The sequence below is a fragment of the Ahrensia sp. 13_GOM-1096m genome, assembly GCF_000620605.1.
GTDB lineage: Bacteria > Pseudomonadota > Alphaproteobacteria > Rhizobiales > Rhizobiaceae > Ahrensia > Ahrensia kielensis.
In genome coordinates this window covers 57672-115342 of the sequence record NZ_JIAX01000012.1, presented here as the reverse complement: position 1 = coordinate 115342, position 57671 = coordinate 57672, and the positions used below count along the sequence as shown (strand labels likewise).

52 protein-coding genes, 1 tRNA gene and 3 pseudogenes (2 of these 56 cut by a window edge) are annotated in these 57671 nt (G+C 48.1%); 23 read left to right on the top strand and 33 right to left on the bottom strand.

Translation table 11 applies throughout. The annotated features are described in order from the left end of the window. Nucleotides 1–450, top strand: the end of a protein-coding gene (locus tag N530_RS0109885; RefSeq protein WP_026480575.1) for an alpha/beta fold hydrolase. 645 nt of this gene lie to the left of the window's left edge; 450 of the gene's 1095 nt are visible here — the last part of the coding sequence; its start codon lies beyond the left edge, outside the window; it ends in the stop codon at nt 448–450. A 31-nt stretch (nt 451–481) separates the two neighbouring features. On the opposite strand, the gene pyk is transcribed toward N530_RS0109885, so the two are convergent. Then, nucleotides 482–1918 (bottom strand): pyruvate kinase, encoded by a 1437-nt coding sequence (gene pyk, locus N530_RS0109880; protein WP_026480574.1) that lies wholly within the window; start codon nt 1916–1918, stop codon nt 482–484. Between the two features lie 18 nt (nt 1919–1936). After that, entirely contained in the window at nt 1937–2365 is a 429-nt protein-coding gene (locus tag N530_RS0109875; protein ID WP_247869190.1) for a DUF1036 domain-containing protein, read from the bottom strand. A 263-nt stretch (nt 2366–2628) separates the two neighbouring features. Here N530_RS0109875 and N530_RS0109870 point away from each other — a divergent pair, with 263 nt between their 5' ends. Beyond that, nucleotides 2629–2937, top strand: coding sequence for a DUF1244 domain-containing protein (locus N530_RS0109870; RefSeq protein WP_018689147.1), 309 nt, complete (start codon nt 2629–2631; stop codon nt 2935–2937). Here N530_RS0109870 and N530_RS0109865 read toward each other — a convergent pair. From N530_RS0109865 to N530_RS0109855, 3 genes are all read right to left on the bottom strand, one after another. Then, nucleotides 2934–4166, bottom strand: coding sequence for a DUF459 domain-containing protein (locus N530_RS0109865; RefSeq protein WP_162150951.1), 1233 nt, complete (start codon nt 4164–4166; stop codon nt 2934–2936). The two genes, N530_RS0109870 and N530_RS0109865, sit on opposite strands and share 4 nt — an antisense overlap. Before the next feature lie 74 nt (nt 4167–4240). After that, entirely contained in the window at nt 4241–5455 is a 1215-nt protein-coding gene (locus N530_RS0109860; RefSeq protein WP_026480571.1) for a lytic murein transglycosylase, read from the bottom strand. Nucleotides 5456–5532: 77 nt separating this feature from the next. Next, nucleotides 5533–6996, bottom strand: a complete 1464-nt coding sequence (locus N530_RS0109855; protein ID WP_162150950.1) for an outer membrane beta-barrel protein — start codon at nt 6994–6996, stop codon at nt 5533–5535. A 184-nt stretch (nt 6997–7180) separates the two neighbouring features. On the opposite strand from N530_RS0109855, the gene N530_RS0109850 reads away from it, so the two are divergent. Continuing rightward, entirely contained in the window at nt 7181–8161 is a 981-nt protein-coding gene (locus N530_RS0109850) for an SIS domain-containing protein (protein ID WP_018689143.1), read from the top strand. Here N530_RS0109850 and hemH read toward each other — a convergent pair whose 3' ends face one another. The 6 genes from hemH to N530_RS0109820 form a co-directional block, all read right to left on the bottom strand. After that, nucleotides 8162–9211, bottom strand: coding sequence for a ferrochelatase (gene hemH, locus N530_RS0109845; protein WP_035266844.1), 1050 nt, complete (start codon nt 9209–9211; stop codon nt 8162–8164). Nucleotides 9212–9359: 148 nt separating this feature from the next. Next, complete coding sequence (locus N530_RS0109840; protein WP_026480568.1) at nt 9360–11444, bottom strand: 5'-nucleotidase C-terminal domain-containing protein; 2085 nt, start codon at nt 11442–11444, stop codon at nt 9360–9362. Nucleotides 11445–11644: 200 nt separating this feature from the next. Then, on the bottom strand, nt 11645–12010 hold the full coding sequence (locus N530_RS0109835; RefSeq protein ID WP_155851965.1) for a hypothetical protein: 366 nt from the start codon (nt 12008–12010) through the stop codon (nt 11645–11647). A 173-nt stretch (nt 12011–12183) separates the two neighbouring features. Beyond that, on the bottom strand, nt 12184–13422 hold the full coding sequence (locus tag N530_RS0109830; RefSeq protein WP_026480566.1) for a saccharopine dehydrogenase family protein: 1239 nt from the start codon (nt 13420–13422) through the stop codon (nt 12184–12186). Between the two features lie 135 nt (nt 13423–13557). After that, nucleotides 13558–14652: a carboxynorspermidine decarboxylase gene (gene nspC, locus N530_RS0109825; protein WP_026480565.1), complete on the bottom strand. Its 1095-nt coding sequence runs from the start codon at nt 14650–14652 to the stop codon at nt 13558–13560. A 220-nt stretch (nt 14653–14872) separates the two neighbouring features. Further along, nucleotides 14873–15352, bottom strand: a complete 480-nt coding sequence (locus tag N530_RS0109820) for a hypothetical protein (protein WP_026480564.1) — start codon at nt 15350–15352, stop codon at nt 14873–14875. A gap of 44 nt (nt 15353–15396) precedes the next feature. On the opposite strand from N530_RS0109820, the gene N530_RS0109815 reads away from it, so the two are divergent. After that, nucleotides 15397–16023 carry a TetR/AcrR family transcriptional regulator gene (locus N530_RS0109815; protein WP_051540877.1) on the top strand — a complete coding sequence of 209 codons (627 nt, stop codon included), beginning with the start codon at nt 15397–15399 and terminating at the stop codon, nt 16021–16023. A 154-nt stretch (nt 16024–16177) separates the two neighbouring features. Here the strand turns inward: N530_RS0109815 and N530_RS0109810 are convergent, their stop codons facing one another. Beyond that, complete coding sequence (locus tag N530_RS0109810; RefSeq protein WP_371179702.1) at nt 16178–18001, bottom strand: M3 family oligoendopeptidase; 1824 nt, start codon at nt 17999–18001, stop codon at nt 16178–16180. A 170-nt stretch (nt 18002–18171) separates the two neighbouring features. Between N530_RS0109810 and N530_RS0109805 the strand changes: the two genes are divergently transcribed. Continuing rightward, nucleotides 18172–19701 (top strand): sigma-54 dependent transcriptional regulator, encoded by a 1530-nt coding sequence (locus N530_RS0109805; RefSeq protein ID WP_026480561.1) that lies wholly within the window; start codon nt 18172–18174, stop codon nt 19699–19701. Nucleotides 19702–19952: 251 nt separating this feature from the next. After that, nucleotides 19953–21863: a DUF882 domain-containing protein gene (locus N530_RS17815; protein WP_051540876.1), complete on the top strand. Its 1911-nt coding sequence runs from the start codon at nt 19953–19955 to the stop codon at nt 21861–21863. Nucleotides 21864–21925: 62 nt separating this feature from the next. Here the strand turns inward: N530_RS17815 and N530_RS0109795 are convergent, their stop codons facing one another. The 4 genes and pseudogenes from N530_RS0109795 to gltB form a co-directional block, all read right to left on the bottom strand. Further along, the gene (locus tag N530_RS0109795; RefSeq protein WP_018689133.1) at nt 21926–22198 is read right to left on the bottom strand and encodes a DUF2312 domain-containing protein; all 273 of its coding nucleotides are present in this window, start codon (nt 22196–22198) and stop codon (nt 21926–21928) included. 148 nt (nt 22199–22346) lie between these two features. Further along, entirely contained in the window at nt 22347–23807 is a 1461-nt protein-coding gene (locus N530_RS0109790) for a glutamate synthase subunit beta (protein ID WP_026480560.1), read from the bottom strand. Nucleotides 23808–23818: 11 nt separating this feature from the next. Continuing rightward, nucleotides 23819–24148, bottom strand: coding sequence for a heavy metal-binding domain-containing protein (locus N530_RS0109785; protein WP_018689131.1), 330 nt, complete (start codon nt 24146–24148; stop codon nt 23819–23821). A 3-nt stretch (nt 24149–24151) separates the two neighbouring features. Next, nucleotides 24152–28774, bottom strand: a pseudogene (gene gltB / locus N530_RS0109780) (glutamate synthase large subunit); the annotation flags it as partial. Between the two features lie 518 nt (nt 28775–29292). Here gltB and N530_RS0109775 point away from each other — a divergent pair. The 5 genes from N530_RS0109775 (at nt 29293) to N530_RS0109755 (ending at nt 33142) form a co-directional block, all read left to right on the top strand. After that, entirely contained in the window at nt 29293–30339 is a 1047-nt protein-coding gene (locus N530_RS0109775) for a low specificity L-threonine aldolase (protein ID WP_018689129.1), read from the top strand. A gap of 173 nt (nt 30340–30512) precedes the next feature. Further along, nucleotides 30513–30821: a DUF2282 domain-containing protein gene (locus tag N530_RS0109770; protein WP_026480558.1), complete on the top strand. Its 309-nt coding sequence runs from the start codon at nt 30513–30515 to the stop codon at nt 30819–30821. 40 nt (nt 30822–30861) lie between these two features. Next, nucleotides 30862–31833, top strand: a complete 972-nt coding sequence (locus N530_RS0109765; protein ID WP_026480557.1) for a DUF692 family multinuclear iron-containing protein — start codon at nt 30862–30864, stop codon at nt 31831–31833. Further along, the gene (locus N530_RS0109760) at nt 31817–32617 is read left to right on the top strand and encodes a putative DNA-binding domain-containing protein (RefSeq protein ID WP_202899060.1); all 801 of its coding nucleotides are present in this window, start codon (nt 31817–31819) and stop codon (nt 32615–32617) included. The genes N530_RS0109765 and N530_RS0109760 overlap by 17 nt, the downstream gene beginning before the upstream one ends. A 15-nt stretch (nt 32618–32632) precedes the next feature. Further along, nucleotides 32633–33142, top strand: a complete 510-nt coding sequence (locus N530_RS0109755) for a DoxX family protein (RefSeq protein ID WP_026480555.1) — start codon at nt 32633–32635, stop codon at nt 33140–33142. 76 nt (nt 33143–33218) lie between these two features. Here the strand turns inward: N530_RS0109755 and N530_RS0109750 are convergent, their stop codons facing one another. Further along, nucleotides 33219–33689 (bottom strand): Hsp20 family protein, encoded by a 471-nt coding sequence (locus N530_RS0109750; protein WP_026317365.1) that lies wholly within the window; start codon nt 33687–33689, stop codon nt 33219–33221. Nucleotides 33690–34012: 323 nt separating this feature from the next. Here N530_RS0109750 and N530_RS0109745 point away from each other — a divergent pair, with 323 nt between their 5' ends. Both N530_RS0109745 and N530_RS0109740 read left to right on the top strand, forming a co-directional pair. Beyond that, nucleotides 34013–34441, top strand: coding sequence for a hypothetical protein (locus N530_RS0109745; protein WP_026480554.1), 429 nt, complete (start codon nt 34013–34015; stop codon nt 34439–34441). Between the two features lie 144 nt (nt 34442–34585). After that, complete coding sequence (locus tag N530_RS0109740; protein ID WP_026480553.1) at nt 34586–35533, top strand: alpha/beta hydrolase; 948 nt, start codon at nt 34586–34588, stop codon at nt 35531–35533. A gap of 6 nt (nt 35534–35539) precedes the next feature. Here N530_RS0109740 and hisN read toward each other — a convergent pair whose 3' ends face one another. Continuing rightward, nucleotides 35540–36319, bottom strand: a complete 780-nt coding sequence (gene hisN, locus N530_RS0109735) for a histidinol-phosphatase (RefSeq protein ID WP_026480552.1) — start codon at nt 36317–36319, stop codon at nt 35540–35542. A gap of 212 nt (nt 36320–36531) precedes the next feature. Beyond that, nucleotides 36532–37422, bottom strand: coding sequence for an N-formylglutamate amidohydrolase (locus N530_RS17810; RefSeq protein ID WP_051540875.1), 891 nt, complete (start codon nt 37420–37422; stop codon nt 36532–36534). A gap of 331 nt (nt 37423–37753) precedes the next feature. On the opposite strand from N530_RS17810, the gene cpdR reads away from it, so the two are divergent. Both cpdR and N530_RS0109720 read left to right on the top strand, forming a co-directional pair. Next, entirely contained in the window at nt 37754–38116 is a 363-nt protein-coding gene (gene cpdR, locus N530_RS0109725; protein ID WP_018689119.1) for a cell cycle two-component system response regulator CpdR, read from the top strand. A 69-nt stretch (nt 38117–38185) separates the two neighbouring features. Further along, nucleotides 38186–38260, top strand: a tRNA-Val gene (locus N530_RS0109720). A gap of 493 nt (nt 38261–38753) precedes the next feature. On the opposite strand, the pseudogene N530_RS19510 reads toward N530_RS0109720, so the two are convergent. Both N530_RS19510 and N530_RS0109715 read right to left on the bottom strand, forming a co-directional pair. After that, nucleotides 38754–39797, bottom strand: a pseudogene (locus N530_RS19510) (recombinase family protein); the annotation flags it as partial. Then, nucleotides 39794–40129, bottom strand: a complete 336-nt coding sequence (locus N530_RS0109715; protein WP_155851963.1) for a hypothetical protein — start codon at nt 40127–40129, stop codon at nt 39794–39796. The pseudogene N530_RS19510 and the gene N530_RS0109715, both read right to left, overlap by 4 nt. Nucleotides 40130–40332: 203 nt before the next feature. Here N530_RS0109715 and N530_RS0109710 point away from each other — a divergent pair, with 203 nt between their 5' ends. Next, nucleotides 40333–41136 (top strand): hypothetical protein, encoded by an 804-nt coding sequence (locus N530_RS0109710; protein ID WP_155851962.1) that lies wholly within the window; start codon nt 40333–40335, stop codon nt 41134–41136. On the opposite strand, the gene N530_RS0109705 is transcribed toward N530_RS0109710, so the two are convergent. Further along, nucleotides 41126–42127 (bottom strand): hypothetical protein, encoded by a 1002-nt coding sequence (locus N530_RS0109705; RefSeq protein ID WP_026480549.1) that lies wholly within the window; start codon nt 42125–42127, stop codon nt 41126–41128. The genes N530_RS0109710 and N530_RS0109705 overlap by 11 nt on opposite strands. A gap of 269 nt (nt 42128–42396) precedes the next feature. Here N530_RS0109705 and N530_RS0109700 point away from each other — a divergent pair, with 269 nt between their 5' ends. Next, on the top strand, nt 42397–44487 hold the full coding sequence (locus N530_RS0109700; RefSeq protein WP_026480548.1) for a hypothetical protein: 2091 nt from the start codon (nt 42397–42399) through the stop codon (nt 44485–44487). A gap of 139 nt (nt 44488–44626) precedes the next feature. On the opposite strand, the gene N530_RS0109695 is transcribed toward N530_RS0109700, so the two are convergent. After that, the gene (locus tag N530_RS0109695) at nt 44627–45334 is read right to left on the bottom strand and encodes an adenylate/guanylate cyclase domain-containing protein (RefSeq protein ID WP_026480547.1); all 708 of its coding nucleotides are present in this window, start codon (nt 45332–45334) and stop codon (nt 44627–44629) included. 1 nt (nt 45335) lies between these two features. Further along, nucleotides 45336–45839 (bottom strand): Pycsar system effector family protein, encoded by a 504-nt coding sequence (locus N530_RS0109690; RefSeq protein WP_026480546.1) that lies wholly within the window; start codon nt 45837–45839, stop codon nt 45336–45338. 255 nt (nt 45840–46094) lie between these two features. Between N530_RS0109690 and N530_RS0109685 the strand changes: the two genes are divergently transcribed. Next, complete coding sequence (locus N530_RS0109685) at nt 46095–46661, top strand: antirestriction protein ArdA (protein ID WP_247869185.1); 567 nt, start codon at nt 46095–46097, stop codon at nt 46659–46661. Nucleotides 46662–46673: 12 nt separating this feature from the next. Beyond that, the gene (locus N530_RS0109680) at nt 46674–47096 is read left to right on the top strand and encodes a hypothetical protein (RefSeq protein WP_026480544.1); all 423 of its coding nucleotides are present in this window, start codon (nt 46674–46676) and stop codon (nt 47094–47096) included. 15 nt (nt 47097–47111) lie between these two features. Here the strand turns inward: N530_RS0109680 and N530_RS0109675 are convergent, their stop codons facing one another. Continuing rightward, on the bottom strand, nt 47112–47294 hold the full coding sequence (locus N530_RS0109675) for a hypothetical protein (protein WP_026480543.1): 183 nt from the start codon (nt 47292–47294) through the stop codon (nt 47112–47114). A gap of 173 nt (nt 47295–47467) precedes the next feature. On the opposite strand from N530_RS0109675, the gene N530_RS0109670 reads away from it, so the two are divergent. Further along, a complete protein-coding gene (locus N530_RS0109670) occupies nt 47468–47737 on the top strand; it encodes a hypothetical protein (RefSeq protein ID WP_026480542.1) in 270 nt (89 codons plus the stop codon). Nucleotides 47738–47980: 243 nt separating this feature from the next. Beyond that, entirely contained in the window at nt 47981–48202 is a 222-nt protein-coding gene (locus N530_RS0109665; RefSeq protein ID WP_026480541.1) for a hypothetical protein, read from the top strand. 387 nt (nt 48203–48589) lie between these two features. On the opposite strand, the gene N530_RS0109660 is transcribed toward N530_RS0109665, so the two are convergent. The 7 genes from N530_RS0109660 to N530_RS17800 all read right to left on the bottom strand — a co-directional run bounded on the left by N530_RS0109660 (nt 48590) and on the right by N530_RS17800 (nt 54705). Beyond that, nucleotides 48590–48910 (bottom strand): hypothetical protein, encoded by a 321-nt coding sequence (locus N530_RS0109660; protein WP_026480540.1) that lies wholly within the window; start codon nt 48908–48910, stop codon nt 48590–48592. Next, nucleotides 48904–49215, bottom strand: coding sequence for a hypothetical protein (locus N530_RS0109655; protein WP_026480539.1), 312 nt, complete (start codon nt 49213–49215; stop codon nt 48904–48906). The genes N530_RS0109660 and N530_RS0109655 overlap by 7 nt, the downstream gene beginning before the upstream one ends. A 67-nt stretch (nt 49216–49282) precedes the next feature. Next, nucleotides 49283–51148 carry a type IV secretory system conjugative DNA transfer family protein gene (locus N530_RS17805; protein ID WP_051540873.1) on the bottom strand — a complete coding sequence of 622 codons (1866 nt, stop codon included), beginning with the start codon at nt 51146–51148 and terminating at the stop codon, nt 49283–49285. 117 nt (nt 51149–51265) lie between these two features. Further along, nucleotides 51266–52585, bottom strand: coding sequence for a type II toxin-antitoxin system HipA family toxin (locus tag N530_RS0109645; protein ID WP_026480538.1), 1320 nt, complete (start codon nt 52583–52585; stop codon nt 51266–51268). Then, nucleotides 52585–52845, bottom strand: coding sequence for a helix-turn-helix transcriptional regulator (locus N530_RS0109640; protein ID WP_026480537.1), 261 nt, complete (start codon nt 52843–52845; stop codon nt 52585–52587). Before N530_RS0109640 ends, N530_RS0109645 begins: the two co-directional genes overlap by 1 nt. Before the next feature lie 127 nt (nt 52846–52972). Further along, entirely contained in the window at nt 52973–54253 is a 1281-nt protein-coding gene (locus N530_RS0109635; protein ID WP_026480536.1) for a relaxase/mobilization nuclease domain-containing protein, read from the bottom strand. After that, on the bottom strand, nt 54250–54705 hold the full coding sequence (locus N530_RS17800; RefSeq protein WP_051540872.1) for a hypothetical protein: 456 nt from the start codon (nt 54703–54705) through the stop codon (nt 54250–54252). Before N530_RS17800 ends, N530_RS0109635 begins: the two co-directional genes overlap by 4 nt. A gap of 292 nt (nt 54706–54997) precedes the next feature. Between N530_RS17800 and N530_RS19260 the strand changes: the two are divergent. Next, nucleotides 54998–55228 (top strand): annotated as a pseudogene (locus tag N530_RS19260) (transposase); the annotation flags it as partial. A gap of 416 nt (nt 55229–55644) precedes the next feature. Next, a complete protein-coding gene (locus N530_RS18605; protein ID WP_155851961.1) occupies nt 55645–56769 on the top strand; it encodes a GGDEF domain-containing protein in 1125 nt (374 codons plus the stop codon). 532 nt (nt 56770–57301) lie between these two features. Here the strand turns inward: N530_RS18605 and nagB are convergent. Further along, nucleotides 57302–57671, bottom strand: partial view of a glucosamine-6-phosphate deaminase gene (gene nagB / locus N530_RS0109610; protein WP_026480535.1) — the 3' end only. The gene runs 407 nt beyond the window's last position; only the last 370 of its 777 coding nucleotides appear in the window; its start codon lies off the right edge, out of view — the gene reads right to left on this strand; the stop codon is at nt 57302–57304.

The window sequence follows — 57671 nt, the reverse complement described above, 5'->3', positions numbered from 1 at the left end:
TACACAAACAAAACTGCCGTGCGGCTGGTTTTACGGCCCTATCATTTCCGCAATAACGCGGCCGATGTCGCAAGCCTTTATGATTATGTCAGCGAAGTTTCACCGCGCTACAAAGAGATTAAAACGCCGTCTATCATTGTCACAGGGAACAGAGATGCAATCGTATTACCAGAAATCCATTCACGCGGACTGGATGCTGACATTGAAAATTCAACATTGGTTTGGATTAAAAATGTCGGCCACAAATCAGATTACATAGCCTCTGACATCATGGTCGCTGCATTGGAAAACTTGGCTGGTGCATCAAACGACCTATTTGCCATGCGCGATGCACTGGAGGTCAAAGTTGCCAATGATGCATTCGGCCCTGTCGAAAATTGCCTCGACAATGAAGAGTTCCGTGACAAAGTCCGTATGGAACTCGAACAAAAAACGGTCACAGACAGTTAGTCTGTGACCGTTATTATATTAAATCTTCGAATTAAATACCGGACAATCCATCAGACCCGATATAGGCAATGCGAAGCATATTGGTTGAACCCGGTGTACCAAGCGGCACGCCTGCAGAAATGATAATGCGGTCACCCGGTTTGGCGAATTCCTCATCATAAGCAATGCGGCATGCCAGATCGACCATATCATCCAAGTCGGTCGCGTCCCGTGTCACCACACAATAAAGACCCCAAGTCAAAGCAAGGCGGCGTGCAGTCTCAACGACTGGCGATAGCGCAATGATTGGCACCGCTGGGCGTTCACGCGCAGCGCGAAGTCCAGTCGTACCCGATGAGGTGAAACAAAGGATTGCACTCAAATCAAGCGTTTCAGCAATTTGGCGAGATGCAGCAGAAATCGCATCAGAACCGGTTGCCTCTGGTGCAGCGCGTTGGCCGTTTAGAATACCTGGATAAGTCGGGTCTTTTTCAACTTTTGAAGCGATTTGCGACATCATCGTCACAGCTTCAACAGGATAATCGCCAGCTGCAGATTCAGCAGAAAGCATCACAGCATCGGCGCCTTCAAAAACAGCCGTTGCAACATCAGACACTTCGGCACGTGTTGGCACTGGCGCAGAAATCATTGATTCCAGCATCTGCGTTGCAACAACAACAGGCTTGCCTGCGGCACGGGCTTTACGTGTGATCTGTTTTTGAATGCCCGGAACAGCTTCCAACGGCAATTCAACACCAAGGTCGCCGCGTGCCACCATAACAGCATCAGAAAGCTCGATGATCTCATCAATGCGTTCAACAGCTTGCGGCTTTTCGATTTTAGAAAGAAGGCCCACGCGGCCTTTAGAAATTTTGCGAACTTCTGCCAGATCTTCAGGGCGCTGAATGAACGATAGCGCAACCCAGTCAACAGGCTCTTTAAGCACCGCTTCAAGGTCGGCATGATCTTTTTCAGTCAACGCGCCTGTTGCAAGTGTCGTATCAGGAAGGCTGACACCTTTTTTGTTTGATATTTTTGTGCCGGACACAACCTTACAAGTGATGGATTTTCCATCTGAACTTTCCGCAATAAGGCTCAAGCGGCCATCATCAACCAACAGACGGTGACCAGGCTGCACAGCTTCCAAAATTTCAGGGTGCGGCAGGTGAACGCGGGTATTATCGCCTTCAGCTGGATTATTATCCATTGTGAATATTTGGCCCGGCTTAAGTTCTACCGATCCGTCTTTGAACATGCCAACACGCAATTTAGGGCCCTGCAAGTCTGCAAGGATAGCAATTGGCCGTTTAACTTTTTTCTCTACATTCCGAATCTTCTGAACCAGATCCCGCATCATATCATGGCTGGAGTGGCTCATATTGATGCGGAAAACGTCCGCACCTGCCGTGTAAAGCTTCTCGATCATCTCTTCGGTATTCGAAGCAGGCCCGAGAGTGGCAAGAATTTTGACTTTGCGACCGCGTTTCAATGGGATTCCCCTTAAAGGTTATTGTGTGTTTGTATTCGTGTCGCTGGATTGCGCTTCATCAATAAGCTGCACCATCCAGCTTTGCTGATTACCGGTATCATATTCGCGAAAACCGGATTTTTGAAAACCACGCGCATAACAATCGTTCACGCCAGTTATTTTAAATTCTCGTTCGGCAACGCACATATTAACTGGACCATCCCAGCGTCCACCGCGCAAAGCATCTTCCGCATAAAGGTAATAATAGCGTGACGCGAGCGGCCCCTCAATCAGGGTTTTGCATTTTGTAGGTTCCACATGCCACCAGCCTTCAGTAATCCAGCCGGTTCGCGCTCTGTAGCCGATAGAGACACCGACCAGCTCTTGCGTTGCATTACAAACGCGAAAATCTGCATGAGCAGAAGTCGTTGCACCGACGGTAAACCCAACGGTTAAACCAGCCAGCACCACAGAAGTGGCCAGTGCATTGCGTATTAAACTATGGAATCGTCCAAACAAGTCGTACATTACCCAATTTATACCGACAAAATTTCAAAATTCTACCGGTTCGACATCGTATTTGTTTTTGGCATGGCTGTGTGACAAGTCAATGCAATTTTAGCAATTCAGTGCCTTCGCTCACTGAATTCCCACTTTAGAATCTTAGCATCACCTTGAATGAGTACCCAAAGACGTCGATATAGTACGCAGCAAGCAAAAAGGCATTGATTATGGCTGACCTATCAAAAGAGCAACAAACCGAACTTGAAGCAGCAGCTTTTCGTCGTTTAACGTCCCATCTGCGCACCCGCACAGATGTGCAAAATATCGATATGATGAACCTTGCGGGATTTTGCCGTAACTGCCTATCCAATTGGTATAAGGATGCGGCCGAAGAGCAAGGCATCGAACTGGGCAAGATGGAAGCGCGTGAGATTGTTTACGGAATGCCTTACGATGAATGGCGCGGTAAATATCAAACAGAAGCAACGGCAGAGCAAAAAACGGCCTTTTCACAAAGCGCGCCAAAGCACGATTAACCGTCGTCGCTCCATTTAAAATCATCAACGCGGCCTGGCTGTGAAGGCGGTGGCACGCCGTCTTCAATCAATCTCTGGCGCACCGATTTGGCAATCAATGGGTTGTCCACAACAGGCTCGCGAATCTGCAAAACGTCCCCAAGCAAAATGCTCCCCCCATCAAAATCAGGGTCATCCATAGAAATCGGATTGGTGCGCTCTAAATCTGCCTCATTTTGCAAAGGCGGCAGCGTCAACATGGGCACATTGTCTGTTGCAAGCGAGGTCAAAAGCGGGGACGCAGCATCGCCAAGCAATTGCTTGAGCTGGCGCTCGACATAAAATGCCATTTTGCGTTTGCCTGCCGCAGTAAAATTAATGCCATCGCTGGCGCGCAGTCTTACTTGCTGGCCTTTGATGTCTGAACCAGTTGCAATGAAGTTTCCTGCTTCATCAACAAAGCCATCCCAAATATCAACGAAATACCCGCCAGCTGCTTCAACAGCTTTACGGTATATTTCATTAAACAACAAAATATCAGCAGACATCGCCCGAAACCTGAAAGGCGGGCTACCGACCCACATAACGGGCGTATTGGTTGCACGAATTGTACCAATTAAAGAGTTCACACGCGAAACATATTCAGCTTCCCACTCAGGCAAACCAACCTTCACAGACTTATTATCAATGCGCATGATTTGCCGGTCATTCGAGCCAAGCATAACAATAACGATTACCGGTTTTATTTCCTCAATAATGGCCGGTATCTCTTGGGGCCAATTGTAAAAGTCGTCGCGCACAAGGCCAGATGAGCCATTGGTACGTGTTTCAACAACGACATTGGCAACGCCTTCAAAAGCATCTTTCAGGCCATCACTCATACCATCAGCCGTGAAATCGCCGATCACCAGAACGCGGCGCGCATTTTCAGCCTTTTCAACTTGCGGCGTCGATACCGCACTCGCACTCGCAGTTGCTTTTTGTGCGCTGCTGCGCACTGCTTTTTTCTGACGCGGCACGGCGGCTTTGCGTGGCGCAGCTTTTCTTTTGCTTGCCTTGGGAGCCGTTTGAATACGCTTATCTGGCTTATCGCGCCGCTTAAACAATAGGTCTAAAAGCGTTTTCGGGCGCTCTTGCGCCTGTGCTGGCTGAACAAAACTGATCGCAACAAATGCAGGCACAGGAGCAACTGCCTGCGCAACCGGCATCAATGCCACTGCGCAAACAAGCACACACAATAATTTTGCCATATGCCGTATGCTCAACGCTAACGACTTCATCAATTGAACCAATGAACCAGCACTCGCTAAGTTAGATAACGCCGCTATTTGCGACGTAATGCACTTAGCACTTCCAATGATGGATATCCATCCTGCGCCAATCCATAACGCGATTGAAACGCTTTAATCGCTGTACGGGTTTGCGGCCCAGGCTTGCCATCAATCGCACCGTCATAAAAACCGCTGCGCTGCAGTCTTTTTTGCAGTTCTTCAGCCTCAGCAACTGAAATACGCGTATAAGGCCGCTTCCAATCTTTGCTAGGCTCGCCAAAACCGGCAATTTGATCGGCCAAAAGCCCAACGCCCAGCGCATATTTATCCGCATTGTTGTAGCGCTTGATGACGAAGAAATTCTTTGTCATCAAAAAGGCTGGCCCATCGCGTCCTTGCAAAACTTTGAGTTCGGCATTGCGTGAAGGCGCAGGAAACCCCTTACCGTTTGGACGTCGAAGACCCATTTGTTCCCATTGAGAAAGGCTAACCGAACCGCCCGGAAACTTGCGTCCTGAAGGAAGGGACACTTCATATCCCCATGTCTCACCGGACTGCCAACCGTTTTTACGAAGCAAGTTCGCCGCTGTATAAAGAGCATCAGGAATCGAGTTCCAGATATCTTTGCGGCCATCACCATCGCCATCCATTGAAAAAGCTTGATAGCTGGTTGGAATAAACTGGGTATGCCCCATCGCACCCGCCCATGATCCGGTCAGGCCATTGAGTGAAACATCGCCATTTTGCACAATCTTCAATGCGCTAATAAGCTGTGAGCGTGCAAATTTCGCGCGTCTGCGGTCCGCATAACCAAGCGTTGCCAATGCACGGGGCACATAATGCAAACGCTCTGGGTCTTTAAGGGCCTCGCCATAGCTGGATTCCATCGACCAGATCGCCAGCACAATATAACGGCTAACGCCCATGCGGCTTTCGATTTGATCGAGCAAACGCTTATATTTACGCGCCATCTCTTGGCCAGTAGCAACGGTGCGCTCATTCACGCGGCTATCAATATATTGCCACGCTTCGTCTTTAAACTCTGGCTGAAAGCGCGCTTTGCGTAAAACTTCCTCATCGGGCGTTTTCACATTCGCAAAGGCGCGATCATAGATCTTTGTTGATACACCATTTTTAGCAGCGACACCGCGAAAATCACGTATCCACTGCTGAAAGCCTGCATCCGCAAAGGCAGGAGTTGAAACCATAGTGCCGGCGCTAATGAGTGTCGCGGCTGCACCGATCATCAAATTACGGCGATTTAACATTTTCTTGCTCCTGGATATATCAAACATATATCTCAACTCGATTTTACGCACATTAGTGGACAAATTTTGGCAGCGCGTTATCGCTGCAATCTCAAACCAACAAAACCACTGGTCGTGTTACCGCGTGCCGTGGCATCTGAACTGAATGTCTCTTCATGGCGCACACGGCCCGTAAGAGCGACATAACGGTTCAGATTATAGACCAACCCAACTTGGCCGCTCAGTGTATTCTCGTCGGCCTGCGCACCCGTAAAGGTTTCATAACTTGCACCCAATGCGGCTGTTGCAGTCAAATTAGATAAAATACGGTGCTGTAGGCCAAGCTCAGTTGCATAGAGTATTGACCCTGCAACATTTTGATCGCCGCTTGTCTTATATGATGTGTTGGTCGCCCAAGTTACATCTGTGCCGCGAAGCGGAGACCAAGTAAATTTTGTGCCAACGGTTGCACCGGCAATGGCATCAAAGCGCGGATCAGCAAGCTTTTCCAAACCATAACCAACCGAGACTTCACCTTGGAGCTTTTCGCCCATATCAACTTCAGCGCCAACACGTAAACCGTAACGCACGGCATTGCGGTCAACACCAGCGCTATCAAGGTCTTCATCCATAATTCTTTGCCCGTAATTAACCTCGGCAAATGGTGATATAATCCCAGACAGCGCATAACCGCCGCGCAACTTAATATCATAATTGGTCGCATTAAGGTCAGACTGCGAGATCGTTCTGCCGTCGCTCAAACGCGCAGCACTATATTCCAAACGCTGTATCGCAGCAGTCAATGCAGCGGTCACACCGCCAAAATCATGCGCTAAAGCAGCTGAGCCGCCATATGCCGTGGTCTGCGGATCGTTAACACCAACAACTCCTGGAAAAAGCACAGGATCTGTCGCCGTGAAGTATCCAGCAGACTGCGGATCATCGCGTGATACGTTAATTTGTCCGCCAAGCGTCAATGTCGTTGAATTCGTCAGATCAAGACGCAAACTACCATTGGCATCATAAACGGGGTCCTGTTCCTCGCCTGTGAGCTGCTTGGGAAACGATCCACCCATATTCAGCTGTAGCGCGTGGCGGCTCCAATCAGAATTAATAAGCATCCGAAGCGAGCTTTCAACCGAACTCTGATTGCTTGTCGACGTGCCAATGGTGCCGCCCGCATCAAAGCTGGAAACCGTTCTAGTCGCCGAATAACCGATTTCAACAGAAGGGCGGAATGTGAAATTCCCAAGCCGTATGCCCTGCGCGGCATAAGGATCGTCTTCATCAATCATTGTGCCTTGATCGACACCGCCAACAGCCGCAATGCGCCCAGTTGTATCAACCGGTTCAGCAAGCACATCTTCAGCACTTTCATCATCTTCAATTAGCGTACCGATGTCATCGGCATCGCCAATGACCAGCGCATCTTCCTCGGCTTCAATTTCTTGAGCGACAGCTGGAATCATCGCCGTTGAACACAGCATACAGAGCAACAGAGCACGCAAGGCATTGCGCCCGCGCATTCCATAACCGATATTTTCACTGTATTTCGCAGACATGATGACGTGCACAACCTCGCTTTGCTTAATTAGAAGTAAACAAGAGCGGTTAATGAACTGTTGATAAAGGTGCCAATCGGCACCAATTTTACGTAAAATCTGAAGAATTTCGTCTGTCACAGCTTGCCGCATGGACAAATTATTCTGGGTAACGTAGCCCTCTCAAAAACGGGAAAGCAAAATCATGGCTCATTCATCCGAAAAAACCGGCGTCGCTTCAGCACTGCGAACGCTAAACATCGAAAAAGCGGGTTTGGATGCTGTCAAAAATGCACTCGAAAACGGCCTTGGCGAACCTTTTTCAAAAGCAATTGAATTGCTCAAAAACATCAAAGGTCGCGTGATTATTTCAGGCGTAGGCAAAAGCGGTCATATCGGCTCAAAAATTGCAGCAACGCTCGCATCAACCGGCACGCCTGCTTATTTCGTTCATCCAGCTGAAGCCAACCATGGCGATTTGGGTATGATTGCTAGAGGCGATGCGATTATTGCCATGTCATGGTCTGGCGAGTCGCGCGAACTTGGCGGCATTTTGCATTATTCACGGCGCTTTGAAATTCCGTTGATCGCCGTCACATCCGGCATTAATTCAACCTTGGCCAAAGAGGCCGATATCATATTGGCACTGCCTAAAAGCGAAGAAGCCTGCCCGCATGGATTGGCACCAACGACGTCCACAATCATGCAAATGGCGCTCGGCGATGCGGTGGCGGTTGCACTTTTGGAAGAGCGCGGTTTTACAGCAACCGACTTTGAAAAATTCCACCCCGGCGGACAGCTTGGCGCTAATTTGAAGCGGGTTGCAGAAATTATGCACACAGGCAACGAATTGCCGCTGGTGGCTGCAGGCACGCATATGCGTGAAGCAATCATCACAATCAGCCAAAAAGGCTTTGGCTGCGCCGGCGTTGTTGCAAAAGACGGTAGCTTGTCAGGCATTATCACCGATGGTGATTTACGCCGTCACATCGAAGGCGATCTGCTGTCTATGTGCGTTGATGATGTGATGACCGTCAGCCCAAAGACGATCACACCCGATCATTTGGCCGCCACCGCACTGACCATCGTCAATGAATCAGGCATCACAACCTTGATGGTTGTGGACGGCAAAAAACCCGTCGGCATTCTCCACCTGCATGATCTGCTGCGTATCGGCGTTGCTTGATTAGATCCAGCCTTGTAACTCGCGCCGAACCATCGCTTCAATAACGCTCATACCGCCCTCGCTATCGTTCAAGCATGGGATATGCGTATAATGATGGCCGCCATTTTCTTCGAAGATTTCTGCGCCCTCTACGGCGATCTCTTCCAATGTTTCAAGACAGTCTGAAACAAACCCCGGATTGATCGTGGCGATTTTCGTAATGCCTTGTTTTGGCAATGCTTCTACCGTTTTATCGAAGTAGGGTTGCAACCATTCTTCTGGGCCAAAACGCGACTGAAAAGTCGTCATTAATTTACCCTTTTCCCAGCCAAGACGTTCCTCAAGAAGGCGCGATGTTTTCAAGCACTGGCAATGATACGGATCGCCTTTTTTGAAATAGCTCATCGGAATGCCGTGATACGAAGCAATGAGGCGCTCAGGCTCCCAATCAAGACCAGCCAAATGTTCTTCAATAGAACGCGCGATTGCCTCAATGAAAATCGGTTCATCATGATATGAAGGCACGGTACGCAAAGCTGGCATGAACCGCGTTTTCATCAATGATTCAAAAACTTTGTCATTGACCGTGGCAGTGGTCGCAGCCGCATAATGCGGATAAAGTGGAAAAGCGACAATCCGGTCGCAGCCTTGATCTCGCAAAGCCGTGATTTTCTCATCAATCGATGGCTTGCCGTAACGCATTGCCCAATCAACGATGACATTCTCATGCGATTTTAAAGCAGCTGACAATTTGTCAGATTGCGACCGCGTATAGGTGCGCAAATAGCTTTCATCCAGTTCTTTATTCCAGATCGTCTCATAAGCCTTGCCGACTTTACCGGGCCGCGTATTGAGAACAATGCCATACAAAATTGGATACCAGAGCGCTTTTGGCCACTCAATGACGCGCTTATCAGTCAAAAATTCCTGCAAATAGCGGCGCATCGACTTAAAGTCTGTACCATCTGGCGTGCCCAGATTGACGAGCAGCACACCCACCTTGTGGATTTTAATACTCGGGTGATCCGCAGGGAGCGGACCGACGGCTTTAGCCAATTCAGGATCAATCATAATAGACACTTCATTTCAGTGCAGCTTCAGGTCACACGGTAAATAGACCTCGGGACCAATGTTTCAATGCGTCAAAATGGTCCGCGTGATAAATAAAATCCCCGCCAAGCTTGAGCCTGACGGGGATGCAACGAGCAAGAAAGAGAACTTACTTCGGTACGTTCAATGTTGCGCCGATTTCTAGGTCGCCCGCTTTAAACTGCGGGTTTGCTTCTTGAAGTTTAGTGTACATTTGACCTTTGCCATAGAATTCTTTGGCCAAATCCCACAAAGTATCACCAGCTACGATTGTATGGGTTTTCATCTCCATAGCCTCTTCAGCCACTTCCTCTTTCTTCATTTCTTCGCCTTCAGCCATTTCAGCTTTTGACGCTTCAACTTCAATTTTTGGACTACTTGTTGAAAGATCACCGGCACCCAGCGTTGTTTCAGGAACGGCAACGTCTACTTCAACGTCTTTGACCATATCAACCGGTGGCGCAATTTCAATTACCGGACTCGAAACTGACAAATCACCAGCACCTAAAGATGTTTCAGGAACCGTCACTTCAACTTCTGCCTTCATTTCTGTTTCGGCAGCAGCTTCTTCAGCAGGCTTTTCCATTTCAGCTTTTTCCATAGAAGAAGCTTCTGAAATACGCCCGTCCGTATAAGGCGTGTACGGGTTATTTTGAGCTAGATAATCAGCAAGAACTTGCTCCAAGCCCGGACCAAAATCATAGGCATTGGCAGCATCAACAAACATGCTGTAGCCGTCACCGCCATTGCGCACATAATTATTGGTTGCAGCCAAATATGTCGCGTCAGGGTCAAGTGCAGAGAAATTACCTTCTGCGTCAGCAACCATAACTTCGGTGATACGGCTACCCGGTTCAGCGCTCTTATCGAAGGTGTATTTCATGCCCGCAACTTGCGGAAAACGTCCAGCACCCTCTTCGATCTGACCAACACCATTTTCAAGCGCAGCCAGAAGGTTAGCCCCTGTTGTCTCAAATGTTGCAAGTGTGTTCTGGAACGGAAGCACAGATAGCGCTTCGCCCATTGTCACTTCACCGGCATCAATTGAAGAGCGAAGACCACCGCCATTTGTGATGGCAAGAACAACGCCTTGAGCTTTGGTGCGATCAAGCAGAGCGTCCGCAACGAGCGTGCCCATTGAACATTCACCCGCACGGCAAACATCGCGGCTACCGTCGATCACATCAGTGCTTTCACCGATGACCTGAACTTTAAGCTCTTCAATCGGACCACCAAGTTCTTTAACGCGTGCAAGAACATCGGCATTTGGCTCAACGGACGCATCCAAAAGATGCGGATCGCCGCTAGCAGAAGTGACATTGCCCTCATCATCGAAGACAACTTTCAACTCGCCCAAATATTTTGAATAGGCATAAGCCTGAACAATCGGCACGTCTTTGCCCGATGGGTTTTTAACATTCAGCGGATAGCTGCCCGCTGCATTTTCATCCGTGTTGGACAAAAGTGTGTGGCTGTGGCCACCAACGATCACATCAATGCCGTCTACGGCTGCAGCAATCTCTTTATCGCGCGTCAAACCAACGTGAGAAAGCAACACAATTTTGTTAATGCCTTCCGCTTCAAGCGCAGCAACAGCGCCTTTCAAATAACGCACTTCATCAAGGAAAAGTACATCTTTACCAGGGGAAGATGTTTCATCGGTATCCGTTGCCAAAACAGACAAAATACCAACCTTCTCGCCGCCAAGTTCCTTAATTACATAAGGCGTGATACCGCCCTCAATGCCTGTGCTTAAGCCAGCCATTGTATTGCCAGAAATCACGGGGAAATTGACATTGCCAAGAAACTTTTTCAAACCTTCTGGACCATCATCAAATTCATGATTGCCAACGGCCATCGCATCAAAGCCCATGCCGTTCATAAATTCGGCAGCAGCATCACCTTTATAGGTGGTGTAGTACAAAGAGCCTTGGAATTGGTCACCAGCATCAAGAAGAAGAACGTTCTTTTCTTCGCCCGTCAAAGCAGCGCGTCGCTCATCAATTTTGGTTTGCAAACGGGCAACACCGCCAAAGCAAGCGCCTTCGGCTTCATCTTCAGCGCCGCAGGTAGAATCATATTTGTTGATCGATTCAATGCGCGAATGCAGATCGTTGATATGCAAAATGTTTAATTCATAATCAGCAGCCGCGAAGCTAGTGCTCAGCGCCAATGCTGAAACACTCATCGCAGCGATTGCAGCAATCTTCTTCATGATAGTCTCCCTTAAGCCTATTAAATATCGCGGCGCCTTATCTTGGCAGCGCGATAGACAAATACCGTAAATCAATGTGGCAATGAATCAGCACGCTCGTCAACGAAGAAACGCCATCCAAACACACAAAATCCCGCATACTCGCCGTATACGGGATAATGAAATCAAACTGTTACAATTTGAGACAGTTGGAAGCGTTCTTATGCGCGTGTGAGCGAGAAGTTCAGCCCTGAATCATTTGTGCAATTCATCAACGTGCCGCCAGTAACGAGCAGGCAATTCGCGACAATCGTTTTTTGCTGAACGCTTGAATAAGACGAAATCTGGATCGTATTATTGTTGACATAGCGGTAGGTTCCGTCAGCAACTTTATTGCCAGTATCAGCAGCCGTTCCAACGAAACTACCGTTGCCGAAAACATATGACGCCAAGCCGCCCTGATTCCAGTTACCTTCAGCAAATGTCGGTCCTGCTACAGGACGCTGAGATGGGCCAGAAGGCCCTGTCGCGACACAGCCACTCAACACAATGCCAGCAACCGCAATTGCCTCAGTCGATTTCATCATCCGCATCTTTTCTACCTTCTAGAACTTTCTTTGAAGCTCTCTTTTAAATCAATTTTAACTAAATCAACAGCTAAATTTACGCTATAAAACTTATAGTTAAAATAGGCACGTCAATTTTCGCTCGATATTATAGCGATATGTGAACGGCGCTAACGCGCCGCCCCACTTTTCACCTAGAATGTAAGCGCGCGATCACCATCCGCATCTTTAATGCGTGTCGGCAAACCGATCTCATTAAGAAGATTCAAAAACGGCTTCGGATCAAGGTCTTCAACATTGGCCATTTCGCCCACATCCCATGTGCCATTGGCGATCAACATCGCAGCAGCAACGGGCGGAACGCCAGCCGTATAGGAAATACCCTGACTGCCAACTTCGTTGTAAGCTTCTTTGTGGTCGGAAATATTATAGATAAAAACTTCCGCAGGTTTGCCGTCTTTCGTGCCTTTAACAATATCGCCAATACAGGTTTTACCCGTGTAATCAGGCGCAAGGCTTGAAGGATCAGGAAGAACAGCTTTGACCACTTTCAGCGGAATAACTTCCAGCCCTTCGGCCGTTTTAACCGGTTGCTCCGACAAAAGGCCAAGGTTTTTCAGCACCGTAAATACATTGATATAATGATCGCCAAACCCCATCCAGAAGCGCACATCGGCTTCAGGATAGCGGTTTGAAAGTGAGTGAACCTCATCATGGCCTGTCATATAGGCCTTTTGTTTGCCAACAACTGGCAGGTCATATTCTTGGCCCACTTCAAACATTTTGTTCGATTGCCAAGCGCCTTTTTGCCAGCTGTAAACAGTACCCGTAAATTCACGGAAATTGATTTCCGGATCAAAGTTTGTCGAGAACCATCTGCCGTGCGATCCTGCATTAATATCAACGATATCAATGCTTTCAACAACATCAAGATAATCATCGGCAGCCAAACGCGCGTAAGAGTTCACAACACCTGGATCAAAGCCAACGCCGAGAATTGCGGTCACATTAGCGTTTTTACAAGCATCGCGGCGCTTCCACTCATAATTGCCGTACCAAGGCGGCGTTTCGCAGATTTTATCCTGCTCTTCATGGATAGCCGTATCCATATAGGCCGCGCCCGTGTCGATACACGCTTGCAAGACGGTCATGTTCACGAAGGGTGAGCCAACATTGATAACAATCTCGCAGCCCGTTTGTTTAATCAGCGCGGCAACCGCTGCTGTATCGGTTGCATCCAGCGCATGGGCTTTGAACACGCCATCAACTTTCATCGCTGATTTTTCGTGCACAGATGCAATGATTTCATCGCATTTGGACACCGTGCGGCTGGCAATATGCAAATCGCCAAGCACATCATTGTTCTGCGCACATTTATGCGCCACAACCTGTGCAACACCGCCCGCACCGACAATCAAACAGTTCTTTTTCAACGCTCAAATACTCCTTTTGAGGATTACAACCGACCTTTAGAGCCTTTTGTAATCAGGTTGAACCGCAAAGCGGCTCTTTAAATTATTGCCGCAAGATTATAGCGAAAAACCAGTTCCCGCTTTTCGAATCTTGCTCTAACCGTGGCTGCTTTCAAATTCGTCGTAGCCAAATTCACGGCACAAAGTCAAAGAACCATCCAGCTCTTTGATGACGATGGACGGCATTTTTACGCCGTTAAACCAGTTCTTTTTAACCAGCGTATAGCCAGCAGCATCGCCAATCGACAGCCGGTCGCCAATTTTAAGCGGCTCTTTAAATGAGCGCTCTCCGAACACATCACCTGCTAAGCATGATTTGCCGCAGATCATATAAGCGTGCTCGCCTTCGCTCTCCATGCGCGCGCTTTCGCGGTAAATCAGCAAGTCCAGCATATGCGCTTCAACCGAACTATCAACGATAGCCAGTTTCTTTTCATTCTCCAAAAGATCAAGAACCGTGACTTCTAAGCTTGCCGTTCCGGTGATCGCCGCTTCGCCTGGCTCAAGATAGACTTGCACACCAAACTTTTCGGCAAATGCTTTGAGGCGCGCCGCCAACTTGTCGAGCGGATAATTCTCGCCCGTAAAATGAATACCGCCGCCAAGGCTTACCCATTCCAGCTTTTGCAAAAACGAACCAAACTCGTTCTCAATGCGCTCCAATTGCGTGGAAAACTTATCAAAATCATCGTTTTCGCAATTATAGTGGATCATCACACCGGAAATACGATCAGCATAAAGATGCAGTTTTTCAACATCCCATTCACCCAAACGGCTGAACTTGCGCGATGGGTCTGCCAAATCAAAACCAGAGGTCGAAAACCCCGGATTCAAACGCAAGCCACGCTTGATATTTGCGGTTTTATTATCAAACCGTTCAAGCTGGCTGGCTGAATTAAAGATAATCTTATCGGCGTAAGAAACCGCTTCATCAATTTCATGATCAGCCCACGCGACAGAATAGGCATGGGTTTCTTTGCCGAATTTCTCACGGCCAAGCTTTAGCTCATAAAGGCTGCTCGACGTTGTGCCATCCATATGATCGCGCATCGTGTCGAAAACTGGCCATGTGGCAAAACACTTCAATGCAAGCAAGCATTTGGCGCCAGAAGCTTCGCGCAAATAGTCCATCTTTGCCATATTAGCAGCCAGTTTGGACCGGTCGATCAAATAGTAAGGTGTTTCCATCAGGTTCCTGCTTGCCCTTAGCTTTACGCCAGCATAGAGGCGATCAATGATACAATCTTATGACAAACGGGCTTTTAGGTCAGCCCATCGATTTAAGATGTCCATGTAGGCGATCGCGCACGCCGCGCAACCCCCTATAATCAAGTTGTTCCGATCAGGTCACATTAATTCTTTGTCTCGAACTGTCCAGTAAGGTTAGCATCAAGCCAATACGCCTTCCCTATTACCCACGTCGAAGCAATTTACTATCGTGTCGCAAGATAAACCAATAGGTCCAACCGATCAGGATGATTTGCAGGGGTGCGCGTAGCAGAAGATAGACAGGGCCCCAAGCGTGACCGCCCATTGGTGCATGATTGATGGCACCATAAACATTTACCGGGAAAAAAAGTACAAGCATTGCAGCGGCAGCCCAGCCAGCCAAAGGGCGAGTGCGCGGGATCAGGAGTGCGGCAGCGACAGCAAATTCCGCCAACCCCGTTACATAAACCAACAACAATTTTTTCGGCATAAAGCTTGGTAGCATAGCGACCATTTCAGCTGAACGAACAAAGTGCCCTATTGCGAAAAACCCAAAGGCGAGTGTGAGTGCAATAACGCCCGCCATATTAATGCTCGGTCGAAGAGGTGTCGTAGCATTGATGATCCAAGCCATCATTACGGGGATAAACAGAATGCTTAAAATAATCAGTGGTGTCGTCATAATTGATCTCTTGATTGGTTATCTATGCGGTGTATAGATAGTGTATGAAACAAAAACCTGTCAATCAAAATCTAAACACTGATAAGATTAGCGAAAAAAAGCGCAATTATCATCATGGTGAGCTGAAAGCCGCATTGATTTGCGCTGGAGAAAGCATCTTATCTGAACGCGGCGTAGAAGGGTTTTCACTGCGAGAAGCGGCAAGGCGCGCGGGCGTGTCACCTGGTGCGCCGTCACACCATTTTGGGGATGCTCGCGGCCTACTGACAGCAATTGCCACGCGGGCCTTTAAAGATCTTGCCTGTAAATTAATTGAAGCCAGAGAAATCTCGCAGCAACGAGAAGAATGTATTCTAGCGCAATGTCTTGCCTACGTTGCATTTGCACAGGACAATGCGGCTAGATTTGATTTAATGTGGCGCAAAGCCATATTGGACCAAAGTGATCCAGAATTTGCGCATGAAAGCCTTGCAGCATTTTGGGCAATTCAGGAGACTGTTGAGGGGGCTGTCGACAAAGAAGCACCGATGCACACGCAAGTCTCCCCAGCAACATATGCAGTGTGGTCGCTTGCGCACGGCTTTGCAGATTTAAAACGCAATGATGTAATCCCGGAAGATGCGGATAATCTTCTCAAACAAATTTTAAAGACCCTTAGTCTCAAGGTGTAAGGCAGCACAGTTGTAAAGTGCTGTTATCCTTGAGACATTCAATTTGTTGATTGTAGCTTTTCACTAAACTCTTCGTAAGAGGCATTTCCATTAACTGCCACGTTTAAGAAGGCCGATGGAGGAAAATGAACGCGACATCGCCTGAGTGCGATGCCTAATCTTCCATCGCTTCAAGCTCATCAATGATCTCTTCGATAACGCTTAAACCCTTTTTCCAAAATTCAGGGTCAGAGGCGTCAAGGCCAAACGGAGCAAGCAATTCTGAATGATGTTTGGTGCCGCCCGCGCGCAACATATCCATATATTTATCCTGAAATCCGCTCTCGGCATTTTGATAAACCGCATAGAGCGAGTTCACCAAACAATCACCAAATGCATAGGCATAAACATAAAACGGCGAATGGATGAAATGTGGGATATAAGCCCAGAAATTTTCATACCCCTCATTGAGTTCGACCGCAGGGCCTAAGCTTTCCGCCTGCACGTCCATCCAGAACTGCCCAAGCTGTTCGGAGGTAATTTCCCCTTCACGACGCGCTTCATGGACTTTGCGTTCAAACATATAAAACGCGATTTGGCGCACGACCGTATTGATCATGTCTTCGGCTTTTTGCGCCAGCATTGCTTTTCGTTCACGCCGATCTTCAACCTTTGACAGCATGTAGCGGAATGTCAGCATCTCGCCGAACACAGAAGCCGTTTCAGCCAATGTAAGCGGTGTCGAAGCCATCAACGCACCTTGATCACCGGCAAGCACCTGATGCACGCCATGCCCAAGCTCATGCGCCATCACCATCACATCGCGCGGTTTGCCCAAATAATTGAGTAGCACGTAAGGGTGAACCGACGGCACGCATGGGTGAGAAAAAGCACCCGATGCCTTGCCTTCACGAACAGGTGCATCAATCCAATTATTATCGAAGAACAATTGCGCGATATCCGCCATTTCAGGCAAAAACCCATTATAGGCAGCAAGGACGGTCTCTTTCGCATCGTCCCACGCAACAACAGCATTGGGCGTTTCAGGCAGCGGTGCATTACGGTCCCATGAATTGAGCTTTTCCATGCCCAGCCATTTTGCTTTCATCGCATAATAGCGGTGCGAAATACGCGGGAAGCTTTCGCGCACGGCTGCAACCAATGCGTCCACAACCTCGCGCTCAACGCGGTTATCCAGATGGCGGCTGTCGGCCACATCTTCAAAGCCGCGCCAACGGTCAGAAATTTCCTTGTCTTTTGCCAGCGTGTTCGTGATCAAAGTGAAAAGGCGAATGTCTTTACCGAATTTATTCGCAATCGCTTCAAATGCTTTTTTGCGGACTTCACCATCCGGCTCCTGAAGCAAATTGAACACACGCTCAGAAGGCAGTTCCTTGCCATCAACCTCAAAACGCATCGCGTTGGACGTTTCGTCAAAAAGACGGTTAAACGCCCCGCGGCTGGTTAAGGATTTTTCATGGAAAAGTTGCTCAATACGATCTTCCAACTGGTAAGGCTTATCTTTCCGCAAATCTTCAAGCCACGGCTTGTAATGCGCCGCCAACTCATCTTCTGAAATTGCTTTTTGCAATTGCTCATCTTCAAGCAAATTTAGCTCAAGGCCAAAAAACAAAAGATGCGAGCCAGCATCGGTCAATTTTTGCTGTGCATCGCCATAAAATTTCGCGCGCGCTGGATCAGACGTATCACCAGCATAGAGCAAACCAGCGTAAGAGCCGATGCGACCTGCAATTTCTTGAATCTCTTCAAATTGCTTGACCGCCTGGCCTAATTTTCCATTGGCAACAGCAATAGCCAACTTGCCTTTCCATGCCTCTTCAAACTCGGCACTGCCCGCTTTCACCTTGTCAAAATCGTCAGCCAATTCTTTTGAATCCAGCGACGGATACAAATCTTCCAACTTCCATTTTGGCAAGCGCGTTTCATCTAATGTGTGAGCACCGCTTTCAGTGACCGCTGCCCAATTTTGAGGCTTCATTATTTCAATCACATCTTTAGTCATTGGAGACATACCATTTCCCGTTAGCCGGACTTAAGCAGACAATTAGCTGCAATTTTACCGTTTAAGTTAGGGCCGTATTTAGCCGATTGTGCCAATTTGTTGCTGAACTTCAAATTCAACTTCGTTACTAAGCTTAAGGACAGAATTTGTCAGCGCAAGTCAACAAATCTACGATTTTAATTGTCGACGATGATCCGGTGCAACGCCGCATCTTGCAAGCGGCAATTGAAAATATGGGCTATAAGACTTGGTGCTGCGAAAATGGCGAAGCAGCAATTGATGCGCTTTCCGGCAATCACTCCTGTGATATCGACGCAATGGTTTTGGATTTGATGATGCCAGGCATTGATGGTCACGGCGTTCTAAAGTTCATGCGCGAACACGGGATCAACAAGCCAACGATCGTTCAAACGGCACAAGGCGGCATGGAAACAGCGGTCAAAGCAATGCGTGCAGGCGCGTTTGATTTCGTTATTAAACCCGTATCGCCTGATCGGCTGAAATCCTCACTGTGCGACGCCCTTAAAATTGAAGCTGTTAAAAGCACACCAAAGAAGCAGCACATCGAAGCAACATTCAACCGTGCTAATACGCAAAAAATGATTGCGTCGACAGACACCATGAACCGTGTCGCAGAGCTGGTGAAACGTGCTGCAAACAGCGATATCCCTGTCCTGATTGAAGGCGAATCCGGCACCGGAAAAGAATTAATCGCAAAATCCATTCAAGCCAGCAGCGATAGAGCAAACAAACCACTGGTCATTGTTAACTGTGGCGCAATCCCAGAAAATCTGGTCGAGAGCATTTTGTTCGGCCATGAAAAGGGAGCCTTTACCGGCGCAACAGAAAAACACACAGGCAAATTTGTTGAAGCCAATGGCGGCACGTTGTTTCTTGATGAAATCGGTGAATTACCACTCAGCACGCAAGTTAAAATACTGCGCGCCATTCAAGAAGGCGAAGTCGAACCGGTTGGCTCAAGCACCAGCCGCAAAGTCAATATCAGGCTTATTTCTGCGACCAACCGCGATCTTATTGCAGCAGTGCGCGAAAACCGTTTCCGCGAAGATCTTTATTACCGCCTCAATGTATTTCCAATCTTGGTGCCACCGCTGCGCAACCGCCGCGGCGACATTAGAGGCTTGGCCGAACATTTTATCGCGCGCCATAACGCCAGTCAGCAAGGCTTCGCAGCACAGGCCATTTCTGATGCAGCCATCCACTTGCTTGAGCGCTATGATTGGCCGGGCAACATACGCCAACTAGAAAACACGATTTTCCGTGCAATGGTATTATGTGATCGCCTCACGCTCGACCTGCAAGACTTCCAACATATCGCAGCGCAAGTCGATTTACCGGCAGCAACGCATCAGCAGAGCCAAATTCAGGCCGTGAACGCGCCAGAACTTGCACCCAATTATCCAATCGGGCGAAGCGATGTTGATATCGCGCCATCAGATTTTGATACTGAGCTTTCAAGCATAGACAATTTAATGCTCGAAAATGATGGCCATATACGCCCTCTTGTAGAGATTGAGAGGCTCGCCATAAAACATGCAATCACCCATTATAACGGGCAAATGAGTGAAGTTGCACGGCGTTTGGGCATTGGTCGCTCGACACTTTATCGCAAACTCAAGGAATTTGGAATCGAGCCAGAAACACTGGTTGAATAGCTATCCAACGTTAAGCATCTGCTAACCATAAACCGAATACGGCCCCCAATAGCCCCTTTCGTCATTGTTCCACCGCATTTTGCGTTGATTACATTGATTGAAATGGACTGTTGATGGTGGACTTTGGCCACAGGCTCTCTATGTAAGTTAAGGCGTTTGCAATTGAAAATTCACAATGGCACAACGCTAAGAGCCGGTTAACCATAATGATGTATTCAGTTCTGGTTTATAACAACTAAGAGCAGCGTGCCTTGATTTTTGATAATAAGTTTAAAAACCAAATATCGCATAATTCTGGCAGAAGCTTTCTAGCCAGATTTATTGCCGTGTTCACCATTTCGGTTCTCGCAAGCGTCAGTTTTGCGGTCGAAGCATCGGCTGAAACCCGCTCGCTCAAGCTTTATTACATCCACACAAAAGAAAAAGAAAACATCGTTTTCAAAAAGAACGGACGATATGTCTCTAGCGGTCTGGCAAAGATCAACCGCTTTCTGCGTGATTGGCGCCGTAATGAGCCGACCAAAATGGACCCTGCGCTTTTAGACTTGGTCTGGGAAGCGTACCGCGCATCCGGTTCGCGTGAATATATACACGTTGTTTCAGCCTATCGTTCACCTGCAACCAACGCGATGCTGCGTAAAACGCGCGGCGGACAAGCGACAAAAAGCCAGCACATGCTTGGTAAAGCGATGGATTTTTATATCCCCGGCGTACCGGTGAAAAAACTCCGTGAAATTGGCTTTAAACTCGGCGGCGGCGGCGTTGGCTATTACCCGCGTTCAGGCGTGCCTTTCGTTCATTTAGACACAGGCAATGTGCGTGCTTGGCCGCGCATGAGCCGCAGCGAATTAACAAGGCTCTTCCCGCGCGGTGGTACTTTGCATTTGCCACCCGATGGCAAACCTTTGCCTGGATACAATCAGGCGCTTGCTGCTTACAAAGCAGGTAAACGCAATGGCGGCGGCCCTATTATTGAAGATAAAAAGCGCCGCAGTGGCAATCTCTTGACTGCTCTCTTCGGTGGACGCGACGAAGAAGAAGACAATGAAGAAACAACGGTTGCCACACCACAAGCTCCGGCTCGTGCAAAAGCAGCGCCAAGACCAGCAGACACGCCAGGAACGCTTCTTGCGTCATTGCCGACCCGTTCTTTGCCTGTCCCTTCTTCTGCCCCTAGAAACCGAGCAATTGATAGCGCTGTACCTGTCGCAATTTCTGCGCCGGTTGCTGCACCTATTCCAGCACCTGCGCCAACTCCTGTTCCACAAGTTGAAATTGCCAGCGCGCCGGAACTACCAACATATCAAATTCCGGTTCCATCAAGCCGCCCTACCGTTTTGATCGCCCGCGCCGAGCCGCCTGTTGATAGGCAATCCGCGCAAGATTTAGAAAACGCTTTAGCGCGTGCAAATCAAGCGCCGCAGGCCCAGCCGCAAGCACCTGATGGCAATGTTGCAATTGCTGCTGCAATCAACAGCAATGTCGAGGCAGCACCAGAGCAAGAACAAACAGAGCTTGCTTATGCAATTCCAATCCCGACACCAGCGCCGCAGCGTGCAGTGCGTGAAACGGTTGAACTTGCCAGCTTGCCAACGCCAAAACCATTAGAGCGCGCGACAAGCAATGAGACGAGCCCTACTGAAACGATTGCAGCTTATGCACCGCCAGATAGAGGCATCACAATCCCGACAGCCACCGTGCCGCAAACGCCTGTAGCAGCAAGCCCTGCGCCTACGAAACCCGCAGCTGAGTCTGTTGCAACCAAACCTGCCGAAACATTAGTGGCATCGCTTAATGTTTCCGATCAAACATCTTCAACAGCCAAAGGTTCACGCCCGACAGCAAAAGACATTGCTAGTACGGCTGCACCAGCGGCAAAGATTATTCCCGTTGAAGAGATTGATCACTCACGCTTTGGATCATGGACCACAGCCAGCGCATCGATAACGCAAGACGGACGCGCAAGCGAACGCCCTGATTTCATTCAAAATGCAACCCGCGCTGTTCCAAATGTGGTTTACACATCTGGCTTTTCTAAAGACCCACCGCCGGACACAAATTCATTCAGCGGCAATGCAGTAACATTTCTTGCTGTTGCAAAGTTCGAAGGTAATGGCGGCGAAGGACGCGGTGAACCGCTTCAAATTCGCGTACCGAACTAATTAAAATCTAAGCAATAAAAAAGGCTGCCAATTGGCAGCCTTTTTTAGTTCGGGTAAAACCCTTATTCGTCAGAAGGCGTCGTATCTGCTGGCGCCATACCAAGCGCATGTAGATAGAGGTCAAGAACCGCCTCATGCTCCAATCGCTCATTCATATCTTGCTTACGAAGCGCTACAACTTTGCGAAGGACTTTGACGTCAAAGCCATTGCCTTTAGCTTCCGCATAAATTTCTTTTATGTCGTCTGCGATCGTTTTCTTTTCTTCTTCAAGACGTTCGATCCGCTCGACAAACGCACGAAGCTGATCACTTGCTACACCCTGAACATCAGACATTTTGAAAACTCCACTGGAATGATTGAAGGCTTCAATTGCCGTAGCGAATCGAACGGGTCAAGCAAAAACAGAAGAAATATTTGGCTGAATTGAAACGCAGCGCAAAATAAAGGGCAGCGCGAAGCTGCCCTTGAATTTAGCCAAGCTGTTAGCGTGGCAGGATGGATGATCCCATCAGGAATTCGTCCACAGCACGCGCTGCTTGGCGTCCTTCGCGAATAGCCCAAACAACCAAGGATTGGCCACGGCGCACATCCCCAGCAACAAAAACCTTATCGACAGATGTTTTGTAATCTTTGTCATTGGCTTTGACAGAACGGTTGCCACGGCGGTCCGTGTTCATTTCAATGGCATCGCCGAGTTCACTCACAACGCCGCTATCTTCCAGCGGGCCAGCAAAGCCAATCGCGATGAAAGCAAGGTCGGCACGAATATAAAACTCAGAACCTGCAACAGGCTCGCGCTTTTCATCAACTTCGCAGCATTTAACATGCGTTAGCTGCCCCTCTTCGCCGATGAATTCGAGTGTCGCCACCTGAAACTCGCGCGTTGCACCCTCGGCTTGCGAAGAAGATGTACGCATCTTTGTTGCCCAATAAGGCCAAACTGTAAGCTTGTCTTCTTTTTCCGGTGGCTGCGGGCGAATATCAAGCTGCGTTACTTTCACAGCGCCCTGACGGAATGCCGTGCCAACGCAGTCAGATGCAGTATCACCGCCGCCCACAACAACAACATGTTTGCCAGATGCTAAAATAGGCTCTGAACGCCAAGCAACGCTTTCAATCGATGTTTCTTTGCCCACGCGTTTGTTTTGCTGAACAAGATAGTTCATCGCTGGATGAACACCGAACAAATCATCGCCCGGAATACCCGCTTCACGCGGCACTTCAGAACCGCCGCAATAAATGATTGCATCAAACTCGGCTTGTAATTCTTCAATGGTCTTATCGACACCGATATTCACATTGGTGTGGAAGGTTACGCCCTCGCCTTCCATCTGCGCAGCGCGGCGATCAATATGGTGCTTTTCCATTTTGAAATCAGGAATACCGTAACGCAGCAAGCCGCCGATACGTGCTTCACGTTCAAAAAGATGAACATCATGACCAACACGCGAAAGCTGCTGAGCTGCTGCCAGACCCGCAGGACCGGAACCAATAATCGCAACTTTTTTGCCTGTTTTTTCTTCCGCAATCTGCGGCTCGAAGAAACCATATTCTTCTGACTTATCGGCCAGCGTCTGTTCAATCGTTTTGATCGTTACCGGCGCATTTTCAAGGTTAAGCGTACAGGCTTCTTCACATGGCGCTGGACAAATACGACCCGTAAATTCTGGGAAGTTGTTCGTCGAAAGCAAATTGCGAACAGCTTCTTTCCAGTTTTTATTATAAACCAGATCATTCCAATCTGGAATTTGGTTGTGAATTGGACAGCCGGTCGGTCCATGACAATAAGGCACACCGCAATCCATGCAGCGCGTTGCTTGTTTGACAACTTCGCTATCATTGAGCGGAATTGTAAATTCTTTAAAGTGGCGGATACGGTCCGAGGCCGGCGCATATTTGGCCGTCTGACGGTCGATTTCCAAAAAGCCTGTCACTTTACCCATATCATAAATCCTTAGCTAGCCAGCACAACGGCTGTACCGGTTGCGGACACCATCAACATGGAGCCGCTATCACCCGCTGTTATATTCTCATAATCTATATCCACACCAATGACCGCGTTGGCACCCAAATTGTGTGCTTCAGCTTGCATCTCGGATATAGCGATTTCGCGCGCTTCACGTAGCGCCTTTTCATAGGCGCCAGATCGGCCCCCGACGATATTGCGAATACCAGCAAAAAAATCACGAAAGATGTTGGTGCCCAGAATTGCTTCCCCAGTCACCACGCCTTTGTAATCAGTAATACGCGCGCCTTCTATAGAGTTTGTCGTTGATATAATCATGACTTACTCCGCCGCGACCATGCCGCGCATTGCTTCCATTTCTTCCAAAGCACGACGATATTCTACCGGCATCACTTTGCGGAACTTAGGACGATATTCTTCCCAATTATCCAGAATCTGCGCTGCGTGTAATGAGCCACTGTACATTTTGTGGTTCGTGATCAGCTGCAAAAGACGCTCTTCATCGTGGCGTGTCATGTCGCCCGTAACATCAACACGGCCTTTATGCGCCAAGTCGCCGCCATGGTGATGAAGCTTCTCAAGAATATCATCTTCTTCCGGCACTGGCTCAAGTTCAACCATCGCCATGTTACAGCGTTTTTCAAACGTGCCATCCTCATCAAGCACATAAGCAACGCCGCCAGACATGCCCGCCGCAAAGTTACGGCCCGTATTGCCAAGAACAACAACGACACCGCCTGTCATATATTCACAGCCATGGTCGCCGCAGCCTTCAACAACGGTCACGGCACCTGAGTTACGAACAGCAAAGCGCTCGCCTGCCACACCGCGGAAATAGGCTTCACCCTGGATCGCACCGTATAAAACAGTGTTACCCACAATGATGCTATCTTTCGCAACGATGTTTGAATTTTCTGGCGGACGCACAACAATCCGGCCACCACATAGGCCTTTGCCCACATAGTCATTGCCATCGCCAACAAGGTCAAACGTCACACCACTCATCAAGAATGCTGCAAAACTCTGTCCAGCTGTACCCGTAAGTGTCACATGAATTGTGTCATCAGGCAGACCCTTATGACCAAATGCTTTCGCAACAGCACCCGACAACATCGCCCCTGCAGAACGATCAACATTGTGGATCGGTGTTTCGATTTGCACAGCTTGCCTGTTTTCAAGCGCAGGCTTTGCTTGCTCGATCAGCTTGCGATCAAGGATTTTGTCAATCGGATGTTTCTGGCGCTGTGTCCAATAAGTCTCTGATTTTTCAGCTTCTGGCTTGAAGAACAATTTTGTGAAATCAAGACCCTTGGCTTTCCAATGCTCAATCAATTGCGCTTGGCTCAGCATTTCGCTTTGACCAATAATGTCATCAAGCTTGCGGTAGCCCATTGCAGCCAGCCATTCACGCACTTCTTCAGCAACATAGAAGAAGTAATTGATCACATGCTCTGGTGCACCTTTAAAGCGCTTGCGCAGTTCAGGGTCCTGCGTTGCAACACCAACCGGACATGTATTCAGATGACATTTACGCATCATGATACAGCCAGCAGCGATAAGCGGTGCTGTTGAGAAACCAAATTCATCAGCCCCAAGAAGAGCGCCGATAATAACATCGCGGCCTGTTTTCAAACCACCATCAACCTGAAGTGCGATGCGCGAACGAAGCCCGTTCATCACAAGTGTCTGATGTGTTTCAGCAAGCCCCATTTCCCATGGAGAACCGGCATGTTTAAGCGATGTAAGCGGTGACGCGCCCGTGCCACCATCATACCCGGAAATTGTAACGTGGTCGGCACGTGCTTTAGCAACACCAGCCGCAACCGTGCCAACACCAACTTCTGATACCAGTTTGACAGAAATATCAGCCGCAGGGTTCACATTTTTCAAATCATAGATCAGCTGTGCCAAGTCTTCGATTGAATAAATATCGTGGTGCGGCGGCGGTGAAATCAAACCAACGCCCGGTGTTGAATAGCGGGTTTTAGCAATTGTCGCGTCAACTTTGTGACCCGGCAACTGACCGCCTTCACCTGGCTTTGCACCCTGTGCAACCTTGATTTGAATCATGTCCGCATTGACAAGATATTCTGTCGTTACACCAAAACGGCCCGATGCAACCTGCTTGATCGCAGAGCGCTCGGGATTTGCCTTGCCGTCCGGTGTCGGCATGAAACGGTCTGGCTCTTCGCCGCCCTCACCCGTGTTTGACTTACCGCCAATGGCGTTCATCGCACGTGCAAGTGTCGTGTGGGCTTCACGCGAGATTGAGCCAAAGCTCATCGCACCCGTTGAGAAGCGCTTAACAATCTCGGCTGCCGATTCTACTTCATCAATTGAAATAGGATTATCAGACGTCTTAATGTCAAACAGGCCGCGAATGGTGTTCGCACGCTCAGTCTTAGCGTTCACTTCAGCTGCAAATTCCTTATAGGTGCTATAGGAATTTTTGCGCACAGCATGCTGCAAATTCGCAACCGCATCCGGCGACCAAGTGTGGTTTTCACCGCGCATACGGTAAGCATATTCACCGCCAACATCCAGCGCATTGCGCAAGACTGGATCATTTGAAAATGCGAGCTCATGGCGGCGTAAAGTCTCTTCTGCAATCTCAGCAAGACCAACACCTTCAATCGTTGTTGCTGTGCCAAAGAAGAAGCGATCAACAAATGACTGGCGAAGACCAACCGCATCAAAAATTTGCGCGCCGCAATAGGATTGATAAGTCGAGATGCCCATTTTGGACATAACTTTCAAAATACCCTTGCCGATAGATTTTATATAGCGCGTTACAACTTCATAAGTATCAACTTCTGGCGGGAACTCGCCCTTCTCATGCATATCAAGCAAAGTGTCGAAAGCCAGATATGGATTGATAGCTTCTGCGCCATAACCAGCAAGCAGGCAGAAATGATGCACTTCACGCGGCTCACCTGTCTCAATCACAAGACCAACAGATGTGCGAAGCCCTTTGCGGATAAGATGATGATGCACAGCAGCCGTTGCTAAAAGCGCAGGGATTGCAATGCGGTCCGCAGCAATTTTACGGTCTGAAAGAACGATAATATTATAGCCGCTATGAACAGCTTTTTCAGCACGTTCACACAATTGTTCGATGGCAGCTTCCATGCCCTCGGCACCATTTGCCGCTGGATAGGTATAATCAATCGTTTTGGTGTCAAACAGGTCTTCCGTATGACCGATTGAACGAATTTTCTCCAAATCACCATTGGTAAGGATCGGCTGGCGAACCTCTAGGCGCTTGTGAGAAGACGCACCTTGCAAATCCAAAAGATTAGGACGCGGACCGATGAATGAAACAAGGCTCATCACCAGTTCTTCGCGAATTGGATCAATCGGCGGGTTCGTAACCTGCGCAAAGTTCTGCTTGAAATACGTATAGAGCATTTTTGACTTGTCGCTCATCGCAGAAATAGGCGTGTCGGTTCCCATAGAACCAATGGCTTCCTGACCCGTGGTTGCCATCGGCGACATCAGGATTTTTGTATCTTCCTGCGTATAGCCAAATGCCTGCTGACGATCGAGCAAAGACGCATCGGTGTTTGGCTCACGCGCAGCAACCGGCTTTAAGTCTTCCAAAATAAGCTGCGTGTCCTGCAACCATTTTTGGTACGGATTAGCATCGGCCATCTGCTGCTTGATTTCAGCATCAGAAACAATTTTGCCAAGCTCCATATCAATGAGCAGCATTTTGCCAGGCTGCAATCGCCATTTGGTAACGATACGCTCTTCTGGAACTTCAATAACACCGGCTTCTGACGCCATGATAACAAGGTCATCTTTGGTCACGATATAACGCGCTGGGCGCAGACCATTACGGTCTAGCGTCGCACCGATTTGGCGGCCATCTGTAAAGGCAACCGCAGCAGGCCCATCCCAAGGCTCCATCAATGCAGCGTGATATTCGTAGAAAGCTTTGCGGCCTTCATCCATTGAATCATTGTTCGACCATGCTTCTGGAATAAGCATCATGACAGCGTGAGTTAGTGAGTAACCACCCTGAACAAGAAACTCTAATGCATTGTCGAAACATGCAGTATCAGACTGGCCTTCATAAGAAATCGGCCAAAGCTTTGCGATCTCATCACCAAAAAGCGGCGAAGAAACAGAAGCCTGACGCGCAGCCATCCAGTTAACATTACCGCGCAGCGTGTTGATCTCACCATTATGCGCAACCATGCGATAAGGGTGTGCGAGCTTCCAGCTTGGAAATGTATTTGTCGAAAAGCGCTGGTGCACCAATGCGACCGCTGTTTCAAAACGCGGATCGGTCAAGTCTGTATAATAAGGCCCAACCTGATCGGCCAGAAACATGCCTTTATAAACAATTGTGCGGCACGACATTGAAACAATGTAGAAGCCATTGTCGCGGCCTTGCGTCTCTTGGAAAATCCGGTTCGAAATCACTTTGCGCAAGACATAAAGACGGCGTTCAAATGCATCTTCGTCCAAGCCCTCAGGACAAGCAAAGAAAACCTGAATGTGCCAAGGCTCACTGGCTGCAATTTCTGGCGCTTTAGAAAGCATGCCATTGTTAACAGGCACATCGCGTACAGTGATCAGATCAACATCTTCAGCCATCGCACATTCGGTAATAATACCCATGCAATGCGCACGCAGATCTTCTTCCTGCGGCATAAATATATGCGCAACAGCATAAGCGCCCGCTTCAGGAAGCGAGACATCATCTTCTTCTAAGACTTCGCGGAAAAACGCGTCTGGAATTTGCACCAGCATGCCAGCGCCGTCACCCATAAGTGGGTCTGCACCAACCGCGCCGCGGTGTTCAAGATTTTCCAGCATTGCCAGACCTTGAGAGACAATCTCGTGAGACTTTTTGCCTTTCATATTGGCAATAAAGCCAACACCGCAGGCATCATGCTCATTGCGCGGATCATAAAGACCCTGCGCTGCAGGCATACCGCGATTGACCGTATCCTTATGTGCCGTGGCCGTGCGTTTGTCCGCAGAAAAATCGCGTTCAGTTGCATTCAAAGATGGCGTCAATTTCGTCATCATAACCCTCCGGCATTTTTAAAGATGGTCCAGCTTGGACCGTTCGACATATTCTGCTTTAGAAAAACAGAAACACCCACACTTATATATGACAATGCGGCGTAACCTGTCTCGTCACTGGAAATATCCAGCGGCGTCCTCAAGTCAATCGCCTTGTTGGAGTTTGTATGCCCAAACTTTAGGCACTAAAACGCGCAATCATCGAAGACAATCACACGAATTCCAAATTAGGACAGCATTGCTGACCTGATCTATGGCAGACTTCTAAAAAATTACAAGGCGACACAACTGGATTGATACCTACTTTTTTGCGGTGCAATCGAAAAAAATCCAATTAAGTGCAGATATAAGCTGTTTTAGCGTGTCTTAATGGCGTTATTATGGGAGTAACCAATAGATAATCATCAAACTCAAGGTCAGGTTTTATGTTCTTCGCATCGGATAATTGGGCAGGCGCTCATGAGAAAATTGCAAACGCAACAGCTAAGCAGGCTGGCAGTTTTCAACCATCTTACGGCAATAGCGAAGTCGATAACAAAGTGAACGCTAGGTTCAATCAACTGTTTGAGCGCGACGTAAATGTTTATTTCGTCGCCACAGGCACAGCGGCTAATTCGCTGGCGCTTGCATCTGTGAACAAAACGGGCGGCATATCATTTAGCCACCGCGAAGCGCATATTATGGAAGATGAGTGCGGCGCACCTGAATTTTTCACAAATGGTGCACGCCTCCGCGCGGTTGATGGTCCACTTGGCAAAATCGATCCTGCGAATTTGGCAAAGGCTTTGGAGCAGTTTCCCCAAGGCTCACTAAATGCCGGACAGCTCATGGCGATTACGATTACGCAGGCCACCGAAGTCGGCGCGCTCTATACATTGGCTGAAATTAAAGAGATTTCAAAAATAGCCAAACAATATGGCCTGCCACTGCATATGGATGGTGCACGCTTTGCCAATGCAATTGCAGCGCTTGGCTGCACACCAGCACAAATGACGTGGGAAAGCGGCGTTGATATTTTGTCGTTTGGCGGAACGAAAAATGGTTGCTGGTGCGCAGAAGCGCTCATCTATATGGACCAAACCTACACAAGTGACGTGCCATATCTACAAAAGCGTTCGGCGCAATTGTTTTCTAAAACACGTTTCATAGCCTCACAATTTGATGCTTATTTAGAAGACAACCTTTGGCTAGAACTTGCAGGTCACGCCAATAAAATGGCCGCGCTATTGGCACACAAAATAGATAGCAGCACCACAATGCGCATGGCATGGCCATGTCAGGCCAATGAAGTGTTTGCCATTATGAAGAAAGATCACGCTGATAAAGCCAAAGCGGCAGGCGCCCAATTCTATGATTGGCCAGCGCCATACGGCATGGACAACCTTGTTAAAGACGATGAATATCTCGTGCGCTTGGTGACCAGCTTTGCAACAACACCAGCACAAATTGAGCAATTCGCAGCGCTAATGTAGTTTTTTCACACAATAGAGGTCGATAAGCTCACCATTTCGTGAGGATGACGTGCGATAACCTCGCATCCTCTTCATTTCCTTTTGATTACGTTTTTTGAAACTCTGTTGAAGACCGGCGCGGAGGCTACGGTCCACAAAACAGCAATTATAAAAACGATAAAAGGAAGTTACTCATGTCTAATGCAGTTAAATCTACCGTATCAGCAGCCGTAATGGCTTCTGCAGTTGCAGCAGCAATTGCAGGTGTAAACCTTGGCACAATCAACGACGCGCACGCAGCAAAAGAAAAATGCTTTGGCGTTTCACTTGCAGGCCAAAACGATTGTGCAGCAGGCCCAGGCACAACATGCCAAGGCACATCAACAATCGATTATCAGGGCAATGCTTGGAAATATGTTGAAGCTGGTTCATGCGAAACAATGAGCGTTGGCGAAAACAAAGCCGGCTCTTTGACAGCGCTTACACGCGATGTTCCTGCTTAAGCAGATCGCGAATAACTTGTTGCAAACCGGAGAACACACAATGACATCTTGTCCCCCCCTGCGTCATCGTGATGAAGTTTCAACAGCATCGTCTGATGCTTCACACTCACGGTTTGCAGCAAGACCAAACAACAAACTGGCATCGGCATCAGCCGGTGTCGGCTTCAAGCACGATCACCTTGAGGCTATTCTCAATGATCCAGGCGATGTTGGCTTTCTGGAAGTTCACGCAGAAAACTATATGGGCGATGGCGGTTATCCGCACCGCACATTAGAACGCGTAAGACAGGATTTTCCAATCTCATTACATGGTGTTTGCATGTCAATCGGTGGCCCTGAGCCGCTAAGCCAAGATCATTTGCAACGCTTTAAAACGCTCGTTGATCGCTATGAACCTGCCATGATTTCTGAACATTTGGCATGGTCCACCCATGAGGATATTTTCCTCAACGATTTACTCCCATTGCCATACACCGCACAAACGCTTGACCATGTTGCGCAGCATGTCAGCCAAATGCAGGACGTTATGGGACGACAAATATTTCTTGAAAATCCTGCGACCTATGTACTTTTTGAAAACTCGACCATGAGCGAAACCGATTTCATGCGTGAGATCGTAAAACGTACTGGCTGCGGCCTGTTGCTCGATATCAATAATGTTTTTGTATCCGCAACCAACCATAAATTTTCCGCGCTTGAATATTTGGACGCATTTCCGCTTGAGCATGTCGGTGAAATTCATTTGGCAGGCCATACCGAGCAAGAAGATGATGAAGGCCAAACGCTTCTAATTGATAGTCACAACCGACCTGTCTCTGATCCCGTATGGTCGCTCTATGAAGACGTTATAGAGACAGTTGGCTGTATTCCAACGCTTGTGGAATGGGATTCTGAATTACCCGAATGGCCAATTTTGCGCGCTGAAGCTGGTAGTGCAAACGCAATTTTAAAACGCGCGCAGCGTATGCACGATATGGCACCGCTTGGAAAACGCCATGCTAGTTCGATTTAACGCTATGGCTGATAATTCATATGAAACGAAGGCTTTTGCAGCTGGAATGCTCAACCCCGCAGCGCCAAAGCCCGATGAAATCATCGGCCCAAACGGCAAAGCGGCAGACAAGCGCTACAATGTTTACCGCAACAATGTGACTGTAAGCCTTATCAATGCGGTTGCAGATATTTATCCAGCCGTACAGAAAATTGTCGGCGAAGAATATTTCCGCGCCATGGCCCGTGAATATGTGCGGGCCCATCCACCAAAGTCACCCCTGCTCTTTTTATATGGCCAAGATTTTGGCAATTTTATTGATGGTTTCGAGCCTGCAAAAACGCTTCCCTATCTTGGTGATATCGCCCGTATCGAACGGGCTTGGCTAACCGCCTATCACGCCGCAGATTTAGCACCGCTTGATCCTGCACGCCTTGGCATGGTTGATCCGCAAAGATTGGCGGACATAAATTTCACCCCGCATCCAGCAAGCTTCATTATCAATTCTGATTTTCCGGTTCACGATATTTTTCTCATGAACCGCGGTTTCATGGAACTTGCCAAGCTCGACATGGCTAACCCGCAAGCACTTATGATGACGCGGCCCCAAACAGACACGCGGCTTATACTGCTGAGCGTGGGCGAACATGTTTTCATGGATGCAATTCTCAACGGCAAAACTTTGGGTGAAGCATCCGCTTTAGCAACCGAAACTGACATCAGTTTCGATCTTAATCACAATTTGCAAATGCTTCTGGCAACCGGAGCAACCATCCAAATAAATTTGGACGGCCAAGCGATATAATGGAGGGATAGAATAATGACCACAATTTCTGCTCATGAAGAAAAATCAGTCGCTATGGATAATGCCGCACCGGCAGGCATCATCGGAAAAGCATCGAACCTGATCCAAGCCATCGCGCAAAAAGATATAACGCAACTGGTGCTGCGTGTGGCCGTTGCTGTTCCATTTTGGAAATCCGGCGATTTGAAATGGGATGGCTTTTTGCAGCTTTCAGAAATTGCACCGCTCCTGTTTGAAAATGAATTTCAACTGCACATTTTAGGCAGCACATATCCATTCCCGTTCCCTTATGCCGTTGCATTTGGTGCTGGCCTTGGAGAGATTATTCTACCCGTTTTGCTCGTACTCGGCATATTCACGCGCTTTGCAGCCCTTGGTATTTTAGCAATGACTGTCATCATCCAGTTGACGGTTCCAACCGGCTGGCCGGTGCACCTCACATGGGCCGCAATCGCATTAGCACTTATGGCGTGGGGTCCAGGCCGTATTGCTGTCGATAGTTTTTTGCAGCGCCTATACCGCTAAGGCGGCAAAACTCCGCACAAAAAAGCCGCCGGAATTCCGGCGGCTCTCATCAGTTTAGCATGATACGATTAAGCGATTAGTTAGTCGTTTTAGCTTCAATCTGTTTCGTGCTGTCGGCGCTACCTTTAGTGATCTCAATTTTGCGCGGTTTCATTGCTTCTGGCACTTCGCGTGCAAGATCAATGTGGAGCAAGCCGTTTTTCAGCTTTGCACCCTTAACCTCAACATAATCGGCAAGTTGGAAGCGACGTTCGAAAGCCCGAGACGCTATGCCACGATGCAGCATTTCATGTTTCTCACCATCTTCATCCGGCGTTTGTGCCGCAGCAATTTTCAAAACATTCGGGCGCGCTTCGATGGTAATATCATCTTCGCCAAAACCTGCGACTGCCATTGTAATACGGTAAGCATTTTCACTAATGCGTTCGATATTGTATGGCGGATAGGTTTGCCCGCTTTCAGGTTGCGCGAGTGTATCGAGCATTGAAAATAAACGATCAAAACCAACAGTTGAACGGTTTAATGGTGTAAAATCTACGTGACGCATGAGGTGTCCTCCTTTGAGCGACATTATGACTATACCTGCCGGTACAGCCTTCTTCGTTTGCGATATTTGACCTGAAACACCCATAATTGGCGTATCTCTTGCGGCCAGCAGACCCATAATTGGCGTCTGCCTCCATAATTTGGTGATGCCAAAAACAGGTTTCAAGTCCCGACTGAAAAACCAAACAAAACATTTGGATTTTTTATGAACTGAAAATGAACAGCACCTTCCGTCTGAGTTCAGGGTCAAAATGTTTAATTGGCTTTATCGACGGAACTGGCCAAACAAATCAAAGGCTGGCTCCACTAAAAAGGAGACGACTGATGAAAAAGTTTATTATCGCAACTGCATTTTTGGCCATGGGCGCAACAAGTTTTATCGCACCTGCACAAGCAGCACCACTGCGTGCTGAAACCGCCCTTACAACAACTTTGGACGTGACCAAAGCGCACTCTACGAGCCGCAAGCATTGGAACAAACGTGCCGAACGTAATCGTATTCTTTCGCCGCGCCAGATTTCACGCAAGCTTAGCAATCGCGGTTTTCGCAATGTCAGAAACATTCGCTTCAACCATGGTCGTTACTATGCTGTTGCCCAAGGCCGCAATGGACCGGTTCGCCTGACCGTAAGCGCTAGAAACGGACAAGTTATCAGCCGCGAGCGCATCCGCAACCACCGCCGCAACAATGAGTATCGCCACGGTTACCGCGGACAACGCAACGGGTTTAGCTTCTCTTATAGCTTTCGCTAAAACCATTTGAAATTAGCTGGACTGTCCTGTCCCTTCCTGTCCAGTTATAAAGCCGGAGACAAGCAATTGTCTCCGGTTTTTCTTTGACCTTTGAACGCGTTAAACCTATCACTAGGGCACCTGAAACCGAGCTTCCTGCCTGCCATGACCAGCCTTTTGAAAATTGCGAATAATACTGGCCCTGATCCAGATGTTCTGGATATGCTTGAAACAGATGACGGTTATAAAATCCGGTTTGCCTTATTTAAATCAACCAACAAACCAAACAATGGCACCATCATATTGCTGCATGGGCGCAATGAAGCCATTGAGAAATATCTTGAAACAATCGGCCAACTTTTAGAACGTGGCTTTGATGTCGTCACCTTTGATTGGCGCGGCCAAGGCGGATCTTCAAGGTTCTTCTCAGATCATCGCCGCGGCCATATCGACACTTACGAACAATATAGCGCCGATTTGGAACTTGTGTTCAAGGATGTTGTTTTGCCCGAGTGCCGCGCACCATTCTACATCGTTGCTCACTCAACCGGTTCTTTGATCGCCCTTTACACCGCCCCGCGCCTGAACAACCGTATTCGGCGCATGCTGCTTGGTTCACCGTTTTTAGGCGTTGGCGATGAAACGCTCGGCGAAAGCCAAGTCATTTTTCTATCAAACATTTTTACGTTTCTTGGCCTTGGCGCAATGCATATGGGGGGCAGCCGCAATGGCATTGCCGCCACGCCATTTGAGAAAAACCGCGTAACAAACGATCCTAAGCGTTATGCCCGCAATCAAGATTTGATGGACCCAAAACGTGGGTTAGGACTTGGCAGCGCAACGGCTTCATGGCTACGCGCATCAATGAAAGCTGCTCAATGCGTGCGCCAGAGTGAACACATGGCGCAAATCCACATACCCGTTTTACTGATTAATGCAGGCGCTGATCAAGTGGTTTCGCGGCCAGCCATTGAGGACTATGCACACCGCTTGCGCTCCGGCTCATTAATAACAATCGACGGAGCGCGGCACGAATTGATGCAAGAGATAGATGACTACCGCGAGCAGTTTTTTGCAGCTCTTGATGCATTCATTCCAGGCTCACCTGACTGACAAAAATCAGGCTCTGCCCCAATATGCTTGCAATGCTTCTGCATGCAGCTCTTTAGAACCTGCAGCCAGAATAGTACCGCCCTTTTCTGCACGCTCCCCATCAACCGTCGTTATGACGCCGCCCGCCTGCTCAATAATCGGAATGAGCGCAACGATGTCATAGGGCTGAAGACCGGCCTCAATAAAAATGTCTGCATGGCCGGACGCCACCATGACAGCACCATAACAATCTGTGCCATAGCGCGCTAATTTTGTACGGCTTTCGAGCCTTTTGTAACCTTCTGCTTCAGCACCCTGATATAGCGCAGGCGATGTTGTGAACATAATCGCATCCTGCAATTTTGCGCTTTGGCGCGATGCAAGCTTTTGAGGCTCGCCGCCTTTTTCAATCAGCCATGATTGCGTGCCGTCAGCGATATAGAGCTCATCCGTATAGGGTTGATGCATAAAGCCTTGTTTGGCAACACCATCTTCCATCAAGCCAACAAGCGTGCCCCAAACAGGCAGGCCTGAGATAAACGCGCGTGTACCGTCAATCGGATCAATGACCCAAACATAGCGTGCATCAAGGTTCTTGGCACCGAACTCTTCGCCCAATATGCCGTGATCTGGGAAATCAGCATCCAATATTTGGCGAATAGCTGCTTCGGCTTCACGGTCGCCAGCGGTGACGGGGTCAAATCCAACCTCGTACTTGTTATCCACATTTAAGTTGGACCTAAAATATTTTAGCGTCTGAACAGAGGCTGCATCAGCTAAACGCTTCAAATCATTTATATTCGTCATATAGATAACCGATCACTTGAATTGGAAGATTGGACTACCGAACCCATAACTAAGGTATGCGGCTTGACTTTAGTAGTACAAGGAAGAAAATTATTAAACTGCGGAGCTATATGCTACGCACTAGACGTTACTTTCCTCCCAACGACTGGCCGCATCTTAGGATGCGGTCTTTTTTTACTTGATATAGTTTATCTATAGTTTGGATTTAAAGCCTATTCAGCGGCAATACTAAAATCGCTCAGCTGAGCACCATCCAATACACTCAACTGCGCCATAAATCGCGTTAAATCATCGCGCAATGCATCAAATCCCGGCCGTTTTTCCATTGTCTTTTCGTTGACATAAAGGCTGCGATTAATCTCAATCTGCAACGCATGCAGGCCGCGTGCGGGGCGGCCATAATGCTCCGTAATAAACCCGCCAGCATAGGGCTTATTGGTTGTCACCAAATATCCCATATCGCGCAAAATATCGACGGCAGCTTCGCTGAGCACCTGCGCTGCGCTCGTGCCAAACCGATCACCAATGATAAAATCAGGCCGCGCGCCCTCTGCCCCCAAGTGAACAGAAGCGGGCATGGAATGGCAATCGATAAGTACAGCATGGCCAAAATGGCCATAGGTACGACTTAAAAGTGCACGTAACTCGGCATGGTACGGCTTATAGAGTTGCTCAACGCGCATCATCGCCTCATCAAGGCCGATACGGGTCTTATAAATATTCAAGCCTTCACACACGATGCGCGGTATCGTGCCAAGTCCAGCGGCCACGCGCAGCGAATTCCTATTCGTATAAGGTGGCAGCTTGTCGATAAACATACGCGGGTCCAGCTCGTAGGGCTCGCGGTTTACATCCAAATAAGCGCGCGGGAAATGCGCTTTGAGCATAGGGATGCCAATTTGGACAGCATCGGAAAACAATTCGTCGACAAAATAGTCTTCTGATCGGCGAATCGCATGCATGTCGAGTTTGCTCATTTCAAGAAAACGCTTTGGATAATAGCGTCCACTATGCGGCGAGTTCATGACAAACGGGACGTTGTGAAAATCCGGTTCACAAACCTCAAAGGCTTCCATATCAATGAAATCTGGTGAAACGTGCATAAACCCAAATTTTCCAGCAATAATCGTATCTTGGCTTTAGTTTTGACAGCCTCAATGAGCTTTGTCTAGGGTGACGCGTTAAGGGTAAATCCAAGACAATCGGCAGATCACAAGATTTTAATTGAACAAAATTATGATTTTGCACTACATCATGTTTCACAAGAGCTCGAACTTGAGAGCGAAGTTCAGTTTCAAACCGTCGTTACGAGTGTGCGGCTTTATATATGAAGCCAAACAGCGCTGATGGTGTAAACCTGAAATTTACCTTGATCGGGCTAAGAGCATGGCTAGCTTGCTTTAAGCATAGGCAACAAGAGAAGCGGAAATAAAAATGCATCGCATACTATTGGCAGAAGATGATAACGATATGCGCCGGTTTCTGGTCAAAGCGCTTGAAAAAGCCGGCTACCAAGTCGTCGACTTTGACAATGGCGCAAGCGCTTACGAGCGCCTTCGCGAAGAACCATTCTCTCTGCTTTTAACAGATATTGTTATGCCTGAGATGGATGGTATTGAACTTGCGCGCCGCGCAACCGAGCTTGATCCTGACCTCAAAGTCATGTTCATCACTGGTTTTGCAGCTGTTGCGCTTAACCCTGAAAGCGACGCGCCAAAAGACGCAAAAGTCCTTTCAAAGCCGTTCCACTTGCGTGAGCTTGTTGATGAAGTAGAAAAACTTATCGCAGCAGCTTAATCAATCGCGGAATTTATCGTCAAAGCTATTGACGGCAAACGGCTTTATGTGGTGTATCGCGCCACGGATGGGCGATTAGCTCAGCGGGAGAGCACTTCGTTGACATCGAAGGGGTCACTGGTTCAATCCCAGTATCGCCCACCATCCTTTCATTCCCCACATAATCATGCGTTAACATACTGAATGGTAACGATAATTTTGTGTTCAAACTGCGCGTTTCGCGGCAGTAGCCCACACGGTCTGAAAACGCCATTCTCATCACCAATCTTTGCAACTCGAATATGCCCGAAGCCCATAGTTTTGCTGGGTTCTTAAGGAATGTGAGGGCGTGTTCAAACAATTCATCAAAGGTATCCGTTGAGGGAGCCAAAGTTTGGGCTTTTTCCAGCGCAATGAGCTTTTCTCGCTCCATGCTATTGATCTTCGATTCGTAAGCCTTCACCACTGTTGCGGTTTCCACATCAACTAATCGATCCAAAAGACTATCGATCTTGGTTTGTATCAATTGCGCTTTTTCAGTGTATTTCGAAGCAATTTTATCCGCTTGGCTTAAACGCAATGACCACGCGTCATTAAACATACGCTTGAACAATCCAAGAAGTCCTGCCTGTGGCTCTAAGCTGTGCAGGTATGCCTCAAAATCACCCTCAAGCTGCGCCTTACGGATGGATTTCCCATAGCTTACGCATTTATTGTTTTTGCATCGGTAATACGCATGACGGGTTCCATCCCGACTTTTCGACCAACCGGATGTATAAGCGCAATCACATTTGGCACAATTCACAAACCCTCGAAGCGGAAAATCATCGCTGATGTCATTTCTGGCAGCGGCATAGGTTGTACCCTTGAGACGCTCTTGGGCTTTTTGCCATGTCTCGAATGAGACTAGCGGCTCATGCTTGCCGCGCTGTAGAGGAATGTCCCATGTGGCCATTTCTATATAGCCAGCATAAAGAGGCCGCCTCAACATATCGTAAATCGTCTGATAATTGACTGCCGAAGAGCGCAAACTTCTCCAGCCAGCTTGCGCGCCCAGAAAGGCAACCGCTTCCGTGACCGTTTGCAATGACCCATTAGCAAGACGCTCAAACATCTCTTGGACAACAGACGCCAGCGGCTCATCACGCACGAGAAGCTTGCCATGCTCTTTCGTTTTTGCATAGCGATAGCCTGATGGTGCATGAAAGCACCAATAGCCGTTCATCATGCGCGCTTTCATTTTCTGCGAGACTTGGCGACCATTCTGGGCGCGTTCCAGCTCACCTTGGGCTGCGAGGATCGTTTCAATGAACCGCCCCTCCGGTGAATCCTCAAACTTGAAATTGAGACATTCCACAGATGCGCTGCGCGCAGCCAGTTCACGGCGTAACTTAATGTGAAATTCTGTATCACGGGCAAAGCGTTTTAGATCATCAAAGATAACGGTATATTTTTGTCCAGCTTGCGCTTCCAAGTAAGCAAGTAAGGCGACCATGCCCGGTCGCTTCATAAAATCACCGCCGCCCGATACACCATCAGGAAACACCGCTTCGACTGAATAGCCTTTTTCCAGCGCATACTGGCGACAACGCGTTTCTTGCGATTGAAGCCCATGCCCCTCTTCCACTTGTTTGACGGATGAGACTCGGCAGTAAATGACAGCGCGTTGCACTTGTGGTTCTGATTTTAAATTTGGTTTCATGACTCCTCCTGACCTGCAGGATCATCATCGTTATGACCCACAGTTTGCTCATTGGTATGATTGTCCGAATTATCCAATGAGGATATCACATCAGCAGGCAGAAAGATTCCCTCGATGCCATTTTGCCCACAGACTTGCTGGGTTGGATCAATGCCAAAGCCCAGATCAACAAATGACACGACGATAGACCAAAGCGTCTCAATAAACTCATGCTTTTGATCTTCATCTAAATCGCTTTCTTCAAGATACGCAGCATAAAGCTCCCAATCGATTGTGAGTGACGGCGGTGATCCATCAAATGGTGAATTGGTATCGGTGGGGGCTTTGGTCATGATGCTTTCCTTTGTCTGCGCTTGCGCGTTTGCTTTGTTGTCTCCTTTTCGCCTCAAATCATATGAGAACAATACAAGAACATTATAGGACAAGAGTCCTATCATACAAAGCAAATTCCGCGTAATATTATTGCGTTTTTCCCGCTTTTGCTTACACCAATGGCACAAACCAATATTTGGTAAGCATAGAGGTAATCAGGGTAATGAATGATCCATTCAGCACTGAACGCTCGTTAGAGCTTAAATCTTCAACCGAGGCTGAACGTAAAGCGATCAACCGTGTGGTCACGGCCATTAAAGCCGCCGAGAGGATGAAATTTGATGATATTTATCTTGCAGCGCATGGCTCTCTCGAAAGCATAACCAATGAAGACGAGAAGAATCTGGCCAAGGGACGGCTTGCACACAAGAAGATCGCCAAAATCTATAAATGGATCGCCATCAACTACCTGCCTTTGGCGATAGACCTTGCTCCTGAAGTGTTTGATCCATCCTTGCTCACGAAATGGGACGACTTCATCATTCAGCATGGGCTATATGGGCAATTACGTCCTGTGATTGGAAAACGCCGCGGTCTTACCCAACGTAGTGCACAACAGCCGATTGATGATACCAGCATCCAGTTGGGTGATGATTTCTACTTTGATTTAGACACGAAGCTTGATGGAGCACTTTTGACACTTGAGGGGTACAAGGGCCGTTATTACCCGATGTCGCTCCACCATAATCAGGTCACACTCGTTTTGCCCATTACAAATGGGCAGCACAATTTGCCTTCCCTCCCACACAGTAATCAGCAGGTTATGTTGAGTGAGCATGATGATGCAGGAGTGCACAAATACATTATGTTGATAAGTGACGCCGACACCATCAATGAATGCGCCAGCGGCTTAGTCCAAGGCCATCCCATTAATGCGGCCAAGCTGGATCAAATGGCATTGGCGTTCAAAGACCACGACCCATCCGCTTTCGAGATTCATCGCCTAAATGTGATCTTTAAGGGATGAACTGCTTAAGCTCTAGCAACTGCATCAGCGCAAGATTGATCGGCAACAGACTGTCATATTCTAGCGCACCTTTGGTGCGCATCTCAGAACCAGAATGCAATTGCGCCGCTCTGACATCAGCGACAAAATCTTCTGCGCTGCCCAGATCGTTAATCGTGGACTGCGCACCAGCGGCGCGCGCTATCAAAACAGCATCAGCAAATGCGGGAGCCACAACCAACGCGTGATACGCTTCAATCTCTTCGGTTGATGGCAGATCGTCAGGATCGGGTTGTTCCAATCCTTTTTGTTGCGCCTTAATGTAAGCGGGGATCGACCACATCACGCTTAGATATCCCATGAACTGGAATATCCGCGTTGCGGCTTTGGGATGAGTGCGGGTCGCATCATCGGCCTCATCCTCTTGGTCGATTAGAACCATGACCGCAAAGATGGACGCGGCGTAAAACCGCAAGATATCCCAGCCGTCTGTTGAATATGCATCGAGCAACATTTCTGTCGCGTCATGATCGGCTTGCAGTTCCAAACAGCGTTCAGCCAGTAAATGGTGTTCGGCTGGCAGTTGATCGAGCAGCGCAGGCTTTTGAGCCGAGCGCTGTGTTAGACCAAAAGCTTTTGACTGGCTGGTCTCGGCAATCCCGCGCCCACCTGTTAGCTTGAAGTGACCCATTTCAAAATGGTGCAGCTCATGGAGCATGAGCCATTGAAGCGATGCATCAATCGCCTGATCAACATCTTCGAAATTCAGTTGATCCTCTTCAGGTAAGCTATCGGAGTAAGCCTTGGCCTTTTGCCAAAGGTCGGTTAGCGACAACACAACCCCTATTGAAACATGGACACGCACGCCATCGCCATCAGGTTCGGCAAAGGCGATGAAATCTTCGTTTTCTAAAAGCTCAATATTAGGTTCAGGTGAGAGTGTTTCACCAACGCAAAGTTCATAGCGACTTAAAGCTAAACGTAGTGAAGTAGCGAGAATATTTGATTCCATGTCTGATCCAACACTTATGCCTGCGTAAGAACTGAAGGATAAGTACAGATAAAGATGTTATGCAAGATGTGTGCTGTATAACAGCACATCTTGGAAAGGGAGACGCTGCGCTCTCCCGTTTCATCCCTCTAGCCTGTGGCGCTTATTCCGCATTGAGCCACAATCACCATCCAAACGTATCGCAGTTTTGTCACTCACATCGTATGTACTATGAAGAGAGTCTGTGATTTTTACGCTGCAATACCCAACCAAGTTGATATAATCACTTCATGTCAACACACACCGAAATCCCACAGGCGCTCACGAGATACCTGAAACTCAGCAGTAAATCTGCAAACGCAATCAATGCTTATCCAATTTCGCAATCTGACACTAATCAAGCTCACATTGATAGTTTGCGAACTAAAATCGTATCTTGCCTGAGTTGCGAAGATAATTGCTGGTCTACCGACGCCCTTTTCAGAATTAGAAAAACGGTTGAGGTCAAGCTGTATTTAAGCGAAGCGGTGATTGGACAATGGCTAATTCTTAGGGAAATAGAAGAAGCCTTGCGTGAGCAATCATCCTGCAAAACGTTTGGCGAACATGATTCTTGGAGTGAAGCTATTAAACTTGCAGTCGATGCAATCAATGCGCATTGGTTTCGACACACGCTAATCAGCAACTCACGTGAAAAGGTTGTTGCGGAAGCGGTTCGGAAAACGAGAAAAAAAGGCTTCCGCATTCCTATAAATGGATACGGCCCGCGGTTTCCACCATCCGAATATAAGCGCTTTTGCAAACGTATTGAAAAGTCCATTGCTCGTATAGGGGGAGAAAATGTCGCCAGCTATATCTTGCATGCGCTAAACAAGACCGGAAAAGTTTTGAATGGCTACTTATCACATGCCCGCAGACCTGAAATGGTTGCTAAAAAACCGCGCGAAGCTGGCATCCCATGGCATTACCTATACTCGCTCGCTGTGAAGCACATTGATAGTCCACCGAGACTGCAACCACTGGAAATACAGCATGAAATCGACGAACTAATAAACTTGGGTCAACTGCTTACAGCAATTATTGATTGCGAACCACATAGCTCATATGAAAATATGGCCCTTGGAAAATCATCGTTTGCAAATACGATGAATGAAACTCTCATTTACGACGAAATGTTTGCTTTTCCTCAATGGCACCCCAAGATTGCTGCCGCCCTCCTTGAAACATGGATAGTGGCACTTGATAGCGTCGGAATACTATTTCCTATTGTCAGCGCTGACAAATGGAAAACATTCGCAGGCAATCTTCTCTGCCTTTCCGACGCGACTAATTTAATCCCTGTCCGGTCACTCGATATGATTGGCCACAATCTGTCTAGTTCTGAATGTGAGCGACTATTGTCAACTTGTTCATCACCATCAATTGGCGTTAATAGCTCGTATCTTACGCCGTCTGATACCGCTCAACGTGACGCAAGCTATTATCCAGTTATAAATCGCCAAAATACGGATGCTGTTATTCAGCCCACAGGGATCACCGCACGGTCTTTATGGGAACGATTATATGCGCAACTTAGAATGCTGAGCATCCCAAGGCTGGAAACGAAACTAGGTGATGCATTGGAACTTCTAACCAAGGCGGTTCTTATAAATAGCGGTCACAATGTCACTTATGCAGGTGAGAAATACGCAAATCCGAGCGGTAAGGGCAATCTTGAAGCAGATCTGATTGTAGAGACACCAGAGCGTATATTTTTGATTGAATGTAAAAAGAAAGCACTCACCAATAAGTCCCGTAAAGGCGACACAATAGCCAGCCTAACTGATGCCGATGGTAGCTTCTTGGCGCTAATGCACCAGCTCGCTCGTCATGAAGCCAATTTACGTCAGGACGGAAAGATTGTTTTTTTGAACGGGTCGACTTTAGAACTCAACAACCGTCAGATCGAAAAGATCGGGGTCAGCTTAAGTGATCATGGATCAATACAAAATCGCGATATGACAATAGGTCTTATGCAGTTACTTGTTGGTCGTTCCATCGACTTTGATGGCAAATCTTTCGATAACCTTGCTGTATCGATCAATAAAAAGCTCGAAGCACTTGCAAGAAACATTCAAACCATTGCCAAAAACAGTCCAAAGTCTGGCCATGACCCTGTCTTTAATTTTGCAATGTCAACGTGGTGGTTAAGTATAGATCAACTCGCTTATGCGGTTGATCTCGCTAATGGAAATTTGTGGGAAGGATTAAGACGTGTGCGCCACATCAGCACACATTCGGGTGACTTTGTGCATGATCTTCACGTATGTCACAGAATTAATCCTGTAGCAGAAGGCCTACTTGAGGCTAGTTCCAAAATGAACTCACGTGCGATGATTTAGCCAGACGCACTGCCTAGCCATGAAAATCAGATTGAACTGCCTCAAAAGCGCCTGCGCTATATCAATACAGGAAAGACAGACGTGAACGACCTTGTGAATTCATTCGGCGCGTAAGCAACTCAGCAGAGTGGTTCCAATTCTAAAGCGACCACCAATAATGGGAACGGTAGCAAACCTCGTCATCTCCAGCAAATTTTTTACTCCGCCTCTCCCACATGTCCGAGCCATTACTGAATTTTGCCTCGTCTGCTAATCTGCTGTAAATATCATGGGAAATAAAAGTTGCATACGGGTGCTCGCGAATGTCGGATAGCTTCGCCGCAAAGCTTGCCGGCTTTCCAATCCAGATGAGGTCGTTGTTATTGCGGATACCCGCACGTACCGCACGGGATGTTCCAACATCAATGCCGCACGCTTGCCGAATTTTTACATCGTGATTTTGTACGGACTTAAAACGCTTATGTGCTTCCGGCTCAATTACGTGCCGCGTAACCCACTGAATTTGGAGAGCTGCTTTTGTAGCACTCGTCCTTTTATAGTCTCCAATGAAAACACCCATAACTCTGTCACCATCGAAGCTGCGGATTTCACCACCGTGGGATCGAATAATCCTAACGGCACAATCGATATATACCCGGATGATTTTAGCAGTGGTTTCCCATGGGCAGACCTTTGCAATTAATCCCGACCCCGCCAAGTCAGCATAAAGAAATGCAGCATCAATTTTAACTGCGCCATTTGTCAACGTTACGTCCTGAGAAGAAGGAATCTTGAGTCCAGTTCGCTCCTCAAATGCTTTTCCGAAAATGCCATCTACCGCATTTATTAAATCGTTCTTCAAAGCCATATTAGTTTCCAACTATTGGTAGGCGGCTGTGCTCAATCGCAGTCATCACCAAGAAAACCGCGAATGGGATCAACGTAGCTAACGTCAGCCGGATAGCCATCGCAATGGCTTGGTACTTGACCGCGAGAATATGCGAGTTTCGCCAAATTTGGCCGATCATATCAGCACGATATTCTTCTTCACTGACTGCTTCAAACTCGGTTTTATAGCTTGTTTCAGTGCGCTCTTTAATCGCCGAGAAATAGATGAGGCTACTTTGACCACCTTTCAATTCGGGAAAGTTGCATTTGTATATAAAAGTGTACGAAGCAACCAGTCCGATAACGAGGAATGCACCCGGGACAGCAATATACCAGCGATTAAAATCACCCGCCTCAACATTAAACGCACTTAAGGTCAAAATCGCAGAATTAATAGTGAATAGCCCTGCGGCCTTAGTGTCGACGCGCGGGAAAAAGCTCAACACTCTAGTTAGCTGCGCTTCAATTATCACTAAATCTTTCATTGGTAACGCTCCCTTTACAGAGTGTTTTAACAAACCAACAACTCAAAACAATTCACGCATTTAAGTTTTGCAGTGATATTTTTTCATTCGATTAAGAGGTGAAGCCGAGAGGCTCTGCCTCTTCTCTCCCCACAAGCGGAATAGACATGACCGTGGCTCACGATGTTGCGCCCGCACCACTCATGTCGATTCGGCTTTGCCCCTCCCATCTCCGTTTTCGCCAAAGGGCAAGGTTGCATGTCGCAACCCTATCTAATGGAGGAAAAACAGATGAAACAAGGAACACCACAAAACAGACAAACAATATTAAGCCATGACTTACGGTTCTATGCGCAGCCCTATGACATAGACGCATCAGGATTTTATTTTAGTGATGCCGCCGAATACCAAGCCAAGGTAAAAGCCTGCCGCAACGCTTATGGCTATCCGGTCGAAGAATTTGAAATCCAGTTCATTGATGGCGATGATTTAGACTGCCGATTGTTCGAGGCTTTAAGTATCAATCAAGCCACCATCATTCCATTTATAGAAAAGCTGGATGAATGGAGCGATGAGGATAAAACCAAACTGATCATTGCCGTTGGTGAATGTGGGTACAGCTTTGATGTACAAACAGGCCATGCCGATGATATCGATGTCGATATTTATGAAGGCACCACGCTGCGCGAGTTAGCCCGTCAATTTGTTGATGAGGGGTTGTTTGGTGAAATCCCCGACCATCTTACCCATTACATTGATTATGAGGCCATCGCGCGTGATTTGCGCGCAGATTATACAGAAACCCACATAGGCAAGACACTTTGTGTCTATCGCTGCGCATAGGGAGGATTGGTCATGACTTCATCACCCCAAGCACGGTTTCAGTACAGCACAGGCCACCCATGGTATTATTTATTGGGTGGTCGCGTTCTGACACTCAAACAAATCAGAGAGGCCACGCGCTATAGCCAGTATCAAGGTTATATGCGCGACGACATTGCGGGAATGGATAAGCTGCCAGAGCCACGACGTTCAGCCAAGCTGCGCACGTTGCGCGTAAAGATCATTGCTGACTTACGAAACGATATATCAGGCCACCGCAAACGCGCCTTGGAATTGCACCGCTATCGCATGAACCACCCCGTGCCATCCCAGCCCACGAGTTCAGCCGATATTCATACTAATATCAGCCTTAAGCATAATCATCTGGTCAATGATTTTGCGCATTTGATGTATTTGGATGATTTGCTTGGCAAGCAAGGCGACTTGTTTGGCTAGGCTCGCATTACGCGATTATTGATCTTTTGCCTTAGACTTGGACTGCGCATCTTTGGCGACTGGCTTTGCCATCGCTTTGTCATGATCAGCGAAACGCGGTATATCGCTCCGAGGCGCGGCAATATGGCGGTTAAACCCGCTCATATATACAAGGTCGCGCAAGAGGTGATACTTTTTCTGATCTGGGCTTAGGGGCATGGGTGAATCATCTCACCCGCAAATCCATTCGTCAATCTCACCTAACAATTAAATCTGATGAATTGATGCGGTCATGAGGTTTATTTGTACGATGGGCGATACGTTCAGCAAACTATACACCTCAGAAGACCATTTTCCTTTAAAATTAGAATTATTTTCTGTATAATGGATATATGAAGAATTTTTTTGCGCGCTTTGCATTATTGAGTGCCGTTTTGTTTTTACAAAATGATGCTCGTGCCGATACTGGTGGCTATATGCTTTTGGCACCATCAAGCGAAGTCACCCTTGATATCCACGGTGTATGCAAAACCATCCGCAATCTAACGGGTGAAGTTGAGGCTTATATCCCCATTAACACCAAAGAAGTATGGGCGGGTATGGATAGCCGCTCTGATCAGAACGACAACCCTATTATAGAAATTAAGTCATGCAAAAATTGATATTGGCTTTTCTTTTGATGCTCTTTTGTACGCCAGCCATCGCGGCAGATCGGTATACCGTTGGTTCAGGCGCAACCGTTGAGATCGACATGCATGGCGTGTGTCTAGCCGTGACCAATTCTGGCCCATCAAGAATGGTGCCTGCTAAATCAGCTGCCGAATGGTTAAGTTTCCGAACAAGTCCGGGAGCAGGGATAAGTCTTAATAGCTGTGTTACGTATAGCTATAGCGCTTGGAGCGGATATGGAAGTTGTTCTGAATCATGTGGCGGCGGCACACAAAGCCGCAGCCGTACGTGCAGACGCTCAACAGACAATGCATCCGTGGCCTGTTCGAATTGCGGTGGAGTATGTTCGCAATCACAAGCATGTAATACGCAAGCGTGTGCCCCTGCTTGTGGAGGTACGATGGTTGGCGGTTATTGTTGGTATTATGGAAGATCCACCAGCTATGCAAACCCAGTGAGCTGTGACAGCGTTTGTGCTGATCATGGCGGTTGTAACCTGTCTGGCACAAGAGATTATGCTGGAAGCGGCGGGACGGATGCAGGGTGCAAAGCGGTGTTTTCCGCACTAGTCGGTAATGAATACCTATTTGGTACCAATACCGGAGCTAGTGACCCAGTAGGGTGCGTTGGAAGTAACCTAATGGGTAATATTAGCACTCGCTATAAAGTTCCTAACACGACTTGCGGTGCGACAACAACTTATGGAGGAAGACCCTGCGCATGTAACAATTGATACGTTTTGGCTGTCTGACTAAAAAATAACTCAAATGCTTCATGACTCATATAAACGGAATAGCAGAGCAATCGCTCGCTCTGCTATTTGAATATAGTCCTATCAATTTATATCAGCGTTCATGCCCACGATCTTTGTCCTTTCCACGCGCAATGGGGTGGAATTCGCGTTTAAGATCGCCCGGCCCGCCCAGCTTAAAACCATCTTTGGCTTTTTGATCTTCGGGCGTGGGCATATCACGTTTAATCCCGCTCATCCCGCGCGGGGCGCGGTTTCTCTCACCATGTGGTGCAAAGCGCGGCGGGCTGATCCGCTTATCCGCATTGTCCTTATCGCGAATGGGCGTTTGTTGCTTTTCGGCTTCCAGCTCTTCTCGTCGTTTCGAAGTATGATGGCTGGCATCCCAAAACGGTCCGACGGGTCGCTTTACCATTGTACCACTCCCGTCCAATGGCTGAGGAACGTATAACCAACATCATCAGCATCTATATTCATCTGCCATGATGAAGGATCGTAATCATCGGGATATCGCGGCGGATATGCCCGATCAAAACCATTGCTGATGGCGGACAAGATGCCCGCCTCAACATAGGGGCTCATCACATCGATAGGATATTCAGACGAATGGATAAGGCTGGTATCAAACGGGATCGATAGCCCGCCAAGGCGGGCGGCTTTCAGATAATCTTCGGGTTCCAATATAAGCGTTAGCCCGATCAGATTTGTTGGCTTGGTCATAGCAAGCTCCATCAAGTGTTTGAATGGTGTGGTGATATGGGAGGGGCCGTAGCCCCTCCCCAAGCCCTTAGGCTTCGTTTTGAGTTTCAGGCTCAGCGTTGCCTTTGGCGTGCAGATTCACGCCAAGGTGTTTCAGCTCATCATTTTCAAACCAAGGCATTTTGCGCGCCATAATCGGATTGAGGTTTTCAATGAACAAAAGCTGCTGATCTTTTGGCATGCGCATCAGCTCATCCGCATAAGCCAGTTGGCGTTGCGTGCCAGTCGCCGTATCGGTTGTGGTGGTTGTCTCGGATTGAGAGGTGTCCTTGCCACGTGTAATGCCAAAGGCACGCGCCACAGCGGTTGAGAAACTCCAGACCGTAGTTTTACCGCACAGCTTGGAAAAATAGTCCGCCGTGAAGTTATCGCGTGATCCAAAATATTGAATCACACCCGCATTGGAAATAAACGTCTCCCAGCCATCGCCGTATATACGCTTGAGCTGGCTTGCGTCCTGACAGATCGCATGCAGTTGCAAACCAAACCCTGCCATTAAGCCAAAGGCTTGCTCAATCATTGTGAGCTTACCCAAGGCAGGCATCTCATCGAGAATGAACAGCACAGATTTTTCTGGTTTATTCTCAATATCCCGTGCCATAACGGTCAAGCCTTGTTGAATGAGCAAGCGCAACCAACGGCCATAGGCATTGAGCCGATCTGCAGGCAGCACCAGATAAATGCTCATGGGTTTGGATTTAACATCCATAAAGTTGAAATCCGAAGTCATGAGATTATCGCGCAAACGTGGGCTATCCAAAAAATGCGTTTGGGCTTGCACGGAGGCCAAGACATTGGAGAGCAGTTTTTCTTCTTTTTGCAAACAACGCGCACCTGTGGCTCGCACGGTGTGATGCGGTGATTGCAACATGCGTTTAAACAATGTCATGAGATCATCGCCATCCAGCAGCAATAGATCGCGAACACGACCCAAATGCCGTTGGCCATCTTCGCTCTCATCGGTGGCAACGAACAAGATCACGCCAAGCAATAAGGCTTTGGCTTCCTCTGTCCAAAATTGCTCATTGTCACCCATTGAGACAATGATTGCATCGGCGAGCAGCATGGCATTCTCGCTGATATCGACATCGCCTTTGACTAGCCAATCCATTGGATTAAAACGGGATGAAGACAGGCTGGTGATATTCCACGGATCAATCACATGCACATCTTGGCCCATTTCTTTACGGCGTTTGGCCGTGATCATAGCATTCTCACCTTTGATGTCTGTGACAACCACAGAGCCTTCATAAGTCAGAAGATTGGGTATGATCATCGACACACCTTTTTGAGCGCGTGTCGGTGCAAATGTCGCCATGTGTCGATCACTATTATAATTTAGCGCCTGCAGCCCTCCGAACTCATCACGGATGAAGCCAAGGCGAAAGCCGGACACACCAATAAAGCCAGCGGCCAAGATTTCTCGAAAGCGCGCCCAAGCAGCCGAGCCGAATGTGGTGGGTGTTTCGCGCAACTTCTCGACAAATCCGCGCGTCCAATAGCCAAAGGCACTTACAAAGGCGATGATTGAGAGAAGTGTCGCACTTCCCCAGCCCAGCGTTCCGTGATCAAAAATCAAAAGGAACACCAACACCCCCGCAATCGCACCGCCCATCAAAGCGCGTAGCCGTTGATGCTCACCGGATAAGAACCATCCGATGACAAAGCCGAGAAGAGCGGATTGCACCACCAAGCCAATGCGATACGGCGTGGTGTCCACGTAATATTGGCTACGCCACATAATGACGTCGCCTAAAAAGGCACCATCCGTAATGTTAAAGAAAATGACCGTCGTGATGATCGTTGCAAAAAAGATAAAGCGAGGATCAGCGGTTTTAAAAGCTGCCGCCATAGGGTCCGTTACCGCGAGAGCGCGGTCGTGTGTATCTGTCATGATAAACTCCAATACAAGGTTGAAAACCCGTATTGGCTATCAAGTCAGCGCGCATATTGAGTTGGTAAGGGATTGGGTAAAAAGGGTATTATTGCGCACGCTGTCTTAGGGCGTGAGTTATAGATCGCCTAATGCGCGCTTAATAATCTCAAGCCTATGCAGGCCAACGGCTTGGATAGAGACATGCAGATCCTCTGGAAAATCTGCAGGCAATTCCCGCAGGACTTTTTCAAACGCATCCGCGCCCCGCTCAGCAATGCGTTGTAAAGCTCTCACAGCGATAGATTTTGCAACACCTGCCGCTTCTGCTGATTGAACAAAATGCCGTGGCTGGATTTGATCCATGCGATAATGGCGGTTTTTGCCGACCGACATGGCAAGTTTCATCTGCTTGCGATTGATCTCTAAGGCATCAAGACTTGGCTGTGCGCTCAAAATATCATAGAGCGGTGTTAGTTTAAAACGACCACCCGCCGTTAAGAAAACGCTGAAATTCTTGGCATGACCATCCGTCGCCCCAATCAGCCAGAAAAAGATTTGCGCTGCTAGAAAGCTCTCTTGATCTTCCATAGGTGTATCACTGGCTTTGAGTAATTTCAAAATTTTAACAATGCCCGGTCCGCCCTCGTTTTGATATTTGAGTGTTGGAGGGACAGAGAGAGCTTGGCAGCAATCTTCTTGTGGTAAACGAAGTAATTTGTCTTGAGCCAACCACCGACGATCAAACCGTTCAATCGCAAGCGTTTTGGTTTTACCAAAGGTTACTATCTCAACGGCATTCGTTGAAAACCCAAACGCCTCTGCCAACTTCAAACAATAAAATTCATTTTCAACGCTATTTGATAAATCAAGACCATCCGGCAATGTGCCTATTTGCGTTTTAAAGATATGTGTCGTCGGCGTCGTACCATGGGGTTTAATCCATCGCCCATTATGACGGAGGAGCGCGGTTTTTTCTTGTGCGCCAGCAACTGAAATCCGGAAATCATCATCGCGGTCCAAGCCAAGTGGTGCGCGCGCTAAATTATTGAGAATTTTCTCAATTGCATCATCATCAACCTCTTCGCCTTTGATACCAACAGTTTCATCGCGCTCATTATCCCCGCTGATAAATTGCAATGCGCCAACGCAGTCTTGGCCAATTTTAGCCAACATACTATAGGCGTCCACGCCACGCGCACCGACTTTCTCGGCAACGCGTTTGAGCAAAACTGGGGAGTCTGGCAGCAGGTTCTCAAAGACCGCCATCACCGCCTCACCACTATAGGCGTCTTCACGTAGAGGCAGTGATAAAGAAATCGGGAGTGCGTTTTTAAGGTCAAGCCAGTCTTGATCATAACGAAACGAAACCGCTCCGCTTGGTTCCTTTGTCAGATAACCAACAAGACGTGCATTGAGATAGACCCGTAAAGGTTGATGAATTGGGCGGCGTCCCATTATCCGATCAACGCCTCAAGCTCGGAATCTTGCTCCGCACCACTACTGCGTGGAACAACCCTAAATTCAAGGTTTAATGTTTGTAAGATCGCCAAAAGAGTGTCGAGTTTAACATCGCTTTCACCGCTTTCAATTAATGAGACCGTGCTTTGGCGAAGACCAGCAAGATCACCAAGCTCCGCTTGGCTCATCCCTTTGCTCTTACGGGCGCGGCGAATAATATTACCGATTTGTTTTGGGCTACGTGCTAGGTCATTCATTTTTATCTCCACCTACCTTTATACGCTAGGACGCATAAATAGTCAATATACGCCTCACCGTATATTAGGGGTTTATACGCTACGGCGTATAAATCGTATTTATCTGATTTAGCGTATAAAGATATGATCACAAACTCGGCCCACGATAGCGCGATTGTTCGCGTTGCCGTTCCATAGCCTGCATGCGCTCGGACTGTTCCGCCATGCGCATAGATTGCGACACTTCTCGCGCCAATAGTCTATGGTCTTGTGCATGTTTGCGGCGCAGCTTCTCAATTTGGATTTGAAGCTTTCGCCGCTCACCCATCTGCTCTTTGACCAGATCATCGCGTTGCTGTTGATCGCGCTTTGCCGCATCCCATGCCTCGCGCTCGTTCTGCCCTTTGACTTTAGATGATTGACCTGTGACCTTATCCCAAACCCCACGCAGGCCTTTGTTTAATCGCAGGGATCGTTCTGCCACTTCACGCTGCTCCCGTTCTCTTTGACCAGCTTTGAGTTTAGATCGCTCATCGCGGTGCGTGTTCACCATTGCTTGGCGTTGTTGTTTGAGAGGCTCGAAATCCTGCTGGTGTTTGCGATCCACATCATCAATGAAGCTGTGCAGCTTATCGCTTACTTTGGATTGAATGCGGTCGCGTGTGTCATCAACGCCATCGAATGGTTCTGGCGAACCGAGCTTGGCTTTGACCTCTTTGGTTTTAACACCAACCATCCGTGCAACAGAAAACACTTCGCCCTCAATGTTGAGCGCCACAAAGCCACGACGATCCCCTTTGGCTAGAAAGTAACCACGTTCTTCCAGCGCATTTTGAAACGCCTTGGCGCTATCAGAATGCTGCCACGCTTCAATGAAGCTTTGTTTGATCTCACGCGGATCGAGCTTGAGCCGTTTGGCTTGCTGCCATTCGGCCAACGTGAAATTGAGCGGGGATCGGCCACCGTCACGGCGCAAGCCATCGGGCAATTCCCAGCCATGCTCTAAATAAAGTTCACGCGATAGAGTCATCAATCTGTTTTTAAAATGCGGAAGATTGATTGCTGTCATGGTGCTAGCATCAATGCGTGACCAGACCACATGGGCATGTCGCCGTCCCTCTTTTTCATGAAAGACAATGGCCCGTGGCTGGTTATCCAACCCAACGGCTTTTTCGGCGCGCTCAATGGCATCCAGTAAAGCTTGCTCGCTTGCATTTTGATCTTTGGGCGGATTGAAGCTCAATGAGAACATATATTGCTGGCATTTCGTGCCTTTGGAGATTGCATGCGCTTCGGCCAAAGCTTCATGCAGATCACGGCCAACAAAGCCACGCAGCTCATAGAGCGCCACATGATCATTGTCTTTGTCATTCATCAGATGCTCAGACAGGTTCTTCGCACCGCTACGCTGTGAGCCTTTTAAGATCATGATGCGTCACCACAACCAGAAGCCACATCAGCAAACAATTCAGATACGGATAGAGGCAAGTCAGCATCATCTGGCATTTGAAAGCCCAGCGCCCGCATCAGGAGCAAACGCATCACCACGATATCTTCGCACGCCTGTTCAATCGCTTTTGGCACATCGTCATCAATATAGAGCGTTCCACTCTTGGCAGCATCAGAGAGCTGCTGCATGCTTTCGCCAAGGCACGACTGCCCAAGACAGGCCAGCACTTGTGCCAGCGCCGCATGGTCTTTAACAGGCGCACGCGCACCGCGCCGCCTGCGATCATCACCATCGGCAAACAATGCCGTTTTGATATATGTGCCAAGCGCCATTTCACCCGCACGGCGTTCAAGCTCAACGCGCTCGGCATCGCTCAAGCGAATGGCAAAAGGCTTTGTTTTAGAAGTGTTTTTGAATGTACGAGCGCTCATGGCTTGGGCTCTCGTAATAATGGGTGATCCTGTAAACCTGTTGATTTAATTTGGCCTTCCCAATCAGACAAGGTATCGAAGACATTGTTCAATATGTCTTCGTCTAAGTCCACCATCCACTTCTCTTTTAGCTTCAATACATTAGCTGGTCACATCCTTAGCACCCTTTGGCTTGAATTCATTGCTGTCACACTGAGGTCACAGCGAATGGAGTTACAATGCCTGGGTACCCCCAGGAACTAGTTGAGTTTTTGAGTAGAATTTTCTCACAATAATTGAAGAGGAAATTCAGATGAAGCATTCACGGTTTAGCGAATCCAAGATTATGGAAATATTGAAGCAGACTGAGGACGGTGTTCCCGTGCCTGAACTTTACCGTGAGCACGGTATAAGTAATGCGAGATGTTTTTTTTAAAAATGGCGGGCGAAATATGGTGGGATGGATGCTTCGTTGATCTCAGACATGAAAGCGATGGATGACGAAAATAAGCGGCTCAAGAAGATTTACGCCGAATCTCAGATGCTCCTCATGTGAACTAGCGGCTGAATTTTCAGAAAACGGCTCACGCTTTTAGTGCTTTTAAATTACCTTTTCCGGTGTGTTTGCCATCAAGGTTAACTGGACTGATTAGCTTAGCTACCGCAAATAATTTTTGACTCATCATTACCTTTATTGAGTGAATGATGTGCCTATAACCGATAGGTACATTGATCCAAAATAATATTCAGATCACCCATGTAGACAGCAAGAGTTCTACTTAAACCTTTTGGTTCAAACTAAACTTTTGAGCTTCGTTCATCCCGCGATGTTCGCCACCGATCCTCGTCCAAAAAACAGCAGATTTATATTATTTTTACTGTACCAACTGACAGAATATTAAACATCCCCTGCAATATGAAAGATGCCACAGGAGGTGTGTCTGTGAAAAGGGGGTTGATGTGAAATACCGAGAGACCGACGAAGTATTCAAGACGCTGGTATCGGAGCTTACATCTACGATTTCCCCGACGACTATAATGGGCCTGACAATACTTGTTGTGGGGCTATTTGCCTATGAGAGTCTCGGCGGCATTGGCATAATGCTTGCCACTATCGGCGGAAGCATTGCATCCCTTGCCAAGATTTTCGTGACGGTGGCTCACCGGCGCTCAAACGCGACGAAGCGAGTAACCGTCGAGGATGCAACCCGCTGGGAGATGGCGCACGGACTGCTCACCTTCGTCGTCGCTGCCTCTGTTGGCTCGCTGGCAACTGTGGTGTTTACCTATACTGACCTGACATTACATATTCTTGCAACAGCGATCATCTTTGGTTATTCTGCCGGCGTGGCAATCCGGATATCAATTCGGCCATTCATCGCTGCGACAGCAATCATGATTGCAGGGTTACCAACGACGGTTTCTGTCATGCTCTATGGCGATACGGCCCACTGGATATTGGCGGCGATATGTGCGGCCTTCCTAGTCGCGGCCATGCAGAGCGTTTGGCATGTCTATCGGACTGCCACCAAAGAAATCTACCTGCGTCTGGAAATGGAGCATCAGGCACGCCACGATCCCTTGACAGGACTTCGTAATCGCACGGCGCTAGGCGAAACGTTCAAGGCTCTCGGCTCCGCTGAAAATACGATGACCTGCGTTCATTGTTTCGACCTTGACGGCTTCAAGAGCGTCAATGATCGCTTCGGTCATGCGGTCGGTGATGAACTATTGGCGACGATCGGAAAAAGGCTCAAAGAGAGCCTAGATGAACCGAGTATAGCCGTGCGCGTCGGCGGCGATGAGTTTGCGATTCTTCAACCAGAGGTCAGGCCCCCCGTTGAAGCTGACATCTTGGCCAGAAACATCGTAAATGTTCTCAGCTTGCCGTATCTAATTTCAGGCGAAGAAATCTCCATTGGCGTGAGCCTCGGCTATACGGCTGCACTCTCCAACTCTGCAAAACTTGAACATATGATGGCTATTGCGGATAAAGCCTCATACCGCGCAAAGCGTAACGGCGGCGGTGTTGATTGCGAATTTCCATCAACACTGAACCTTTGTACATCTTCTTTAGCCGCATGAGCGCAGCTTTCGCGGCATGGCCCTTCAGCGTTGATTTTCCCAGCAGAAACATGCCCCCAATCAAAGCAGCACGACGAACCGATCATATCAAATCGCTCTCGTCACCAATCGATCATTATGCAGCCACAAAATGCACCAGCCGCTTAGCGACTGATCGCGTAAAGTTTTAAAGTTGTAGCGGTTTTAAAAGTGGCATTGATGGTGAACATTTCATTTCTTCATTTAACTAGCTCACTCCTCGTACCCTCCTACGCTTATTTCGTTGTTAAATGTTAGAAGGTCGCTGTTGAGGACAAGCGGCAAGGTTTATGGAGCCCATGTCCGGCACGTGATTGCCAGCCTCCTGCCCGTTCAATTGAAGATCAATAAATCCAAAAGTGAATATTTCAGCCTGTTTAGTCTCAAAACGATCTGGCAAATTATCTTACGGAACAACGTCAACAATTCTCATCCTTCGACAAGTACCGCAGGATCATGCAAGGCAAGTGTTCTATCCCTCACAAAGAGGGTTTCAGCAGACATTACTTTGGCATTAGGCAACTTTCGCCTCTTGTCCAGCAGGATGAACGGCCTCAAAATACTCCCGAAGTTCAAGCTGTGAAGCGGCATCTTCGTCCAAAACCACGGTAACCCGTGGATGCAGTTGGAGAGAAGATGCTGGCCAACGGGCGCTAATAGGTCCTTCAATCATCTGCTGGCATGCTTGTGCTTTTCCTGAGCCTGTCGCAAGCACAAGTATTTCATTCGCATTCAAAATCGTCTTGATACCCATTGTAATTGCGTATCGAGGAACGTCTTCATCAGGTCCGAAAAACCGTGCATTTGCATCACGGGTTGCCTTTGTGAGCGTTTTGATACGAGTTTCAGACCCCAAACTTGAACAGGGCTCATTAAAGCCGATA

Coding starts and splice junctions, on each gene's coding strand:
- N530_RS0109870 (WP_018689147.1), top strand. CDS start 2,629: ATGGCTGACCTATCAAAAGAGCAACAAACCGAACTTGAAGCAGCAGCT.
- N530_RS0109865 (WP_162150951.1), bottom strand. CDS start 4,166: ATGGCAAAATTATTGTGTGTGCTTGTTTGCGCAGTGGCATTGATGCCG.
- N530_RS0109860 (WP_026480571.1), bottom strand. CDS start 5,455: ATGTTAAATCGCCGTAATTTGATGATCGGTGCAGCCGCGACACTCATT.
- N530_RS0109855 (WP_162150950.1), bottom strand. CDS start 6,996: ATGTCTGCGAAATACAGTGAAAATATCGGTTATGGAATGCGCGGGCGC.
- N530_RS0109850 (WP_018689143.1), top strand. CDS start 7,181: ATGGCTCATTCATCCGAAAAAACCGGCGTCGCTTCAGCACTGCGAACG.
- hemH (WP_035266844.1), bottom strand. CDS start 9,211: ATGATTGATCCTGAATTGGCTAAAGCCGTCGGTCCGCTCCCTGCGGAT.
- N530_RS0109840 (WP_026480568.1), bottom strand. CDS start 11,444: ATGAAGAAGATTGCTGCAATCGCTGCGATGAGTGTTTCAGCATTGGCG.
- N530_RS0109835 (WP_155851965.1), bottom strand. CDS start 12,010: ATGATGAAATCGACTGAGGCAATTGCGGTTGCTGGCATTGTGTTGAGT.
- N530_RS0109820 (WP_026480564.1), bottom strand. CDS start 15,352: ATGACGACACCACTGATTATTTTAAGCATTCTGTTTATCCCCGTAATG.
- N530_RS0109815 (WP_051540877.1), top strand. CDS start 15,397: ATGAAACAAAAACCTGTCAATCAAAATCTAAACACTGATAAGATTAGC.
- N530_RS0109810 (WP_371179702.1), bottom strand. CDS start 18,001: ATGAAGCCTCAAAATTGGGCAGCGGTCACTGAAAGCGGTGCTCACACA.
- N530_RS0109795 (WP_018689133.1), bottom strand. CDS start 22,198: ATGTCTGATGTTCAGGGTGTAGCAAGTGATCAGCTTCGTGCGTTTGTC.
- N530_RS0109790 (WP_026480560.1), bottom strand. CDS start 23,807: ATGGGTAAAGTGACAGGCTTTTTGGAAATCGACCGTCAGACGGCCAAA.
- N530_RS0109785 (WP_018689131.1), bottom strand. CDS start 24,148: ATGATTATATCAACGACAAACTCTATAGAAGGCGCGCGTATTACTGAT.
- N530_RS0109775 (WP_018689129.1), top strand. CDS start 29,293: ATGTTCTTCGCATCGGATAATTGGGCAGGCGCTCATGAGAAAATTGCA.
- N530_RS0109770 (WP_026480558.1), top strand. CDS start 30,513: ATGTCTAATGCAGTTAAATCTACCGTATCAGCAGCCGTAATGGCTTCT.
- N530_RS0109765 (WP_026480557.1), top strand. CDS start 30,862: ATGACATCTTGTCCCCCCCTGCGTCATCGTGATGAAGTTTCAACAGCA.
- N530_RS0109760 (WP_202899060.1), top strand. CDS start 31,817: ATGCTAGTTCGATTTAACGCTATGGCTGATAATTCATATGAAACGAAG.
- N530_RS0109755 (WP_026480555.1), top strand. CDS start 32,633: ATGACCACAATTTCTGCTCATGAAGAAAAATCAGTCGCTATGGATAAT.
- N530_RS0109750 (WP_026317365.1), bottom strand. CDS start 33,689: ATGCGTCACGTAGATTTTACACCATTAAACCGTTCAACTGTTGGTTTT.
- N530_RS0109745 (WP_026480554.1), top strand. CDS start 34,013: ATGAAAAAGTTTATTATCGCAACTGCATTTTTGGCCATGGGCGCAACA.
- N530_RS0109740 (WP_026480553.1), top strand. CDS start 34,586: ATGACCAGCCTTTTGAAAATTGCGAATAATACTGGCCCTGATCCAGAT.
- hisN (WP_026480552.1), bottom strand. CDS start 36,319: ATGACGAATATAAATGATTTGAAGCGTTTAGCTGATGCAGCCTCTGTT.
- N530_RS17810 (WP_051540875.1), bottom strand. CDS start 37,422: ATGCACGTTTCACCAGATTTCATTGATATGGAAGCCTTTGAGGTTTGT.
- cpdR (WP_018689119.1), top strand. CDS start 37,754: ATGCATCGCATACTATTGGCAGAAGATGATAACGATATGCGCCGGTTT.
- N530_RS0109715 (WP_155851963.1), bottom strand. CDS start 40,129: ATGACCAAAGCCCCCACCGATACCAATTCACCATTTGATGGATCACCG.
- N530_RS0109710 (WP_155851962.1), top strand. CDS start 40,333: ATGAATGATCCATTCAGCACTGAACGCTCGTTAGAGCTTAAATCTTCA.
- N530_RS0109705 (WP_026480549.1), bottom strand. CDS start 42,127: ATGGAATCAAATATTCTCGCTACTTCACTACGTTTAGCTTTAAGTCGC.
- N530_RS0109700 (WP_026480548.1), top strand. CDS start 42,397: ATGTCAACACACACCGAAATCCCACAGGCGCTCACGAGATACCTGAAA.
- N530_RS0109695 (WP_026480547.1), bottom strand. CDS start 45,334: ATGGCTTTGAAGAACGATTTAATAAATGCGGTAGATGGCATTTTCGGA.
- N530_RS0109690 (WP_026480546.1), bottom strand. CDS start 45,839: ATGAAAGATTTAGTGATAATTGAAGCGCAGCTAACTAGAGTGTTGAGC.
- N530_RS0109685 (WP_247869185.1), top strand. CDS start 46,095: ATGGAGGAAAAACAGATGAAACAAGGAACACCACAAAACAGACAAACA.
- N530_RS0109680 (WP_026480544.1), top strand. CDS start 46,674: ATGACTTCATCACCCCAAGCACGGTTTCAGTACAGCACAGGCCACCCA.
- N530_RS0109675 (WP_026480543.1), bottom strand. CDS start 47,294: ATGCCCCTAAGCCCAGATCAGAAAAAGTATCACCTCTTGCGCGACCTT.
- N530_RS0109670 (WP_026480542.1), top strand. CDS start 47,468: ATGAAGAATTTTTTTGCGCGCTTTGCATTATTGAGTGCCGTTTTGTTT.
- N530_RS0109665 (WP_026480541.1), top strand. CDS start 47,981: ATGGAAGTTGTTCTGAATCATGTGGCGGCGGCACACAAAGCCGCAGCC.
- N530_RS0109660 (WP_026480540.1), bottom strand. CDS start 48,910: ATGGTAAAGCGACCCGTCGGACCGTTTTGGGATGCCAGCCATCATACT.
- N530_RS0109655 (WP_026480539.1), bottom strand. CDS start 49,215: ATGACCAAGCCAACAAATCTGATCGGGCTAACGCTTATATTGGAACCC.
- N530_RS17805 (WP_051540873.1), bottom strand. CDS start 51,148: ATGACAGATACACACGACCGCGCTCTCGCGGTAACGGACCCTATGGCG.
- N530_RS0109645 (WP_026480538.1), bottom strand. CDS start 52,585: ATGGGACGCCGCCCAATTCATCAACCTTTACGGGTCTATCTCAATGCA.
- N530_RS0109640 (WP_026480537.1), bottom strand. CDS start 52,845: ATGAATGACCTAGCACGTAGCCCAAAACAAATCGGTAATATTATTCGC.
- N530_RS0109635 (WP_026480536.1), bottom strand. CDS start 54,253: ATGATCTTAAAAGGCTCACAGCGTAGCGGTGCGAAGAACCTGTCTGAG.
- N530_RS17800 (WP_051540872.1), bottom strand. CDS start 54,705: ATGAGCGCTCGTACATTCAAAAACACTTCTAAAACAAAGCCTTTTGCC.